This is a genomic window from Streptomyces sp. NPDC059696 (assembly GCF_042733745.1).
In the GTDB taxonomy this organism is placed as follows: Bacteria; Actinomycetota; Actinomycetes; order Streptomycetales; family Streptomycetaceae; genus Streptomyces.
This window is the reverse complement of the sequence record NZ_JBHWFG010000012.1, coordinates 57486-113142: the sequence shown is the minus strand read 5'-3', so window position 1 is coordinate 113142 and position 55657 is coordinate 57486. Positions and strand designations below refer to the sequence as shown.

Here is a 55657-nt window from a genome sequence, read left to right as displayed (position 1 = left end):
CGACCTGTTCCGGGGCGCCGAGTCCTACCTCGGCACCTGGGCGGCCTCCGAGCGGCACGAGGCCGGGGCCAACCTCGCGGCGGGTGCCGCCGCGTCGGCCAGTTCCTCGGAGTGGAGCCTGTTCACGAGCTACAAGCCGCACCGGGCCGTCGACGGCGACCGGGGCACCCGCTGGGCCAGCGACTGGAGCGACGACCAGTGGTACCAGGTCGACCTCGGCTCGGCGCGGACGGTCGGGCGGGTCACCCTGGACTGGGAGCGGGCGTACGCGAAGTCGTACCGGATCGAGCTGTCGGCCGACGGCACGACCTGGCGGACCGCCTGGTCCACGACCGCGGGTGACGGCGGTCTGGACACCGCGCGCTTCGCCGCCACGCCCGCCCGCTACGTCCGCGTCCACGGCCTGGAGCGCGGCACCGGCTGGGGCTACTCCCTGTACGAGGTCGGCGTCCACAGCGGCTGACGGGCACGAGAGGGGCTCCATGGCACGGTTGCCGTCCGCCGAGCGGCGGCGACAGCTCACCGAAGCGGCGATCAGGGCGATGGCCCGGGACGGCGTCCCCCGGACGACGACCCGGTCCATCGCCGCCGAGGCGGGCGTCTCGCTGAGCGTCTTCCACTACTGCTTCGACTCCAAGCAGCAGCTGATCGAGTCCGTCATCACCACCATCACCGGGCACTACGTGACGGTGGTGAAGGAGGCCCTGCGCCCCAGAGCCACCCTGGAGGAGACCGTCCGGGCGGGTTTCCAGGCGTACTGGGACCACGTCCGGGCCCACCCCGACGAGCACATGCTCACCTACGAACTCACGCAGTACGCCCTGCGCCAGCCCGGTTTCGAACATCTGGCGCGCCGTCAGTACGAGCTGTACGCCGAGACGTACACCGAGCTCATCGACCAGCTGCGGCAGGCCATGGGGCTGCGGCTGCGCGTGCCCGTGCCGGTCCTGGCCCGCTACCTGGCCGCCATGACCGACGGCCTGACGCTCAACTACCTCGTCCTGGGCGACGATTCGGCCTGGACGGGCATCCTCGACACGGTCACCGCACACGTCGCCGGGCTGGTGCGGGAGGACTGACGGCGGTCTCCGCCGAATTGGCTGTCATGGGAACGCCTCAGAGGGGCATTCGAACACAACAAGACGAAACAGTGAGGAGAGTGCGGCCCGTTGGGTCCGCGCCATCGACAACTGGGAGTTTTCCATGGCGAGTTACGGCGGTTCCTCTGCCGCGTCCTCCGGTTCGCGTACCAACGGCCTGGCGATCGCGAGCCTGTGCTGCGGCATCATCGGCCTGTTCTTCCTGAACATCATCCTCGGCCCGCTGGCCATCGTCTTCGGTGCCGTCGCCCAGCGCCAGGCGTCGGTCAAGAACGGTGCCGGAATGGCGAAGGCCGGCATCATCCTGGGCATCGTCGACATCGTCCTGTGGCTGGTCCTGCTGGCCGTGGCCAGCAGCAACGGCGGCTTCAGCTGGTACGTCGGCGGCTGACGGCCGCCCCACGGTCCACGGCCGGGGCGGGGTGTGCGGGTGGAGCGACGGCGGCTCGCTGATTCAGCGGGCCGCCGCGGTCTTCTTGCGGGCCCGGTACGCGGCCGCCTTGATCCTGTTGCCGCAGGAGTCCATCCCGCACCACTGCCGCCGCATGCCCCGCGAGCGGTCGATGTAGGTCCGCGTGCACTCCGGGTTCCCGCACTCCTTCAGCAGGGGCACGTCCGGGCCGCTCAGGAGCTCGACGGCGTGCCGCGCCACCAGCGAGAGGGCCTCGTCCGGCGTCGCCTGCGTCCAGCGCCCCGACGGGGTGAGCTGGGGCACGGCGGGCGGGGTGCGTGCCGCGTTGTTCAGGACGGTCAGCGCCGCCTTGTCGTACTCCTCCCCGAGCAGGCGGGCGGTGACCAGGCGGTGGATCGCCTCCCGCACGGCCCTCGCCCGCTCGACGTCCGCCTCCCGGCCGGGGGAGACCGCGTCGACCAGCCCGGACTCCACGTACCAGGCGTCCAGCCGGTCCGGCGTCACCAGCGTCTCGCGGCGCGCCGAACGGCGTGCCCGGAGCGTGGCGGCGAAGTCCAGGGCCGGGTTCCCGCAGACGAAGACGTGATCGAGGTTCACGTCACCATTCTGGCCGGTGACCTTTTCCACGGCAAGACTCGGAACAGCCGCCGACCGCGGAGTTGAACGCCGACGTCCGCGCGGTCAGCGGCGGCGTACGGTCAGCCCCGCGCGAGTCATTACCAGTCGAGCAGGTGACGCACAGGAGACCGGACAGGGCCAGGCCGGTGCCGACGAGGGCGGGAGCGCCGTGCCCCTCACGCCCCCGCGGCCTGCCGTACGGCGCGGGGGGACGCGCCGAGCTCCTTGTGGCAGGCCTTGTTGAAGGCCTGGAGGTCGGGGATGCCGACCGTTGCCGCGACGGCCGGGATCGCCAGGGTCGAGGCGACGAGCAGGTGACGGGCGCGCTCCATGCGGCGGCGCCGGACGTAGCCGACGACCGTGTGCCCGGTGTCCTCGCGGAACAGCCGGGTCAGGTGGGTGTGCGACACCCCGGCGACCCGGGCGATGCCGGGAACGCTCAGCGGATCGGCCAGGTGCTCCTCGATGTGGGCGACGGCGGCGCGCAGCGCCGGGTGCCGGGTCCCCGGGGGCGGCGCGGAGGCCTCGGTCAGACCGGTCGTGCGCCACAGCACCGTCCACAGTTCCGCGGAGGCCCGGGCCGGGGACTGCGCGCAGGCCGCGATGGTCTGGCGCAGCAGCGCGCTCAGCACCGCCGTGTCCGCCCCGGCGTCCTGCATCGCCGGAACCCGCCGCCGCTCCCCGTCGCCCGGCAGCCGGAAGTGGGCGTACAGGTGCTCGCAGCGCGTGGCGCCGTAGTGGAAGTGCACCTCCGTGCCGGGCGGTACGAGGCTGAGGTGCCCGGGGCGGATCGGGTGCCGGGCACCGTCGAACTCCAGGGTGCCGGAGTAGCCGTAGAGGTGCAGCTGCCACAGGTGCGGGAGGCGGAAGACCTCGTGCGGGCCGGCCGAGCCGTGCACGCCCACTCCCGCGTGCACCAGGTCCGGCGGCCTGTCGAGGGTCAGCTCCACCAAGTTCGGCATGGTGGAAAATTACCAGTGGATGCCGATTACGACCCACGACAGCGCGTCTCCCCGCTTCTACGGTTGCGGCATGTCAACCACGAAACAGTTGCTGAGCTCGGCCGAGGTGGCGCGGTTCACGGCCCACGGTTTCCTGCGCCTGGACGGCGTCGTGCCCCAGGAGATGAACGAGGAGGCGCTCACGGTCTTCGCCGCCGGGGAGATGCCCGCCGTCCCGTACGGCACTCCCGTACCGGCGGCCTTCCCCGAGGGTTCCTTCACCCGCCGGCTCCTCGAACTGCCCGTCGTCGCGGGCGCCCTGGAGAGCCTGGTGGGCCCGGATCCGGACGTCGACCACCACTTCCTGCACACCCGCATGCCCCATGAGGGCAGCGCCCAGCCGTTGCACGCCGACGCCCTCATCGACGTGCGGCCCGACGCGTTCGACGTGCAGCTCATGTACTACCCGCAGGAGGTGACCGCCGACATGGGCGGCACGCTCGTCGTCCCGGGCAGCCACCTGCGCCGCATCAACGAGTCCGACACCGGCCGCTACCAGAACCTGCGCGGCCAGACCCGGCTGACCTGCCCGGCCGGGACCGTGCTCCTGCTGCACCACGGCATCTGGCACGGGGGGCGGCGCAACGACAGCGGCACCGTCCGCCACATGTACAAGATCCGCTTCAACCCGACCGTGCCGCAGGTGCGGCTGTGGGACACGCGGGACCTGGACTCCGCCGCCGTCCGCGAGGAGCTGGGGCGCTCCTTCCCCTGGTACGAGCAGGCCACGGGCCGGCTGGAGATCCACAACCGGGTCCTGCTGTGGCGCTCCCTGTCCGCCGACCCCGGCTTCGACATCGAGCACTGGGCCACCCGCATCGCCAACCGGCCCGCGGTTTCCGCCGCCCACGCCACCCTGAGGAGCACCGCATGACCACCACCCGGCAGCAGGTCCTCGTCCTCTACCTGGACACCTCCGCCCTGGACTCCCGGGTCGTCGGCTGGGCCCGTTACGACGGCACCGGCGCGACCCGTCCGACGACCGGCGACAGCGACGAACCCCCGTACGAGACGGGAGTCGGCGCCCTGGAGGACGGCTGGCGGCTGTTCCAGGCCGCCCCGCTCGTGCCGCCCTATCCGGGGGCGGAGCACACGACGTCGTTCCTCAAGCACGAGTTCTTCTTCGAGAAGCTGGTGCACCACTGAGAACGACCACCGGACCGCCCCCGGCGGTGGCCTTCAGGCCGCGCAGCCAAGTGGCCGGCGGCCGCTGCCGGGCCGCATCACGGGGACGCGCTTCGCCCCGTCCCCGCTCCTCACCGCCGAAGCCGACGACCTGGACGGCCCGCGGACCCCTCGGAGGCCTCCTACCGCTTCCGGGCCCGCTCATCGCGCCGACCGTACGCACCCCGGGGCACGGGAGCCAGGCGATGTTCCGGGCCCCGGTTCGGCGAAACCCCGGGCCGAGGCCCGGGGTCGAGTCGTCGTGGGGGTGCGGGGGTCAGACGAAGGCGCTCTGGCCGGTGATCGACTTGCCGACGATCAGGGTGTTCATCTCGCGGGTGCCCTCGAAGGAGTAGATCGCCTCGGCGTCGGCGAAGAAGCGGGCGATGTCGTGGTCCAGCAGGATGCCGTTGCCGCCGAAGATCTCCCGGCTCCAGGCCACGACCTCCCGCATCCGGGCGGTGACGAACGCCTTGGCCAGGGACGACTGTTCGTCACGGAAGATCCCGGCGTCCTGCAGCCGGGCCAGCTGCACCAGCATCCCCCAGGACGCGGTGATGTTGCCGAGGCTCTTGACCAGCAGGTCCTGCACCAGCTGGAAACCGCCGATCGGACGGCCGAACTGGCGGCGCTCCCGGGCGTAGCCGAGGGCCAGTTCGTAGGCGCCGACCATGACGCCGAGCGCCTGCCAGGCCACTCCCGCGCGGGTCGCGCGCAGGATCTCGGCGACGTCCCGGAAGGAGTCGATGCGCTGCAGGCGGTTCGCCTCCGGCACCCGGACGCCGCTCAGGGTGATCTCGGCGTTCTCCACGATCCGGAAGGCGATCTTGCCCTCGATCCTCACCGGGCTGAAGCCGGGCGTGCCCTTCTCCACGACGAAGCCCTTGACGTGGTCGTCCTCCTCGTCCCGGGCCCACACCACGACGTAGTCGGCGAAGGTGGCGTTGCCGATCCACTTCTTGGCGCCGTTCAGCACCCAGGTGTCGCCCTCGCGCCGGGCCGTGGTGCGCATGCCGCCCGCGACGTCGGACCCGCCGAGCGGCTCGGTCATCGCGAACGCGCCGATCTTGTCCATGGCGGCCATCTCCGGCAGCCAGCGGTCGCGCTGCTCCTGGTCGCCGCCGGAGGCGACGGAGTACATCGCCAGGCCGTTGTGGACGCCGAAGAAGGTGGACACCGAGGCGTCGGTGCGGGCCATCTCCATGGCCAGCGTGCCGCTGAGCAGGTTGCTGACGGCGGGGCGGTGCTCGCCGTAGCCCTCGTAGGGCAGGCCGGCGAGGCCGCTGTCGCGGAACAGGGCGATGAGCTCCGTCGGGAACGTGCCCTTGGCCCAGTTCTCGTTCACCAGCGGCCCGACCTCGTCGCGCATCAGGGCGCGGGCCTTGAGGAGGAGCCCCCGCTCGTCGTCGGGCAGCAGGGCCTCGTAGCCGTAGAAGTCGCCGGTCAGCCGGTCCTCGAGCGGTTCCGTGGTGGTGGTCATCTCAGTTCTCCTCCTTGTCCGCGCTGTCCAGGGCTGCCAGGACAGCGAGTTGCCTGCGGTCGCGCGCCCCGGTGAGTTCCGGGTACGTGGAGGAGCCGTAGGCCTTTTCCACGGCTTGGATGAGCCGTTCCTGCCGGTCCTCGTCCTGCGGCGGGGTGCCGTGTCCCGCGCCGGTCCGCTGCATCGACCTGCCGATGTGCTCGACCAGGTGCCGGTAGCCGCCGGGTCCGCCGCCCAGGTGCGCGCCGAGGAACGGCCCGACCGTGGCCCAGCGCAGGCCCAGCGAGTTGATCACGACCTTGTCGAGGTCCTCGGGGGTCACGACACCCTCCTGGACGAGGTACACGGCCTCGCGGCTGAGCGCGTTCTGCAGGCGGTTGCCGACGAAGCCGGGGATCTCCTTGCGCTCGACGACCGGGGTGCGGCCGACCGAGGCGTAGAAGTCCACCGCGGCCCGCACGGCGTCCTCGCCGGTGCGTTCGCCGGGCACGACCTCGACCAGCGGGACCAGGTGCGGCGGGTTGAAGGGGTGGCCGATCAGGACCCGGGCGGCGGCCCCGTCCGGCAGTCCGGCCGTGAACGCGCTGGACGGGATCGCCGACGAGGAGCTGAGCAGCAGCGCGTGGCCGGGGGCCGCACGGGCGAGCGTGGCGAACAGGTCCTGCTTGAAGTCCGTCCGCTCGGGGCCGTTCTCCTGGACCACGTCCGCGTCCCGGACGGCCTCGGTGACGGAAGCGGCCACGTGCACACGGCCGGCGATGCCGGTCACGTCCAGGCCGCGGGCGGCCAGGTGCGGGGCGTACGTGGCCAGGGCCTCGTCCACCGCCCCGGCGAGGTCGGGACGCGGGTCGCTCACCCGGACGGTCAGGCCGTGCGCGGCGAAAAGGGCCGTCCAGGACAGTCCGATGGTCCCGGCGCCGATCACGGCGGCCGTGCGGAAGGTGCGGGTCATGACGCGGCTCCCTTCAGGTAGTCGTGGACCGGCTCGACGCCCGCCAGCGTCAGGTCGGTGAGGATGTGGCTCGCGGAGACGACCTCCAGGACCGGCAGGTCGGCCAGCGGGGCGAGCACGTGCTGGAACAGCTGGAGCCGGGCGGGGCCGGTCCAGGCGCCCTTGACGGTGACGTCGGTGATGCGGGTGCGGACCAGTTCCTGCACGCGCGGCGGACCGTCGTAGCCGGGGATCGTCTTGAGCATGAAGGCCGGCACGGTGATCTGTGCCTCGGCCTCGGCCCGGTCCAGCTCGTGGTGCTTGTAGCCCATGGTCGCGGTGGCGACCCGCAGACCGCCGTGGTCGAGGGTGCCGACGAGCGCGCCGGAGTCGACGTACAGCGAGGGGGAGCCGATGACCTTCGGGTAGGCGGAGACCTCGCGGCCGGAGGCGGTCGCCGGGAAGTTGTCGAGGTACATGGCGTGCAGGTACTCGCCCCGCTCCCCCTCGAAGGCGACGGGGATCGCCTGGCCGGCCTCCGTGTAGGGGCCGTAGCCGCTGACGTCGCCCATCCTCATGACCTCGAACCGGACCAGCGGTTCGTCGATCCGCAACGGTTCGGGGACGACGGCCCGCAGGGCGTCCGGGTCGGTGCGGTAGACGACGTTGAGGTACTCGCGGTCGGTGAAGCGCGGGACCATCGGCGGGTACGCGGGGCCGGTGAGCGGGGTGGTGACGTGCCGGCGCACGTCCGTGGCCTTCATGTCCGGCTCACCGCCCGTTCCACCGCGCGGGACGGCGCTCGGCGAAGGCCGTCATGCCCTCGCGGACGTCGTCCGAGGCCATCAGGGACGTCATCTCGCCGCGCTGGAAGGCGAAGGCCTCCTCGTCGGGCGCCCCGTCGGCGGCGCGCACGACGCGCTTGACGGCGGCGAGGGCGAGCGGGGCGTTCTCCGCGACCCGCTCGGCCAGCCGGAGCGCCTCGGCGACGGCCTGTCCCTTCGCGGTGACCCGGTTGGCCAGGCCCAGTTCACCGGCCCGGCGGCCGTCCACGGGCTCGCCGGTCAGCAGCAGTTCCATGGCGAGGTGGTGCGGGACGCGCCGGGGCAGCCGGATGACGCCGCCGCCTGCCGCGATCAGACCGCGCTTGACCTCGGGCAGGCCGAACCGCGCGTCCTCGGCCGCGACGATCAGGTCGCAGGCCAGCGCCAGTTCGAAACCGCCGCCCATCGCGAAGCCCTCCACGGCGGCGATGAGGGGCTTGTCCGGCCGGGCCTCGGTCAGGCCGCCGAAGCCGCGGCCCTCGACCTCGGGCGACTCGCCGCGCAGGGCGGCCTTGAGGTCCATGCCGGCGCTGAAGGTGCCTCCCTCGCCGGTCAGGACGCCGGCCCGCAGGGTGGGGTCCGCCTCCAGCTCGTCGAGTGCGGCGGCCAGCGCGGTGGCCGTCGCCGCGTCCACGGCGTTGCGGGCCTCGGGACGGTCCAGGGTGATCAGCAGGGTGGAGCCGATGCGTTCGGTGCGCACGGCGGGGGGTGCGGGGATGCTCATGACGGTCGTCCTCCTGTGGTGGTTCAGCGGGTGAGGGCGTCGAGTTCGGCGAGGACGTCCTCGGTGTCCTGGCCCGCGACCGGTGCGAGACGGCGGATCGAGCCGGGGGTGGCGGAGAAGCGCAGCGGGATGCCGATGGTGCGGACCGTGCCCTCGGTCGGGTGCTCGGCGGTGTCGAGCAGGTGGCCGTCACGGACGTAGGGGTCGTCGTGGGCGCGGTCGAGCTCCAGCACCGGCGCCATCGGGATGCTGTGCTCGGCGCACACCTGCGCCCACTCCTCGGTGGTCAGCGCCGGGGCGCAGGTCTCCAGGAGCGCGGCCAGGTCCTCGTGGTCGGCGCTGTCGATGGCGTCGCCGTTCACCCGCGGGTCCTCGGCGAGGTCCGGACGCCCGGCGGCGGTGAAGAAGTCCCGGTAGTTGTGCGGGTTGTACGGCATGACACAGGCCAGACCGTCCTTGGTGCGCACCGCCTTGTGGCCCTTCAGCATCGACAGGGGGAAGCCGGTGGGGCCGGTCTCGGGTACGTGGGTGTGGCCCGCGAGGTGCTCGACCAGGTTGAAGGCGATCAGGGTGTCGGTCATCGGGACCTCGACGAGCTGGCCCCGGCCGGTGGCGTTCCGGTGCAGCAGGGCGGCCAGGACGCTGTAGGCGATGGTCAGCGAGGAGACCTTGTCGCCGAGGATGGTCGGCAGGTAGACGGGCTCACCGAGGGCCCGGTCGGCGATGTCGACGAGGCCGGAGGCGGCCTGCACGGTCTCGTCGTAGGCGGCGTTCCCGGCCCGGTCCGAGTCGCTGCGGAAGCCCTGGGCGTGCGCGTAGACGAGGCCGGGGTTGCGGGCGGCGACGTCGGCGTAGGACAGGCCGAGGCGGTGCAGGGCGCCGGGGCGCATGTTGGTGATCAGCACGTCCGCGGTGTCGATCAGCCGCAGTGCGCGCTCGCGGTCGGTGTCGTCCTTGAGGTTCAGGGACACGCTGCGCTTGTTCCGGTTGACGTTGAGGTTCAGCGGGGTCATGCCCGGGGTGGTCCTGTAGTGGCCCACGCGGACGGTGTCAGCCGGCGACTCGATCTTGATCACGTCGGCGCCCAGGTCGCCGAGGATCTGGGCGGCGTAGGGGCCCATCACCACGGTCGAGAGGTCGATCACGCGGACGCCCTGCAGCGGGCCGGCGACGGTGTCGGTGGTGTCCGTCATCGATTTCTTCACTCCTCGTTACGCCATGTACGTGTATCCGACAACTAAATTAGCTCGAATATCTCGGCGAACGGAAACGAATGGAATGACCGAATAACGAAAAGCGGCATGACCACTGTGGTCATACCGCTTTCTGTGAAGGTTTTCCGGTGATTATGAGTGGAGCGGGTCGGCGAACACCTCGCGGGCCGCCGCCACGACTTCCTCCAGGTCACCGCCGTTGGCCCGGTCCTTGCGCCAGATCAGCCCGGTCTCCAGACGGGGATGGAAATCGGAGAAGGGGAGCACGATGACATCGTCGAGACGGTAATGGTGCACAGGGCTCCTGGGGTCCAGCATGGAAATGGAGAACGCCAGGCCGCTGGAGACTATTTCGGAGATCCCGTCGAAGGTGGCGCCGCCCAGTTCGATGCGCTTCTTGATGCCGAGTTCGGCGAGCTGCTGGTCGAGGCCTCGGAAGTAGGCGCTGGTCACCGCCGTCGGGGAGCCCGCGTAGGCGAGTTCCGCCAGCTCCGCCAGGGCGACGGACTCGCGGCCCGCGAACCGGTCCCGGGGCACCACCGCGCCGAGCCGCTCCGACATCACCGGCACCTGCTCCAGCGCCGGGTCGCCACCGGCCGGGAGGCGCGCCAGGGTCAGCGCCAGCCTGCCGTCGCACACCGCGTCCACGAGCCGGTCGGTGCCGCCGGGCCAGCGCTTGATCTCGAACCGTTCGCCGACCCGCTCGGCGAGGGCGTCCATCCGCTCCCGCAGGTCGGGATGGACTCCGCTGGGCACGCCGAGCAGGAGGGTGGTGCGCCGCGGCCGGGCCGTCTCGTCCAGCCGCCACTTGATGGAGTCGACCTGCTCCAGCACCCCGCGCGCGATCGGCAGCAGCGCGTTGCCGGCGGCGGTGAGCCGTACGTGGTGGGTGTCCCGGTCGAACAGGCGGTGACCGACCTCGTTCTCGAGGTCCTTGATCCGCCGGCTCAACGGCGAGGCCGCCATGTGCAGTCTGCGGGCCGCGGTGGAGAAGTTGAGTTCTTGGGCGACGGCGAGGAAATAACGCAGGTGCAGGAGCTCCACGGCAGCAAGCCTAGGGCAGCTCCGGTTCCGTACGGTGCGGTGGCCGGGCCGTGAGGCCGCGGCTGCCTCCGGGTGAATGCGGCCGTCCGGGCGTGACCGGGCCGCCCGCCGCGGGAAGGGCTGGCGCATGCCGAAGTTCCTCATCCAGGCCTCCTACACACCCGACGGCACCCGCGGACTCCTCAGGGAGGGCGCGAGCGGCCGGCGGGCCGCCGTGGAGCAGGTCGTCAGCGGGCTCGGCGGGCGGGTCGAGGCCATGTACTTCGCCTTCGGGGCGGACGATCTCGTCATGATCGTCGATCTTCCCGACAGCGTCTCCATGGCCGCCGCGAGCCTGACCGTCAAGGCCAGCGGCGCCCTCCACACCCGGGCCACCCCGCTGCTCACCCTCGACGAGATCGACGAGGCCGCCCGCCGGGAGGTCTCCTTCCGCACGCCGGGCGCCTGAGCCCCACCCGCCTCAGGGCTCACGCCGATGATGCCGCCCGGGGTCGCGGACACCACTCCGGTGCGGCGATCCCGAGCCGTCCGAGGCGGGCTGTGCTACCTTGGCTTGCGTTGCAGTTTTGGTTCCCAGAGACTTCGAGTGCTCTATCGACCTTTTGTCGACGAGCACTCTTTTTTGTTTCCGAGGATTCTCGGATCTCCTAAGGGTGATCATTTCGGCGACTACGGGCCCGCAAGGTGCGGGCCTTGAGTACTGCCCTCAAGGGAGATTCATATGGCTACCGGCACCGTGAAGTGGTTCAACTCGGAAAAGGGCTTCGGCTTCATCGAGCAGGAGGGTGGCGGCCCGGACGTCTTCGCCCACTACTCGAACATCGCCACCTCCGGCTTCCGTGAGCTCCAGGAAGGCCAGAAGGTCACCTTCGACGTCACGCAGGGCCAGAAGGGCCCGCAGGCCGAGAACATCGTTCCCGCCTGACGCGTACGCGCATGCCCTGACCGGGGCCCGCACCCTCGCGGTGCGGGCCTCGGCTCGTTTTTGTTCGTCTCCGGCTCAACTCTTGCGAATCCAGCGGCACTTCTCTGCCGCCGCGCATTCCTCGACGCGTGCCGCATCGAGGAAGGTTCCCTCATGGACCGTACGGCTCGCAGGAACAACGGCTCCCCCCATTCCCGAGGCAACGGGTCCCGCTCCCGTAAGCCCGGTGGCGCGACCAGCGCCTCCCGCCCGACGGGCGGCGGCCGCGGCGGGCGCCGCCCCGCCGGCGGGGAGTTCGCACCGCCCGCCACGCTCACCCCGGCGCTGCCGGCCGTCGAGGCGTTCGACGACCTCGACCTGCCCGAGCGGCTGCGGGCCGCGCTGCGCGGCGAAGGGCTGACCGCGCCGTTCCCGATCCAGGCGGCGACGCTGCCGAACTCGCTGGCCGGCCGGGACGTCCTCGGACGCGGCCGCACCGGCTCCGGCAAGACCCTCGCCTTCGGGCTCGCCCTGCTGGCCCGCGTCGACGGGCGGCGGGCCGAGGCCCGGCAGCCGCTCGCCCTCGTCCTGGTGCCCACCCGGGAGCTGGCCCAGCAGGTCACCGACGCCCTCACCCCCTTCGCCCGGGCGCTGCGGCTGCGGCTCGCCACGGTGGTCGGCGGCCTGGCGATCGGCCGGCAGGCGAACGCGCTGCGCACCGGCGCCGAGGTCGTCGTCGCCACGCCCGGACGCCTCAAGGACCTCATAGACCGTGGCGACTGCCGCCTGGACCAGGTCGACATCACCGTCCTCGACGAGGCCGACCAGATGACCGACATGGGCTTCATGCCGCAGGTCACCGCCCTGCTCGACCAGGTGCGCCCCGGCGGGCAGCGCATGCTGTTCTCGGCCACCCTGGACCGCAACGTCGACCGGCTGGTGCGCACCTACCTGCACGACCCGGTGGTGCACTCCGTCGACCCCTCCGCGGGCGCGGTCACCACGATGGAGCACCACCTGCTGCACGTGGACGACGACGACAAGCACGCCACCACGACCAGGATCGCCGCCCGCGACGGCCGCGTGATCATGTTCCTGGACACCAAGCACGCCGCGGACCGGCTGGCCAAGAAGCTGCTCGCCGTCGGCGTGCGCGCCATGGCCCTGCACGGCGGGAAGTCCCAGTCCCAGCGGACCAGGACCCTGGCGCGCTTCAAGGACGGCGAGGTCTCGGTCCTGGTGGCGACCAACGTCGCCGCCCGCGGCATCCACGTCGACAACCTCGACCTCGTGGTCAACGTGGACCCGCCGGGCGACCACAAGGACTACCTGCACCGCGGCGGCCGTACCGCGCGGGCCGGCGAGTCCGGCACCGTCGTCACGCTGGTCCTGCCGCACCAGCGGCGCGAGATGACCCGGCTGATGGCCGACGCCGGGATCACCCCGCAGATCACCCGGGTTCGCCCGGACGCGTCGGAACTGAGCCGTATCACCGGGGCCCAGGAGCCCACGGGCGTGCCGGTCGTCCTCGCCCCGCCGGCCGCCGAGAAGCCGCCCGCGCGCACGGCCTCCGGCCCGAACCGCCGCCGGAACAGGCCGTCCCGGGGCCGCCGCCGCTGAACCGAGGGCGGCGGGACGGGCGGGCGCGTGGGGCGGAAGGAAGAGCGGCACGACGTCCCCGTCACCCCGCTGTGCCCTCCCCTTCCGCCGTGACACGGCACGACGCCCCCGTCGGCCGTCGCCTGGAGGCGTCGGCGAACGGGGGCGTCTTCGCGGGGGGCGTGCCGCGCCGCCCTGCGCGGCGGACGGAGGGGTCAGTCGTTCGTCACGTCCGTCACCTTCCAGCGCTGGTTGGAGCCGGAGTTGGGCTGCCACACGCCGACGGAGGCGCCGTCGTTCGTGGACTGGCCGCCGACATCGGGGAGCTGCCCGGTCGCCGCGTTCACGAACGTCCATGAACCGTCGCCGGTCGAGGACGCGATCCACTGCGCGGCGTCGTCGCGGCGGCCCCCGTCCGGCTCGGCGACCAGGGCTCCGTCACGGACGGCCAGGCGCTTGCCGGAAGCCGTCTCCGTCAGCACGTACCGCTTGCGGTTGGCCTCGCCGCGGATCTGCGCCACCCGCCACCGCTGCCCGCTGGGGTCGGCCGTGTCCGGGGTCCTGATGACCAGGCCCGTGCCGTTGCCGGCGAGGGTGAGGTCCTTGCCGCTCTGGACGCCGGTGAGGCGGTAGGTGTGGCCCTTGCGGAGCTCGGCCGCGTCCTCCGCGACCCCGAAGACGCCCTTGACCAGGAAGGACGTCACCGACTGGCCGGGCACCGCGAGCGTGGCCCGCTTGCCGGAGACCCGGACGGGCTTCTGCTTCTCCAGCTTGCCGTCGGCGCTGGTCACCACCGGGGTGACGGTGGCCCGGGAGGAGACCCGGCCGAACTTCGACAGGTCGAGCGTCACCTCGTGCGCCTCGGTGGCGCTGTTGACGTGGACGACGGTCGCCGCGTCGCCCTTGCGGGAGACCGCCGCGGTGCTGGACGTGTCGTTCGTCTTGATCAGCCGGTCGCCGGGCCTGATGAAGTGCGTGAAGTTGCGGGCCGTGTCGAACTTGGTGTTGGTGTGGACCGGGCAGGACTTCAGGGTGTCCTTCGAGGTGCAGCTGAACGGAAGCTGGATCTCGCCCCAGTTGCCGCCCTTCGCGGACTCGCCGCCCGGCTTCATGTTGTCGTAGTCCTCGACCGGCTGCCAGAACACCCAGGCCTTGGGCTCCAGTTCACGCAGGTCGTCGACCATGCGCTGGGCGAGGCCCAGACCAGGCCGCATGTCGGTGAAGCTCTGGCCGTCACCCCAGTCGCCCTCGACCTCGCTCATCCACAGCGGCTTGTCGGCGGCCTTGGCCAGGTCGCGGACGGTCGTGCGCTGACCGGTGCCATAGGTGTGGACGTTCATCTGGCCGACGAGGTCGCGGACCTCCTGCGGGTAGCTGTTCCAGTTCGTCGCGAAGGTGCCGGGGTTGGTCTCGTCCATCGCGGATATCTCCGCCCTCGAACGGGACGTGTCCAGGACCGGGGCGAGGGCGCGGATCACCTTCTGCTGGAGTTCGGGGCCGATGTGCGCGCCCTCCTGGCGGCCGCCGGTCGGCTCGCCGTCCGGGCCGAGCTTGGTGCCCCAGTAGTCCGTGTTCGGCTCGTTGAAGGGGTCGAGCGTGTCGACCTTGATGCCGTGCGCCTTCTCCAGGCGTTCGGTCGCGCCGACCAGGTACTTGGCGAAGTCGTCGACCGACCCCGGCTTCAGCTGGTCCTTGCCGGCGTCGAAGTTCCCGGAGACGTAGCCGCTCTCGGTCATGAACCAGGGCGGGGAGTTGCTGAAGGTCTCCCAGTGGGTGATGTCCTTCTTGATGCGGTCGACCCACCTCCGCTGCGTCTTGTCCGCGTTCCTGTTCCAGTCGGCCGGGTCGTCCGCGTCCCACCAGTCGACGTCCTCGCGGGTGGTGCCCGCCGGGGCCTTCCACCAGCCCTCGACGGCGCCACCGGCCCGCAGATAGTCCTTGACGTCGGGGGCGTTGCCGCCGCCGATGTTGTAGCGGGCGATGTTCAGGTCGAGGCCGTCGTCGCCGAAGAGGAGCTGGTAGAGCTTCTCGCGGATCGCGGGCGGGTAGTCGCCGGTGGCGTTGGCGAACCAGACCAGGCTGGTGCCCCAGCCCTCGAACCTCTCCCCCGCGTAGGAGGGGTCGGGCCGGACGGTGACTCCGGCGGCCTCGGCCCCGGCCGGTTCGGCGTGGGCGGCGGGCGGGATCAGCGTGGCCAGGAGGGTTCCGGTCGCCACGGCGGTGACGCCGACGGTCCCGAGGAGCCTTCTCTTACGGGTGCGGTGTGCCATCTCGAGTACTCCAGCTCTTCTGCGTGCCGCGCGTCCCGGCGGGCGCAGAGATCGGGCGGGCGCAGAGATCGGGGCCTGCGTCGTACGACTGGTGCGGTTTCGATGTGTTTGCGCGCGATTTCGACCAGGTGATGTTTACGTAAACATCCGCTGGCGGGATGTCTACACTGTGCGCATCTCAGGGGTCAAGGAGTCGTTCCGGACCTGAATTTTCGCGCCGGGAGGCGGCGAGGGAGGCGAGGGGCGGGTGAGCACGGCGAACGGCGAGAGCGAGCCGGGCGGCACGAGCCGTACGAGACGGCGCGCGGCCCGGCCCCGGCAGGGCGCTTCCATGGCGGACGTCGCCCGGCTCGCCGGGGTCTCCTCACAGACCGTCTCCCGCGTCTCCAACGGCTTCCCGGGCGTCAACGGGGACACCCGCGCACAGGTCCTGGCCGCCATGCGGGAGCTCGGCTACCGCCCCAACAGCGCGGCACGGGCGCTGCGCCGGGGCGAGTTCCGCACCCTCGGCGTGATCACCTTCTCGCTCTCCACGATGGGCAACATCCGCACCCTGCAGGCCATCGCCACCTCCGCCGCCGAGCACGGTTACGCCGTCACGCTGCTGCCGGTGGCCGTGCCCACCCAGGACGAGGTGAACGGCGCCTTCTCCCGGCTGGGCGAACTCGCCGTGGACGCCGTCATCGTCATCATGGAGATCCACCTGCTCGACGCGGCGACGGTGTCCCTGCCGCCCGGTGTGCAGGTCGTGGTGGCCGATTCCGACGCCGGTGACCGCTACACCGTCGTCGACACCGACCAGGCGGGCGGTGCCCGGGACGCGGTACGGCACCTGCTGGACCTCGGGCACGACACGGTCTGGCACCTGGCCGGACCGGAGGGCTCCTTCGCCGCCCAGCGCCGCGCCAACGCCTGGCGCGACACCCTCACCGAGGCGGGCCGCACCCCACCGCCCCTGGTCCGCGGCGACTGGTCGGCGGAGTCCGGCTACCGGGCGGGGCTGCGGCTGGCCGGCGAGCCGGACTGCACGGCGGTGTTCACGGCCAACGACCAGATGGCCCTGGGCCTGCTGCGCGCCCTGCACGAACGAGGCCGCCGCGTCCCCGAGGACGTCAGCGTCGTCGGCTTCGACGACCTCCCCGAGTCCGCGTCCTTCCTCCCGCCCCTGACCACGATCCACCAGGACTTCGCGGAGGTGGGGCGGCTGTGCGTGGAGGGGGTGCTCAGCAAGATGCGGGAGTCCGGCACGGAACACGGGACGACGCTGGTGCCCACGCGGTTGGTGATCCGGGAGAGCACGGGGCGGAGGCCGGGGTGACGGCGCGGCGGCGCGGCAGCCGGGCGGCGGCGCGGCAGCACGGGTGCGGCGCGGCGGCAGGGGTGACGGCACAGCGGCAGGGGGCGACGCGCGGCAGGGCTGACAGCACCGCGGCGAGGGGACGACACGCGGCAGGGCTGACAGCACCGCGGCGAGGGGACGACACGCGGCAGGGCTGACAGCACCGCGGCGAGGGGGCGACGCGCGGCCGGATTGACGGCACCGCGGCCGTATTGATGGCACCGCGGTCGGGGTCCTCCGGAGACGCGGCCGCGCGACGGAGGCGCCTCGGGGTCCTGGTTCGTCCGGTGTCTCAGCCGGCAGGGGGAGTGAACTCGGGCTGGTCGAGGACGCGCAGCCAGCTTCCGTCGGGCTGGCGCCTGACCACCTGCGCGCGGGCGCCCGACCCGTCCTTCGGCGGGGTCGACGTCAGGGCGATGTCGCCGCTGACCAGGGTCGGGAGCGGCGCTTCCGGCTCGAAGCGGGGACGCTCGGCCAGCACCTTCTCCCATAGTGCGCGGATCGCCTCGCGTCCCACCGTGCGTGCGCCGGGCGGGTAGGCCAGGACCGCGTCCACTTCGTAGAGCGCGGCCACTCCGGCCGCGTCACCGGCGTTGGAGCGTTCGACGAACAGACGGGTGATGTCCTCGGGGCGCATGGCCTTCTCGTACTCCGGCACGGGTCCTCCTGGTGTCGGGATGGCTCGGTGCCACCAGCCTCTTCGGACAGCGGTCAGAAGTCCAACAGATGGATTTGCTGGAAGCTAGAATTTCCAGTCATGGAACTGAGGCAGCTGGAGTACTTCGTCGCGGTCGCCGAGGAACGGAACTTCACGCGGGCCGCCGAACGGGTGCACATCAGCCAGTCGGGAGTCAGCGCCCAGATACGCCAGTTGGAGCGGGAGCTGGGGGCCGAGCTCTTCGACCGGTCGGCACGCACCGCGACGCTGACCGACGCGGGCCGGGCAGCGCTGGACCACGCCCGGGCCGCGCTCGCCGCGGCGGCGGCCGTCGGGCAGGCGGTGGGCGAGGTGACCGGCCTGATCCGGGGCCGGCTCATGGTCGGGATGGTCATCGGCTGCACTGTCACGCCCCTGTTCGACGCGCTCGCCGCGTTCCACCGCGCGCATCCGGGGGTGGAGATCTCCCTGCAGGAGGACAACTCCGACCGGCTCGTCGAAGCGGTGCGCGTCGGCACCCTCGATATGGCCCTGGTCGGGACGGCCACCGCGCCGGAGGGCCTCGGTTCGTCGACGATCATCAGCGAGCGGCTCGTCGCGCTGGTCCCCGAGGGCCACGCCCTGGCATCGCGGCGGCGGCTCACGCTGCGGGACGTCGTCGACCACCCGATCGTGTGCATGCCCCCGGGCACCGGCCTGCGGACGGTCTTCGACGGAGCCTGTGCCGCGCGTGGTCTGCGGCCCCGTATCGCGCTGCAGGCCGGCGCCGCGGACACCGTCGCGGACCTCGCGGCCCGTGGTCTGGGCATCGGCGTCCTCAGTGAGTCGATGGCCGCGGGGCAGCGGGGCCGGCTCGTCGTCCGCACCGTCGACGACGTCGAGACACCGGCACTGCTCGCGCTGGTGTGGCGGGACGGACGGAGCCCCGCGGTGCGCGAGATGCTCGCGCAGTGCGGGCGGGCGTTCGGCCTGAGTGAGGGCTCCGCCTAGCGGTCAGCGCCGTCCGATGACCTCCGCGACACGGAGGAAACCGTCCTGTCCGTGCCCCAGCCCGATGGCGCGGCCGGCCATGCCCTCGGCGGCGCGCATGACCCCGGCGTCGATGCCGTGCGACTCGGAGACGCGGATGATGTGGGACATGGACGACACGGCCGAGGTGAGCGGGTTGCCCTCGCCGGAGTAGGTGCCGGCGTCGGCGTCCACGGCGGTCTCCGCGAACAACGGGGGGAGGATCGCGCCGATGCCCTGGGCGAAGGGCGCCAGTTCCCTCGCGGTGATGCCCTCGGCCCGGGCCACCGCCACCGCGTGCGCATAGCCCGCCATCGCCGTCCAGAAGATGTCGAGCAGGGCGATGTCATAGGCCGCGGCCCGGCCCGTGTCCTCGCCGAGATGGGTGTGCGTGCCGCCCAACGCCCTTCGCAGTGTCCCGAGTTCGCGGTAGAGATCCTCGGGGCCGCTGTGGAGGAAAACCGCGTGGGGCGTGCCGATGGTGGTCGTCGGGGTCATGATCGCACCGTCCATGTAGCGCACGCCGTGCGCGGCGGCCCAGGCGGCGGTGTCGCGGGCCCGGGCCGGGGTGTCGGCGGTCAGATTGACGACCGTACGGCCCGTGAGGGCGGCTTCGACGTCGTCCTGGCGCAGCACGGCGTCGGCGGCGTCGTAGTTCACCACGCAGACGACGGTCACCTCGCTCGCCGCGGCCGCCTCGGCCGCCGACGCCGCGCCCACCGCACCGCGGACGAGGAGCTCCCGGTCGCGGCCCGGAGTACGGTTCCAGACGGTGGTGCGCAGACCGGCGTCGACGAACGCACCGGCCAGGGCCCGGCCCATCGGGCCGAGACCGAGCACGGTCACCGTGGTGGCCGGGTGGCCGGCGGGCGGCCGGGCGGAATACGCCGGGGCCGGCGAAGCGCTGTACGAAGACATACTGAACTCCTCATATGTGCACGGCGGTTGATGACAAGGGAGCGACTGTGACGCGGCGGCGCCAGGATCCGGACGTCTGCGGTGTGACCGCCGCGATCGCCGTGATCGACGGCAAGTGGAAGACGGCCCTGCTCTGGCTGCTGGAGGCGGGCCCGCACCGCCCGGCGGAGCTGCGCCGGCGCCTGCCGGGCCTCACCGAGAAGGTGCTGACGGACGCCCTGCGGGAGATGGCGGCGGACGGACTGGTACACCGTGAGGTGCATGACGTGCAGCCGCCGAAGACGGTCTACTCCCTGACCGCGTTCGGCCGCGAACTCGCCGAGTCACTGGCTCCGTTGTCCGACTGGGGTCACCGTCGCCTGGAGAAACTGGCGGGGACAGCCCGGCCGGCCTCCTGATCCGGGTGCCACCTCCCTCCGTTCCGCATCCTGTTCCCGGCCGGCCTCCCACCACCAGGTTCGCCCGGTGTCCACGCACTGCCAAGTCCCCACAAAAAGGTGGGTACTCCGGTGGCGCGGGCAGCCGGGTCGGTTAGCGTGGTCCGGTGATCACGCTGGTGCAATGGGACGGGCTCACCGATCGCGCACGTTTCAACCCGTGGTACCTGGACCGGCGGGACGGCTTCTCGGACCTGGCGCGGGACGCCGAGTGGGAGCGGCTCTTCGAGGCGTTGGGGGAATGGCCGGAGTGGGTCAATCTGCCCCGGCCCGGGAACCGCAGCGGTTTCTCCCCGCTGCATCAGGCGGCCTGGCACGGCGCCGAGTTCGCCGTGGTGTCCCGGCTGATCGCGCACGGCGCCTGGCGCACCCAGCTCACCCGCGACGGCCGCCGCCCCGTCGACATCGCCCGGGAGCGGGGGCACACGCACCTGCTGGAGCTCCTCGAACCGGTCACGGTACGGCCCCTGCCCGCCCCGGTGGACGCCCTGGAGCGCCACTTCCACACCCTGATGCGCGAGACGACCGGCCGGTGCTTCGAGGAGATCGAGCACCTGCTGCCCCCGCTGGCTCCCCTCACGGAGGCCCGCCACGTGAAGGTCGTCTTCACGGTGGTCGGCATGATGGGCGGCTTCCGTTACCACCACGAGGGGGACTACGTGCATGTGCACGCCAGCTCGCGGATGGACGCCGACGACGGGGACCACTACAAGGTGACCCCTGCGGGGTGGGAGAAGATCACGAAGACACACCTGTCATGACCGAGCTGCGTCCCGCCGGCATCGAGCCGTACGCGCACGGCATGCTCGACGTCGGGGACGGCAACCGCGTCTACTGGGAGACCTGCGGGAACCCCGCGGGCAAGCCCGCCGTCGTCCTGCACGGCGGGCCGGGTTCCGGGGCGGGGCCGTTCTGGCGGCGGCTGTTCGACCCGGCGGCGTACCGCATCGTGCTGTTCGACCAGCGCGGCTGCGGGCGCAGTACGCCCGACGCGGCCGATCCGCGCACCTCGCTCGCCGCCAACACCACCCACCATCTGATCGCCGACATCGAGCGGCTGCGGCAGCACCTCGGCATCGGGGAATGGCTCGTCCTGGGCGGCTCCTGGGGTACGACCCTCGCGCTGGCCTACGCCGAGCGGCACCCCGCGTCCGTCTCCGCCCTGGTCCTCTTCAGCGTCACCCACACCACGCGCCGCGAGGTCGAGTGGGTCACCCGGGACATGGGGCGGATCTTCCCCGAGGAGTGGGCCCGGTTCCGGGACGCCGTGCCGGAGGAGATGCGCGGCGGGAGTCCGGCCGACGCCTACGCCCGGTTGCTCGCCGACCCCGATCCGGCCGTACGGGAGCGGGCCGCGCGGGCATGGTGCCGGTGGGAGGACGTGCACGTCTCCACCGCGCCCGGGCACCGGCCCGACCCCCGCTCCCAGGACCCGCGCTTCCGGATGCGCTTCGCCCGTCTCGTCACGCACTACTGGCGGCACGCCGCGTTCCTGGAGGACGGGGCGCTGCTGCGGGACGCGGGGAGGCTGGCCGGCATCCCGGGGGTGCTGGTGCACGGCCGGATGGACATCAGCAGCCCCGTGGACGTCGCGTGGCACCTGGCCCGGGCCTGGCCGGACGCCGAGCTGGTCCTGATCGGCGAGGAGGGACACGGGCTGTCGGGAACCTCCATGACAGCGGCCGTCATGGCGGCCACGGACCGGTTCCGGAGCACGTGAGCCGGTACGCGGAGGAACGCGCCGGTTCCGGGTCAGTGCCCACACCGGTGCGCGGAGGAACGCACCGGTTCCGGCAGTGCCCACACCGGTGCGCGGAGGCAACATACCGGGTCCGGCAGTGCCCACACCGGTGGCGCGGGCAACGCACCGGTTCGGCAGTGGCGGCGCCTCCGATCCGGCTGCCCGGGGGCGTGACGGACGCCTCACGGGTGGCTCGCGCACGGCACTGGTCAGGCCGCCCCGCTCCGCCCGAGGGTGGGCACCATGAACGATCACGCTGCCGAGTCCGCCGCCGTCCGCCGCTTCTGGGGGCGGCTCGGACTCCCCGGCCTCGTCGACGTGCACACGCACTTCATGCCCGAGCGGGTCCTGCGCAAGGTCTGGGAGTACTTCGACTCCCTCGGGCCGCTCACCGGCGGACTGGAGTGGCCGATCACCTACCGGGAGGCGGAGGCCGAACGGGACGCGATCCTCAGGGGGTTCGGCGTGCGGGCCTTCACCTCGATGCTCTACCCGCACAAGCCCGGCATGGCCCGCTGGCTCAACGGCTGGGCGGCCGGCTTCGCGCACCGCACCCCCGACTGCCTGCACACCGCCACCCTCTTCCCGGAGCCCGGCGTCGAGGCGTACGTCCGGGAAGCCGTCGAAGCGGGCGCGCGGGTCTTCAAGTCGCACGTGCAGGTGGGGGCGTACGACCCGGCCGACGAGCTCCTGCGGCCGGCGTGGGGCCTGCTGGCCGAGGCCGGGGTCCCCGTGGTGATCCACTGCGGTTCCGGTCCCGCGCCCGGCAAGCACACCGGCCCGGGGCCGATCGCACGGGTGCTGGCCGAACACCCCCGGCTCCGGCTGATCGTCGCCCACATGGGGATGCCCGAGTACGAGGAGTTCCTCGACCTCGCCGAGCGGTACGGGGAGGTGCGGCTGGACACCACGATGGCGTTCACCGACTTCACCGAGGCGTTCATGCCGCTCCCCCGCCGGGCCCTGCCCCGGCTGGCGGCCCTCGGCGACCGTGTGCTCCTCGGCTCCGACTTCCCCAACATCCCTTACCCGTACGTGCATCAGCTCGACGCCCTGGAGCGGCTCGGCCTCGGCGAGGAGTGGCTGCGGGCGGTGTGCCACGACAACGGCGCGGAGCTCTTCGGCTTGTGAGGCCGGGGCGGAGCTGCGGGGTCCGGCCGCCCCGGCCGGCACGGACCGGCCGGGGGGTCAGCCGATGTCCACCACCCGGCCCACTCCGGGGGCGAGTCCGGGACGTACTCGGGGTTGGACTCGTCGTAGGCGTGGTCTTCGTGGTGGCGCGGGAACAGGCCCACCACCGTGCGGCACGGCGGCCGGGTGTCCGGCCAGTCCCCGTTCGCGAAGTCGGTGGGCATCAGCACTCACCTTGCGCGGACGGGTCCCCCAATCTGCTCATGGAGTGAGTCGTCATCGCGTCGGATGCCAACGGCCCCGAACTGCCGTCCGCAGCCGATTCTTTCGGTGGCCCCTCGGCGGCTTTGCCGGCTCTTTACAACCCGCCGTGCCGCCGCCTCGTCTCTCCGCACGATCTGTCACCCAGCCCGCCGACCGTCGGGCGGACCGACGAAGGAGTGCGATTCCATGCGCCGAACTGTCCTCAGCACCCTGGCCCTCGCGGGCACCGCCGTACTGCTGGGCACGGGGCCCGCGTTCGCGGACGGGACGACCCCGAGCCCGGTCCCGTCGGCCGCCTCGCCCACCACCCGGCCGGCCGAGAGCGCCGAACCGACTCGGGCGCCGGCCGCCGCCGAACCGACCCCGGCGCCCGCCGAGGACCAGGTCACCCGCCGGCCGAGCGGCGCGCCCGACACCGGGGTGACGACGCCTCGGGCCTCGGGAACCGGCGGCACGGCGATCGGCGCGGGTGCCGCCGCGGTGCTCGCCCTGGGCGGCGGCACCGTCTTCGTCGTGCGCCGGCGCCGGGCGAGCGGGGCGTGAGCCCGTTCTCCAGGCGCGCCCTCATGGCCGGGGGACTGGCGTCCCTGGTGACGGCGTGCGGGGGCCGGGACACCACCCGCCACGACACCACCCGCCACGACGCCACCGGCGATGACACCGCTCGCCGCGGCACCGCCGTGCGCGGGCCGGGGGCCGCCGCGTCGCCGGTGCCGTCCGGCGGAGCGCGCCCCCTGGCCCGTTCGGCGCCCGTGCGGCTCCTGATCCCGGCCATCGGCGTCGACACCCCGGTCATCCGGCTGGGCCTGGCGGGCGACGGCACCGTGCAGGTGCCGCCGGTCACCGCCCACGACCGTGCGGGCTGGTACCGGCACTCGCCGACCCCCGGCGAGACCGGCCCGTCGGTGCTCCTCGGCCATGTCACGGTCGGCCCGTACGGTGACGGCGTCTTCCGGCACCTCGCCCGGCTGCACCGGGACGACCGGATCGTGGCGCGTCTGGAGAACGGCACGGCGGCGGAGTTCGCCGTCACGGCCGTACGGACCGTCCCGAAAACCGCCTTCCCGGCGGACGACGTCTACGGGAACGTGGCCCGCCCCGAGCTGCGGCTGATCACCTGCGGCGGAGCGCGGACGGGAGACGGCTACGCGGACAACGTGATCGTGTTCGCGACGCTGAGCGGCGCGAAGTCCCCCACCCCTGGAGAGCGGTGAAACGGTCCCGTGAGAAGGCGGCGTCCGAGCTGTTCGCCGCCCTCTACCCACGCCTCGCCGGCTGGTGCCGCCGGCTCGTCGACGACGACGGAACGGCCCACGAGATCGCCTCGGAGGCGTTCACCCGGCTGTGGGCCCGCTGGACGTCCGTCGACGAGCCGCGCGGTTTCCTCTACGTCACCGCGGCCAACCTGGTCCGGGACCACTGGCGCAGGACGGAGCGCGAGCGCCGGGCCCTGCACCGCGTCACCTCGGAGGCCGCCGTACGGCCGCCCGACGTGCAGGCCGACCCGTCCGTGCGGCTGCTCGTGCAGTCCTTGCCGGAACGACTGCGCGTCCCGATCCTCCTCCACTACTACGCTGACATGCCGATCCGGGAGGTGTCCGCACTGACCGGGCGCAAGGAAGGCACCGTCAAGGCCGATCTGCACGCGGCCCGGGAACTGCTCCGCGTCCACCTGAGGAGAAGCCTTGACCACACGTCTTGACGGCGTCCCGGGCGACCCGGAGCACGCCGACGACGATCCGCTCGCCGTGATCCTGCGCCCCTCCGGCCCCGACTACCTGGGGGCTCCCGCCGGTCAGTTCGAGGCGATCCGGCATCGCGCGGCCCGGCGCCGACTGCTGCGCACCGCGGCCGGGGCCGGTCTGTGCTGCGTCGCGGCGGCCCTCATCGCGCTCCCCCTGCGCCACACCGTGCCCGAGCGCCCTCCGACACCGACGATCCCCATGGCCCCGCCCACCGAGCGGCCGGCGCCGGCCACCGACTCGCCGGCCCCCACCCCCGAACCGTCCTCGTCCGTTCCCCGCTCGCGGCCCTCGTCCCCGGGCACCGTCGACGCCCGCACGACCAGGCCCGGCACCCCCGCCCCCGAGGAGGCGACCGACCGGGCGGAACCGTCCCGCCGCGCCCCGTCGGCCACCCCCACCTCGATCCGCCCCGTCCCCTCGGCGGCCCGCCCGGGGGACACGGCTCGCGGTCCCCTCACTAGCGGGCGGTAGCCGCCGAGTTCGGGGACCGGCGGGGCCGGTGGCGCACGGCTGCGGCGGCTCGTCCGCGGCCCGGCGGCGCACGGCGGGCGGCGGCTCGTCCGCGGCCCGGTGGCGCCGGTAGCCTGGCCGGATGGCACTTGCATGCAACGCGCTGCCGCACTGCTTCCTCTGACGCCGCGGTGAGGACGGCGACGTGCCCGGTCACGTCGCCGTCCTCGGCGTACCCGCCCCCGGCCGCCGGTGCACGGCGACCGGCCGGCGCACGCCGACGCCTCACCGTCCGCCGCCCGCGCGTGCTGCGCCGCCCCGCCGCGGCCGCGCCGCGTTCCGAGGAGCACCCCTTGTCTTCCGATCGTCTCCTGTCCGTCCTGACCTGCCCGCTGTGCCCGTCCGCCCTTGAACGCACCGCCGGTGCGCTGCGCTGCGCGGAACGGCACACCTTCGACATCGCCCGCCACGGCTACGTCAGTCTGCTCACCGGCCACCGGCGGGCACCGAGCGCCGACTCCCCCGGCATGGTCCGCAGCCGCGCCGCGTTCCTGGGCGCCGGGCACTACGCCCCGCTCGCCCGCACCCTCGCGCGGCTCGCCTCGGAACTGGCCCCGCCCGACGGCATCGTGGTGGACGCCGGGGCCGGCACCGGCCACTATCTGGCCGCGGTCCTGGACGCCCTCCCCCGGGCGCTCGGGCTGGGGCTGGACAGTTCCACAGCCGCCCTGCGCACGGCCGCCCGGTCGCACGTTCGCGCGCGGGCCGCCGGCTGGGACGTGTGGCGGCCCTGGCCGGTGCGCACCGGCTGCGCCGACCTCGTCCTCAACGTGTTCGCGCCCCGCAACGGGCCCGAGTTCCACCGCGTCCTCGGCCCGGACGGCGCGCTGCTCGTCGTCACGCCCACCGGCCGGCACCTGCGCGAACTGCGCGGGCCCCTCGGGCTGCTGGAGGTCGACCCGAGGAAGGAGGAGCGGCTGCGCCGTTCCCTGGGCGTCACCTTCCGGCTCGAGGGCACCGAACTGCTGGAGTGGGTGATGCGGCTCCCGGCCGACGACGTCGCCTGCCTGGTGGGCATGAGTCCGACCGCTCATCACCTCACCGGCGGGCAACTGAGCGACCGGGTCGGGCGGTTGGGGGATCCGGTGCCGGTGACGGCGTCGTTCGCCGTGTCGGTGTACCGGCCGGTGCGGGCCGGTCAGTAGCCCTTGCGGGCGATGTGCTCCTGCTGTGCCGTCGTGAGCGTGTGGACCATGAGGGCCGCCGCCGCGGCCGCGGCCACGATCACCAGATCGGCGGCCAGCAGGGGCACGACGTCCTCGTAGGCACGGGCGATGACCTCGTCCGTGTCGTCGGCGTAGATGATGCCCACGCCGCCGGCCAGGCCGAGCAGCCACAGGCCCCACCACCAGTTGACGACGGTGGGCAGCGGCCGCTCGGGGAAGACCGAGCGGTGGACGTCCGCGACGACGCCCCGGGGTATCCACAGGTTCGCCACGGGCACGATCCAGCCCAGCCAGAGCCAGCCGTAGCCATGGACGAGTCGGGCGCCCGTCAGGGCCTTGGCGTTGTCCCGCATCTGGTCCAGCCAGAACAGGAACACGATCGCGCAGACGGCCGTGACGCCGGCACCGGCCGAGGAGACCAGGTGGTAGGAGTCCTCCAGGGCGTTCAGCGGGCGGTGCGCCCCGCCGTCCTGGCCGGGCGGGCCGGACGCCGGCTCGCCCGCGGCGGCGAGGCGGAGGTGCCAGACCGCCCGCACCACCCAGGCGGCCCCCGCGAGCGAGAGGGCGACGACTGCGCAGCGGGCCGCTCCCCGGACAGGACGCAGGGTGGGAGGAGGGCCGACCTGGACGGCATTCTGTTCGATCACCCGGTCATCCTGCCGCACGCAGCTCCGCGGCCCGGCCCTCCTCGTCGAACCGCACCCGCAGGACGTGGTCGACGGCGTCCCGGTCGAGGGGGCCGAACACGTGCGGGAACAGCACGTCGCCGGAGACCCCGGGTGGCGGGGCGGGGGCCGCCGCCTCCCATTCGACCCGGGCGGTGAGCCGCGTCTCGTCGAGGGCGAGCACCAGCAGGGGCCCCGGCGCGTCCCGGTAGAAGGCGTCGACGACGGCCAGCGTGGTCGCCTCGTCCGGGGAGCAGTGCACGAAGCCCTCCTCGGCGAGGGAGTCCGGCGCGTACGTCCGTCCGGTGGCGTCGGTCCAGACGGTGAGCGGTACGACGTGATAGATCATGGCCCCGTTATAGACGCCGACGGCGGCCCCGGGAGCCCCAGGGCGGCGACGGCCCGCCGGGTCGCCTCGGCGACCAGGGCGTCTGAGGGCTCGCTGCCGGGTCGGCTCCGCTCGGTCATGACGGCCAGGACGAGCGGCGCGCCGCGGGGCGGGTGGACGATCGCGATGTCGTTGGCCCGGCCGTGGTCGCCGGTGCCGGTCTTGTCGGCCACCTTCCAGTCGCCGGGGAGCCCGGCCCGGATGCGGCGGGCGCCGACGTCGGTGGCGTTGCGCGAGAGCCAGTCCATGAGCAGCCGCCGTTCCCCGGCGGGCAGGGCGGTGCCCAGGAGGAGCACGCGGAAGTCGGTGGCGATCGCCTGCGGGGTGGTGGTGTCGGCGGGGTCGCCGGGCGGCACGTCGTGCAGGTCGGGCTCGTAGTGGTCCATGCGGCTGACGGTGTCGCCGAGCCGGCGCAGGTAGGCGGTGAGGGCCGGCGGGCCGCCGATGTCGCGCATCAGGAGGTTGCCCGCCGTGCCGTCGCTGTGGCGGACGGCGGCGTCGCAGAGCTCGCGCAGGGTCATCCCGGTCTTCACGTGCCTGCCGGTGACCGGCGTCGTCGAGCGCAGGTCGGCCTCGGTGTAGGTGACGCGCCGGTCCAGGCCGCTCGCGGTGCGGTGGTGCAGCACGGCCGCCGCGGCCAGCGCCTTGAACGTCGAGCAGAACGCGAAGCGTTCGCCGGCCCGGTGCACGACCGTGGCACCGGTGCCCGTCGCGAGGGCGTAGACGCCGACGCGGGCGTCGTACGCGCGCTCCAGGTCCGCCAGCCGGGGGCGGTGGACCGGCGGCCCGCCCGACGGCCCGCCCGAGCGCCGGCCAGGGGGTGTGCCGGTGGGCGCGGACGACCGGGCCGGGTCACCGGCGGACCGGTCGCCGCTGCCGCAGGCGGACAGCGGCAGCACGGCCGCGGCGGCCAGCAGCGCACGGCGGGACGGAACGGCCCGGTCGGGGGTCATCGCGGTGCTCCTGTCAGGGCGGTCGTGCGGGGGCTGACAAAGCCGCCACCAGCGCGGGAGTCAGAGCTGGAACTCGGCCGGTGACACCCCCAGCGTCGCGCAGGCCTCGCGCAGGACCATCTGCTCGGCCTGGGAGAAGTCGCCGTCGGAACCGGCGATGACGATGCCCGTCTGGATCACGGCCCTGGCCTCGGTGGGCTTCTTGGCGGCCTTGGCGATCTCCTGCATCGCCTCGAACCTGCCGAGCTGGAAGTCGGCCGTCAGCTGGTCCACGTGCTTGTTGAAACGCTGCCGGAGCTGTTCCGGCGGGAAGTTCTGCAGGACGTCGTTGGTGAGGATCATGGACTCGACCTGCTGGCGCTCGGCCGGGTCGACCCGCCCGTCGGCCGCCGCGACCAGGGCGCACATGGCCATGCTCGCGTCCCGGTACGCCCCGCTCTTCAGCTCGTTCTTCAGCGAGCCGAGCTGCGTCTTCAGCAGGCCGACCAGCTGGGCCTTGCCGCCACCGCCGGGCCGCGCCGCGCCGCCGTGCCCACCGGTCGTCGCACCCCGCGCCCCCTGCCCCTGCTGGAGAGCCTTGGCCTGGTCCTTGAGCCGGTCCCACACTGCCATTGACGTCACCTCGGTACTAGTCGGCATCACCTGGCGCACCCGCTCACGCGCGCACACCCCTCCAACGCCCGGCCCCCGGGCAAAGGTTCCGCAAAGACGCAACGGCGACGGCCCGCACCCGGAAACCGGGCGCGGGCCGTCGCGGTGACGCGTGATGTGACGTCAGGCTCCGTCGCGCGAGCGGAGCCGCAGGCGCGGGGCGAGACGGAAGGCCGCGAAGCCCACCGCCGCCAGGCCGGCGGCCGCCGCGAGGAGGAGCCCGGTGCCGCCCGCGCCGGTGGAGGCGAGGCTGCCGCCGTCGAGGGCGGTGGACGTGCCGCCGCCGGTGGTCGAGGTGCCGTCACCGCCGGTCGTGCCGGAGGTGCTCGCGCTGGTCGACGGAGTCGGCTCGGCGGACGGGCTGGGGTCGGTCGTGGGGCTCGGGGACGGAGAGCCGGACGGGTCGCCGGGGCCGGGCTCCTGCGGGCCGTCGCCGGGGACGACCTCGACCGCGAACTGGGTCGTGGCGTCACCCACCGACGCGGCCACGGTGTAGGTGCCCGTGCCCTCACCGGCGGTCAGGGCGGGGGCGGTCGCCGTGCCCGAGCCGTCGGTCCTCACACGGACGACGCGGTCCTCGCCCCCGAAGCGGGGGGCGCCCTCGTCGCCGTCCTCGACGCGGAACTCCACCTCGGTGCCGGCCGGCACCGCCTGGCCCGACCTGACCACCCGGGCGAGCAGCGCGTCGGCGAAGTCCCGGCCCTGCTCGGCCTTCTGCTCGTTGCCGCCGACGGCGCTCACGGTGTAGGGGGACGCCTTGACCCGCACGGTGAAGGCCGTCGACGCGCCCAGGGTCTTCGCCCGGACGGTGAACGAGCCCTCCGTGCGGCTGCCCAGGCCGATCCACGGGGTCTGCGCACGCCCCTGGGCGTCGGTCGCCACGACGGTCTCGTCGTCGTCCGGGCCGCCGGTGAGGCGGAACAGCGGCTTCAGGCCGTCCGGGTCCTCAATGGTGAAGGTCACCGAGGTGTCGGTGACCGGCTCGCCGTCCTTGTCCCGGGCCACCACGGCCAGCGGCCGGACGTCGCTGCCCGGCCGGGTCGTGGCGTCGGTGCCGGAGACCTGGACCAGCCGGTCCGTCGTGGGGGACTGACGCCACTGCAGGACGATCCGGCCGGGGCCGCCGGGCGCGTTGACGCCGCCCTCGGCCACGCCCGAGTCGACGGGGTTGTCGGAGGACGCCCAGAAGGGGTCCTTCTTCTCCGGGGCCGTGTGCCCGTCGCCGGCGACCAGCCGGGCGTCGTCCACCCGGGCCGGCTCGGCGTAGCCGGAGCCGCCGCCACCGCTGCCGGTGGCCGGGTCGTCGCCGGTGGCCGAGCCGGTCTCGGTACCCGTGCCGCCACCGCCGCCCGCGTATCCGGCACCGCCGCCGCCACCGCCGTACCGGCCCGTGCCGCCGGCGCCGCCGGCCCCGCCCTTGGCGCGGTCGGCGCCCGCGGTGCCGTTTCCGGTGCCCGCGCCGCCCTTCGCGCCGGTGGCGCCCTTGCCGCCGCGGTCCTTCTCGGAGCCGTCCTGGCCGTTCTCGCCCCCGGCGGCACCGGCCTGGCCGTGGGCCATGTCGCCACCGCCGCCTCCGCCGCCGGCGACGACGAGCGCCGAGCCGGCGCTCGTGCGGATGGCGCTGCTGTTGCCGCCGCGTTCGCCCCCGCTGCCGCCCTGGCCGGCGAGCGCGTCACCGGAGCCCGGCCCGCCGACGGCGAGGCTCAGGACCTCTCCGGGGCTGACCTTCAGGGCACCGGCGACGAACCCGCCGGCCCCGCCGTACGCCATGGAGTTGCCCGCACCGCCCTCTCCCCAGACCCGTACGTCGAGACCGGTCACCCCGGACGGCACCGTGAAGTCCTGGCCGGAGTCGGCGGGCACGAACAGGCGGCAGCCGGAGAAGCCCTCCGTCGGCGCGCAGGCCTTCCCGGCGGGTGCCCGGCCGCCTGCGGCCGTGGCGGCCTGCGCACCCGTCAGGGCGGTGCCGGCGGCCAGCGCCACCAAGGTCAGGACCGCGGCGCCGCGCCGGATCCCGGCACGGCGCGACACGGCGGAACCGTGATGCATCAAGGGAACTCCCCCACTCGTCACGAACTCCCCCCCAGGGAGCCATGAAGTGCTCGATCAGAATCGAACATGACTAGTGGGACAGCTGATCAAACCTCAGACTCCTGGTCAACCGAGAATGGTTGGTTCCGGACGCGGGGACGTCCGGGCAGAGGGCGCGGACGATGTGGACGGCGAGGGCGTCGTCGATCGGGTGCGGCTTCGGGCGGCCGTTCTCGTCGAGCTCCTGATACTTCATCAGGTTCTGGGCGAGGGCGACCTGGCGCGTGCCGTCGCGGCTGGACAGCGCGAACGTGCCGGCGCCGAACACCGCCCCGTCGTGGCCCCAGAAGCGGCCGCAGCCGCGCAGTTCGAGGGAGTAGATGCCGAGGCCGTAGTCCATGCCGGAGACGGGGACCGTGCGCGTCATCTCGTCGAGTGAGGCCTTGCCGACCAGCTTCCCGCCGAGCAGGGCGCGGTAGAAGCGGTTCAGGTCGTCGGTGGTGGAGACGACGGAGCCCGCGGTGGACGCCCAGGACATGTCGTAGACGCTGAAGTCGCGCGGCGGGTCGAGCAGGCCGAACCAGGACTCGTACATGTGCGAGTGCGGCCCCTTGATGTACGGGGTGCGGGGCAGGTACGTGTGGCGCAGCCCGGCCCGGTCGATGACGTGCCGGGTGAGGTAGGCGCTCGCCTTCTGGCCGGTGACCTTCTCCAGCAGCAGCCCGGCGATGACGTAGTTGGTGTTGGAGTACGAGCCGGGCACCGTGCCGGGGCGTCCGGTGGCGGGCGCGGCGAGGCCCATCCGGACCAGCGCCTCGGGGCGTACGGAGCGGAAGCGCTCCTCTTCGAGACTGGCCGCCGAGCCCCGGGCGAGGGAGGGGAAGGCGCCCACGACGTAGTCGCCGATGCCGCTGGTGTGGTTCAGGAGCATGCGGACGGTGATGTCCCGGCCGCGCTCGCCGGGTATCAGGTCCGGGAGGTAGTCGCCGACGGGTGCGTCGAGCCGGACGCGCCCGCGCTCGACCTGCTGCATGACGCCCACCGCGGTGAAGGTCTTGCTGATGCTGCCCACCCGTTGCCGCATGTCCGGCGTGACGGGCCGCCCGGTGGTCACGTCGGCCACACCGGAGGCGCCGGTCCACCGCTCGCGGCCGTCCCGGACCGACGAGAAGACGCCGTACATGCCCGCCTCGTGGACGGCGTCCAGCGAGGCGCGCAGGGCGGGGCCGTCCAGGGACACCGGGGGCCCGGTGGTGGCGGCGCGCGCGGGCGCCGTGAGCAGGGCGGTGGTGGTCAGCAAGGTGGTGCCCAGAACGGTTCCGAGGAGCCGGGCGATACGCAACGCTTGTCCCTTCCCTGGTGTTCGAGTCCGTCGACTTTCGACTACATCTGTTCGAACAGGCAGGGATCATCGTCCGGGGCGGCGGACGGTTCCGGCATCCTTCCGAGGGATGATCGAAAACCGGCCGTGGGCAGGGGAGTTGGGGTGTTCCGCGAGGGGGGCGCAACATCAGCCCCGCAACCTCAAGGCGCCCGGGATCCGTCACCGGGCGCGGCAGCGGGAAGGCCGGTCCCGGCTCCCGAGCGGCACACGCGGGGACGCGACGGCCGGGTCCGGCCTTCCTCTGGCCGCAATCTGCCAGTCCGCGCCCCGCGGCGCCTCCCGGGAGGGCCCGAACGAGGGCGGACGGGGCGTGCCTGTGATGATGAGCGCATGTCGACCGTCGCCACGCTCGCGGTGCTGGCCCTCGCCGCGCTCCACGCCTACATCCTGGTGCTGGAAATGTTCCTGTGGACCACGCCGAGGGCCCGGGCGGCCTTCGGCACCAGTGCCGAGTTCGCCGCCGACACGAAGGCCCTGGCGGCCAACCAGGGCCTCTACAACGGCTTCCTCGCCGCCGGTCTGGTCTGGGGCGCGGTGGCGTCCGACCCCGTGGGCTTCCAGGTGTCCGTGTTCTTCCTGGTGTGCGTGGCGGTCGCGGGCGTCTACGGCGCCGCCACCGCGGCCCGGAAGATCCTCTTCGTACAGACCGTCCCGGCGCTGGCCGCCCTGGCGCTGGTGCTGGCCGCGCACTGACCGGCCCGGCGGGACGTCACCCGTCCCCGGCGACGGCCCGTTCCATGAGCCGGTCCGCCTCGGCCTCGGCCGTCGCGGGCGGCACCACGAGCAGGTCGTAGCGGCCCCGGCCGGGGGCGATCAGGCAGACCGTGTGGGGGGCGGTGGGCGAGTCGTCGTGGCCGACGTGCACCGGCTGCCCGGCGACGATCATCTGCTCCGGGCAGTCGGGCCAGGTCTCCCCGTGGACCAGGACGCTGGCGATGCGCCCCCAGGCGGGCGGCAGCACGCCCAGCAGCCCGGTCAGCTCCTCGGCCAGGTCGTCGGACCGGGGCCACCACGCGCCGTCGATACGGCGTGCCGTCCGGCCGTAGCGCGTCGGCTCGGCCAGTCGCAGCCGGACTTCCGGCGGTGCCGGGGGCGGGGGCGGGGACGAGGAGGCGGACGTCATCGGGGGCTCCTGCTGCGGACCGGGTGGGGGCCGGACAACCGGTTCGGCCACTGTCTGCGTACCCTCCGTTCCTTCACCGTACCCCGCGGGCCGGTACGGGCCGGGCCTGCCGCCCGCACCGATCAGGGGCGCCAGGTGGCCGCGCACGCACGGTCTCCTCGTGGGGAGGACGGGCCTCACCCCGAGGTCGTCACCGGCACCGCGGGGGTTGCCGGGCGGGCGGGCCCACCGGGGTGCGGCGCAACCCCGTCCGGCGGCCTTTCGGCCCGCCGGCCTGGGACAGGACATTCCGGGCGCTTTATTGCATTCCGTCGGTGATACTTGGGGGCATGAATACGGCTACGTATGCAGAACTGGCGGCGTCGTCAGATCACGCGGTCGCCGTGACCATCGCCTTCGTCTGCGGTCTGATCGTGGCCTGCGCGCTGATCTGGGCCGTGCGGGTCGGGATGCGGGTCATGGACAAGGACACCCATCACCCCGCTCCGGAGGAGCAGCCGCGCATGCCGGACGGCGGGCCGGTCCGCGAGAGCCGGGAGATGCGGGAGCCCGACGACGTGCCGGTCGTGACACGCGACGGTCAGCGGCTCATGCCGCATGAGCTCCACCGCGCGAGCACCAGGACCGGCAAGGACCAGAAACCGCGCCGCTGGTCGCCCGGATCCAGCGGATCCTTCGGCGGCGGCGGCCTCGGACGCACATGACCGCGCGCGGCCCGGGAGCCGGCGGGCCCCGGGCAGGCGGCACGACCGCCCGCCGCCGCGGACGCCGGGCGGCGGGCGGGGCCGCCCTGGCGCTGGGTCTGTCCGCCGTGCTCGCGGGGTGCAGCGACTACGACAGCCCTTCGGACACCGCGCGCAAGGCGGAATCCGCCGTGGGCTCGATCGCCTCGCAGGCCTCCGAGGCGGTGGAGTCGGCGACCGCCGAGGCCGGGCGGCGGCTCGACGACATCCAGGGCGGCGTCGACGTCAAGAACGACGTGACGACCGGTCCGCCCGTGACCGAATCCGACGGCCGGGTCCGCACGGAGGTCACCGCCCGCAACACCGACGACTCGACCCGCTCCTTCGCCGTCCAGGTCGACTTCCGGGACGCGGACGGGCAACTGGTCGACACGGTCATCGTCACGGTGGACCACGTCCAGCCCGGCCACTCCGCCACGGCCACGGCCCGCAGCACCCACGACCTCTCCGGCACCCCCCGCCCCGAGGTCACCCGAGCAGTCCGCTACTGACCACCACCCACGCGCGCCCTGAAGGGGCGCGGGGAACCGCACGACCGGCCCCTACGGCGCCGCACTCGCGCCACCGAAGGGGCGCGGGGAACTGCGCGACCAGCCCCTACGGTGCCGCAGCCGCAGACCGACCGGCACAGCCCGACCGACACCCCACGCGCCCCCGAAGGGGCGCGGGGAACTGCGCGACCAGCCCCTACGGTGCCGCAGCCGGAGAACAACCCGGCGCCGCCCTCACCCCCTCACCGCCCCAGCCACACCGTCGTGTCCGGCCCGACCAGCCCGTCCTCCAGCGGCGCGCTGCTCAGCAGCACCTCCCCCGGCGGCAGTTCGACCGCCGTGCCGGACAGGTTCGTGACGCACCGCCACCCCTCGCAGCGGTCGAACCGCAGCACACCCGCCGCCGCGTCCGCCGCCCACGTCAGCTCCTCGCCGTCGAGCAGCTTGCGCCGCAACCGCAGCGCCGTCCGGTACAGCTCCAGGGTCGAACCCTCGACACCGTCCTGCGCCTCCACGGCGTACGCGGCGAAGCCGGGCGGCTGCGGCAGCCACGCACCGCCGGGCCCGAAGCCGTACGACGGTCCGGTCGTCGTCCACGGCAGCGGCACCCGGCACCCGTCACGGCCCTTGCGGACGTGCCCCGTCTGCTCCCAGATCGGGTCCTGGAGCACCTCCGTGGGCAGGTCGGCGACCTCCGGCAGGCCGAGTTCCTCACCCTGGTAGACGTACGCCGAGCCGGGCAGCGCCAGCATCAGCAGGGTGGCCGCCCGGGCCCGCCGCAGCCCGGCCGCCTCGTCGACGGCCGGGGCGTGCCCGCCGGCCAGCAGCCAGGCGTTGAGGTCCGTGCCGGGCGGCAGCATCAGCCGGGAGGCGTGCCGTACGACGTCGTGGTTGGACAGCACCCAGGTGGCCGAGGCGCCCGCCGCCCGGGCCGTGGCGAGCGAGTCGGTGATGACCTGCCTCAGCTCCCCGGCGTCCCATCCGGCTTGCAGGTACTCGAAGTTGAAGGCCTGGCCCAGCTCGTCCGGGCGGGCGTACTGCGCACGCCGGGCCCCGGGCACCCACGCCTCGGCGACTGCCATGCGGGGCGGCCGGTAGGCGTCGAGGATCTTGCGCCAGTCGCGGTAGATCTCGTGCACGTCGTCACGGTCGTAGAAGGGGTGCGTGCCCGGCGGCATCGTGGTGAGGCCCTCCGCCCGGCTCAGCTCGGGCCGGCCGAGGTCGCGCAGGGGTTCGGCGAGGTCCTTGACGAGGGCGTGGGCGACGTCGACGCGGAACCCGTCGACCCCGCGGTCCGACCAGAAGCGCAGGGTGGTGCGGTAGTCGGCGCGGACCTCCTGGTTCTCCCAGTTGAGGTCGGGCTGTTCGGGGGCGAACAGGTGCAGGTACCACTGGCCGTCGGGCACCCGCTTCCAGGCGCTGCCGCCGAAGACGGACTGCCAGTCGGTGGGCGGGAGTTCGCCGTGCTCGCCGCGCCCGTCGCGGAAGACGTAGCGGTCGCGGGCCGCCGAACCGGGCCCCGCGTCCAGGGCCTCCTCGAACCAGGGGTGCCGGTGGGAGGAGTGATTGGGCACGATGTCGACGATGACCTTCAGGCCGAGCCGGTGGGCCTCGCCGACCAGGTCGTCGAAGTCGTCGAGGGTGCCCAGGCGCGGGTCGACGCCCCGCGGGTCGACGACGTCGTAGCCGCCGTCGGCGAGTTCGGACGGGTAGAAGGGGCTCAGCCACAGGGCGTCCACGCCCAGGGCGGCGAGATGACCGAGGCGGCGGGTGATGCCGCGCAGGTCGCCGAGTCCGTCGCCGTCGGCGTCGGCGAAGCTGCGGGGATAGATCTGGTAGACGACGGCCTGGCGCCACCAGTCCGGGTTCCGGGACGACAGGTCGAGGGTCGAGCGATCGGTCACGCGGTCTCCTTCGCAGGGCATACGGGCGACAGCATTGAATCTGTCCAGAATGCCGGAAAAAGGAACCATCGCGCTGATCGGAGTAATCCATTCCTGCTGTGACGAAAGTGTGAGGGCGATGCAACTCCCTTTGCATCACCGCAGGTTGACAGGGTGCCGCAGCGCCGCCACGATGGGGCCACTGAGGCACATGTGACCAATGAGCCCAGTGTTTCTCAGACCATTCACCTCCCGGTGCGGCCCGGCAGCCGCGCGCCGCGCGCTGCCCGCATGCCGTCACCCGGGTCCCTGAACACGCCAAGAAATGGGTTACGCATGTCCATAGGGAGACGTGTCACCGCGCGACGCCTGCTGGGGACGGGCGCCGCGGCCCTCGCCCTCTGCGCCGCCTCCGCCACGACCGCGTTCGCGCACGGTGCGCCCGGCGGCGACGGCTGGTCGTCCGGCGGCAGCTACCGGCCCGGCACGGGCGCGGGCACGGAGACCGGGACCGACCGCTGCCAGTTCTCGCTCGACGGCACCGCCTTCTACGACTCGGTCAAGGTCGACGACCAGAACCTGAAGCCCACCGAGGACGGCAAGGTCCACATCAAGGTGCGCACCGCCGGTGACGCGGCCACCTGCACGGCCTCCCTCGCCTCCTACCTGGCCCACGGCGCGACGTTCGCGACCTCCGGCGAGCAGGTGTTCGTCGACTTCGACACGGTCACGGTCAAGCCGGGCGGCACCGACTCGCTCGACATCGCCATCCCCGACAAGGGCTGCTTCGGGCAGATCGACCTCTACCGCGGCGCGGTGAAGTTCGACGGCGAGCGGGACGCCAAGGACGGCTTCGAGCACGGCGACCTGCCCAAGGGCCCGGACCGCCCGGTCATCAAGGACAAGCTGATCGCGGCCTGGAACGGCGGCACGAAGGACTGCACCACCCCGCCGCCGGCGGAGGAGGAGCCGCCCGCCTCCACGCCGCCCGCGAGCCCGTCCGAGCCGGTCGAGGAGACGACCCCTCCGGCGTCCCCGTCCGAGCCGGCCGAGCCCTCGACGCCGCCGTCCTCCGGCACGGACACGCCCACCCCGAGCGCCTCCGAGTCGACGCCCGTCGCGCCCAAGCCGAACGGCGGGGGCGGTGACCTCGCCGAGACCGGCGCCGACGGCAGCACCGGTCCGATCGCCCTCGGCGCGGCGGCCCTGCTCGCCGGCGGCGCGGCCCTGGTCGTCGTGACCCGCCGCCGCACGGCCAGGCGCGGCGCGTAAGGACACCCGGAACCGAACAGGGCCCGGTGTGCTGTCGTCCGGCGGCGACAGCACACCGGGCCCTGCCGTGCCCCCGCGGGCAGACCACCGCGGCCATCCCGGCCCGCAGGCTCGTCGCCTTGCGCAGCAGGCTCCGCATGACCGGCATCGGCGGGGCGAACGCCGCCCCACGGCGACCGCGGCCGTCACCGCGGCCAGGGCACTCCCGACGTCCGTGCCGTCGACCATCGATATCGATCGCTACCGATCGACGATCGATGGATCACAGCTCGACCGTCGCCAGATACAGCTTCACGTAACGCTCCACGTCCACGTCCAACCCCACGTCGACCAGCGGCTGTTCACGCGTGCCCTCGTGCAGCTCGGACTCGCCGGGCCGGGGGCGGCGGTCCACGATCGTCATACCGCGCGTGGGTCCGGGCGCGAGGGAGACCTCGACGGGGAGACGGTGGGTCGTCAGGCCCTCCGGATCGGCGACCGCGCACACCGCGCCCGCGTCACCGAGGCCGCCGGACGTCTCGGCGGGGTCGTCAGGGCGGCTGTCCGGATGAGCCGGGCGGTACGAGAGCAGCTCCCCGGCCAGCCGCGCCCCCGGCTCCCCGCTCGCGCGCAGCCTGCGCACGTCCGCCGCGGGGACCACGACCCGGTTGAACACGTCCAGCCCGTACATGGTGATCGGCACCCCGGCGGTGAGCAGGATCGCGGCCGCCTCAGGGTCGTGCCAGACGTTGAACTCCGCGACGGGCGTGGCGTTCCCGACGGCCGCCGCGCCGCCCATGAAGACGATCCGCTCGATGTTGCCGACCACCTCCGGATGGGTGCGCAGCAGCAGCGCGATGTTGGTGAGCGGGGCCGTCGGGACGAGGGTCACCGGGCGCGGGGAGGCGAGGATCTCGCGCCGCAGCAGCGTCACCGCGTCGACGTCTGCGGGCCCGCGGGACGGTTCCGGCAGCCCCAGGTCGCCCATGCCGTCCCGCCCGTGCACGTGCCGCGCCGAGCGGGGGGCCTCGATCAGCGGCCGCTCCGCGCCCCGGGCGACGGGGATGGGCGCAGCGCCCGCCTGCTCCAGCACGGACAGGGTGTTGCGCACGACGCCGTCGACGTCCGTGTTCCCGGCCACGCAGGTGATCGCCCGCACGTCGAGCGCCGGATGCCGTACGGCGAACAGCAGGGCGAGAGCGTCGTCGACACCGGTGTCGCAGTCGATGATCACCGGGATGGGCAGGCCGTCCGTCACGGCGGGGACTCCTTCCAGTGGCTCCGCGAGAAAAGCTCTGCGGGAAAGCTCCGCGGGAAAAGCTCCCCGGCAGCGACCCTACGGCCCGGGCGGCGCCCCGTCGCCGCTCCCGGCCGGGTCAGGACCGGCGCAGCGCCGTGACCTCGCACTCCAGCAGGACGTTCCGGCCGACCATGCCACAGGCTCCGCTGACGCCCCAGTCGTGGCGGTCGATGGCCGTCCGGCCCGGAGGAGTGCGCGGTCAACGGCCGACCGGGCCTGGTGGCCCGCAAGGACGGCGTCATCGTGTCGGTGCCGGCGTTCGACATCGCGGGCGACCGGATCCAGCACGTCCGGGCCGTGCTCGACCCCGACAAGCTCCGCCCCTGGACGGCCCGCTGACCGCGCCGTGGGCCACACGAACGGGCGCGGCGATGATTCCGGGCCCGCCGGACGGTCGTTACGGGCAGGAGACGACGAAGGAGTCCCGCCATGCCCGCACAGCGACCGACGACCGAGCTCGACCCCCGCTACAGCTCCGCGCTCAACCCCCGCCCGGGTGCCTCGGAGGTCACCGCCACCGACTGGGACGAGGCCCAGGGGCGGCTGGCGCACGCCGAGATCTTCTGGGTGTCCACCGTGCGGCCCGACGGCCGGCTGCACGTCACGCCCTGCATCGCCACCTGGCACGACGGGGCGCTGTACTTCTCCACCGGCCGCACCGAGCAGAAGGCCAGGAACCTCGCACACGACGCGCACTGCGCGCTGACCGCCGGCGCGAACTCCCTCACCAACGGGCTCGACCTCGTCGTCGAGGGCACCGCCGAGCCGGTCGCCGACCGGGCCCTGCTGGAGGAGGTGATCACGGCGTACGAGACGAAGTACGGGCCGCACATCACCTCCCCCGAGGGCACCTTCCACGGCATCGGCGACGCGATCCGCGGCGGCGACGTCGTGCTGTTCGCGGTGGCCCCGGACACGGCCTACGGCTTCGGCCGGGACAACGGCGTCTACAGCCACACCCGGTGGACGTTCTGACCCCGCCCTACGGCCGGTCCCACAGCCCGGTGCCGCGGGCCGCGACCCGGTCGCCGATCCGCCGCAGCAGCTCTGCGGCGGGCAGCGCGTCGAGCCGGCGGCCGTCGCGCAGGCGGGCCGCCACCAGGCCCGCGGCGGCCTCCCGCCCGCCGATCACCGCCTGGTACGGCACCAGCCGGGCCGCGCGGATCCGGGCGGCCAGGGTGCCCTGCCCGGGGCCGGCGGTCTCGGCACGCAGACCGAGCTCCCGGGCCCGTGCGGCCAGGGCGTCCGCGGCCTCGCACTGCTCCTGCGCCACCGGCAGGACCGCCAGCTGCACCGGCGCCAGCCACGGCGGGAACGCGCCGCCGTGCTCCTCGACGAGGTGGGCGACCGCGCGCTCCACACTGCCGATGACGCTGCGGTGCACCATGACCGGGCGGTGCTTCGCCCCGTCGGGGCCGATGTAGTGCAGGTCGAAGCGTTCGGGCTGGTGGAAGTCGATCTGCACGGTGGACAGGGTCGATTCCCGCCCGGCCGGGTCGGTGATCTGCACGTCGATCTTGGGGCCGTAGAACGCCGCCTCCCCCTCGGCCTCCTCGTACGGGATGCCGGAGCCGTCCATGACCTCCCGCAGCAGGGCGGTGGCACGCCGCCACAGCTCCGGGTCGGCCACGTACTTGCCGCCCTCCCCGGGCAGCGACAGCCGGTACCGGTGTGCGCGGATGCCCAGGTCCGCGTAGGCACGGCCGATCAGCTCCAGCGCGGCCCGGGCCTCCTCGACGGCCTGTTCCAGGGTGCAGAAGATGTGCGCGTCGTTGAGGGTGATGCCCCGCACCCGGGTCAGGCCGCCGAGGACGCCGGACAGCTCCGAGCGGTACATGCCGCCCAATTCGGCCATGCGCAGTGGCAGTTCGCGGTAGCTGCGGGAACGGGAGCGGTAGATCAGGGCGTGGTGGGGGCACAGGCTGGGGCGCAGCAGCACCTGTTCGGCGCCCAGCTCCATCGGCGGGAACATGTCGTCGCCGTAGTGGTCCCCGTGCCCGGAGATCTCGTACAGCTCGCGTTTGCCGAGGACCGGCGAGTACACGTGCCGGTACCCGGCCCGGCGCTCCGCGTCGCGGACGTACTCCTCCAGGGCGTGCCGCACGATCGCGCCGTCGGGCAGCCAGAACGGCAGCCCCGCGCCCATCAGCGGGTCGGTGTCGAACAGGTCCAGTTCACGGCCGAGTCGGCGGTGGTCGTGCATGGCGTGACTCCTCGCGGTGGGGAGGCGAGCACCACGCGACGAAGCCCCGGGGCACTCGCCCCGGGGCTTCGGACATCTGGTCAGCTGTCAGCGCGCCGGGACACTCTCCGGCGTCGTCGTGGAGGACGGGAACGGCTGGACGCGCTGCATGGGCGCGACGGTAACAGGGGGGTGCGCGGCGGGGCGACGGGTTTTCGGAAGGGCCGTACGCGGCCGACGCCGAAGCCGGCGGTGGCCCGGGCCGGTCACCCGGACGGCCCGTATCGCTGGTGGCCGGGCGGGCGCGGTGGTGCCGTAGGAGCACGTACCCGATCTTGGAGAGCGGCCCCGCCCGCAGGCGCCTCCATGAGCCCCCGCAGGAGGCACCCGATGACCCAGCCCGCGGCCACCTGTGCCCTCCTGGCCTCCGCGCTGTCCGTCACCGCCCTGCTGGCCACGGCCGGCTGCTCCGTCGAGGACGAGCCGCGGCCCCGGTGGTTCTCCGCCTCCGCGTCCGCCTCCGGCGCGTCCCCCGCCGTCGAGCAGCCGTCCGGCTCCGGGGCCGCCCTCACCGAGGCGCAGGCCCACGCCGCACTGGTCACCGAGGCCGACCTGGGGGAGCCGTGGGTGCCGTCCCGGGGGGCGCGGACCTGGCGGGACGGGCTGCTCAAGGCGACCACGGAGGACCAGGACTGCCAGCGGCTGCTGGACGTCCTCTACACGGAGGAGCCCTTCGGCACCCCCGAGGGCCCGCAGGCGACGTCCGCGCTCGACGACGACGACACCGACGCCCAGTTGCGCTACCGGGTCGCCGCCCATCCCCCGGCGGACGTGGACCGCGCGCTGGACTGGATGAGATCGCTGCCCGGCAGGTGCGGTGAGTTCACGGCCGCGACCACCCGCGGCGGCATCCAGGGCGTGGAGGTCCGCGACCTGCCGCTGCCGCCGGTCGGCGACGCCCGGCAGGCCCTGCGGGTCATGCTGGCCGGCGAGACGGAGGAGGGGGAACGCACGTACCTCACCATGGACATCGCCGCCGTCCGCGTCGGCCAGGAGGCGATCACCCTCACCAACGCGGGCCTCGACGAGGTCTACGAGGAGGTCACTCAGCAGGCCGCGCAGCTCGGTGCGCAGCGCCTGACGGAGATCAGGAAGCAGGGCAGGGCGCAGATCTGACGCGCCCCGCTCCCTACGGGTCCGACGCGCCGGTGACGCGTGCCGCTCCCTACGGGTCCGACGCGCTGGTGACGCGTGCCGCTCCCCGCGGGTCCGACGCGCCGGTGACGCCCCCCGCTCCCCGCGGGTCCGACGCGCTCGTGACGCCCCCCGCTCCCCGCAGATCAGACGCGCCCCCCTCACGCGGGTCTGACGCGTCCCGCTCCCCGCCGGTCAGTACGGGTCGAACCGCGTGCGGTGGGCGATCACGTCCCGCGCCACGTCCAGGGCGGTGCGCCCGTGCGCGAACGCGTCCGCCCGCAGCCGCGCGAGCGCGTCGTCCGCGGCAACGCCCAGCTGCGCCATGATCATGCCGACGGCCTGGTAGACCTCGTCGTGGTCGGTGGCCAGTCCGCTCAGCCAGTCGTCCCCGTCCGGTGTCCCGGGCTCGTCTCCGTGCGGCAGTGCCATCAGGGCCACGGTCATGACACCGGCCACGACGCGGGCCATGTGCAGCTGACGGTCGGTGAGCCCGCCCGGGCGGTCGCGGTACAGGTCGAGTGTGCCCACGCACACCGGGCCGCTGCCCAGCGGCACCGCGTACACCGCCCGCACCCCGGCCTCCGTGGCCTGCTGGGCGAAGACCGGCCAGCGCCCGGCGTCCCGGCCCGCGGTCAGGTCACTGGCGAGGACGGGCACACCGTCCTCCAGCGCGCTCTGGCACGGGCCGTCGCCCAGCGTCGCTTGGATCTGCGCCAGGTGCGCGGCCTGCTCGCTGCTCGCGCTCAGCTGCACGGGCATCCCTTCGCTGCGCAGCGACACGCTGGCGCCGATCACCGGCAGCAGTTCCACCGCCACCTCGCACAGCCGCCCCGGCACCTCCCCGGGCTCGGCGCCCCGCACACCCCTGGCGATGGCGTCGGCGGCCCGGGCACCGTCCGGGTCCGGGCCGCCGCCCCCGGCGCGGCCGAGGCCCGGGTCGCCGTCGGGGGCGTCTCCGGGATCGTCCCTGGGCAGCACGGCCACCGCCTCCTTCGCTCACGCATCGCGCGTCACCGGTTCCCGGGGCGGGGCCGCGACAGGGCCGGTCGCGTACGCCCCTGCCCTGTGAGGCCGTGGTGCGTGGTGCGGCCGGCCGTCCCCGCTTGCCCGGTGCCCGCCGCGCACTGGGGCCCGGACCCTCGGAACGTGCCCCGACTACCCGTTGCAGGTGCGACGAAACACCTGCCCGGAGGACCTCGTCGCAGGGTACGGCGTCGGCGTTCGCGTACAGGTCGTCCGGCTGCGAAGCCCACCGCCGCCCCAGGGCCGGGCGGTGAGGACCTGGTGACGTCACAGGGGAGGACGCGCGAGTGCGAGCCCCAGGGGTCGGTGCCGCACCTGGCTTCCCCACAGCGGAGGCCGCGCGAGTGCGAGCCCCAGCGGTCGGTGCCGCACCTGGCTTCCTCACAGCGGAGGCCGCGCAGGTGCGGACGCGAGGGGCCGGCAGCGCACCCAGCCCCCTCCCTCACAGGGGAGGCTGCGCGGGCGCGGGACCGAGGGTGGTGGTGCCGGGGGCCGTGCGGTGGCCGAGGCCCGTCCGGTAGGCGTCCAGGGCCGCCTCCACCCGCCCGGTCCGCCGCAGCAGGTCGCCCAGCAGCCGGCACAGGTCGGCCAGGTCACCGGCGGCACCGGCCCGCTCCAGCAGGCTCAGGGCACGGACGTAGTGCTCCTCGGCGTCCTCGGTGCGGCGGGCGTCCTCGGCGATGATGCCGAGCAGCCGGTGCGCGGCGGCGGCGTGCACGGCACCGCGCTCGGGCGACAGCTGCCCGAGGACGTCGTGCAGCAGGGCCGAGGCCTCCTCGGACCTGCCGCGCCGGTGGAGCACGTCGGCCAGCTCGACGGTGACCTGGCTGCTGTAGAGGGCGGCACGCTGGGCCGACAGCATGCCGAGGGCCTGCCGCAGTTCCTCCTCGGCGCGTTCCAGCCGGCCCTCCTGGGCGTAGACGTAGCCGCGCATCCAGTGGCAGTTGGCCAGTTCGGTACGCAGGCGCAGGCCGCGGTAGAGCTCGGCGGCCTTGGCGAGGGAGGCGTCGGCCTCGGCGAGGCGGCCCTCGGCGACCAGGGTGCGGGCGACGGACCGGTGCATGCGGGCGACCAGGGCGGGGTCGCCGGACTGCGGGGCGAGGGCCAGGGCGAACTCGGCGGCCTGGGCGGCGCGTGCGTGGGCGCCCATGTCCATGTACGGGCCGATGGCGCTGGCGTAGAGCAGCAGCAGGGCGTCCGGGTCGTGCAGTCCGCCGCGGTTGAGTGCGTCGAGGGTGGTCTCCAGCAGGTAGACCGCGTAACGGAGTTCACCGGCGAGGTAGTGGGCCACGGCCCGGCCGCGCAGGGCCGGGACCCGGGCGGGCAGGGGGGCGTCGGCCAGACACTCCTCGGCGCGCTCGAAGTACTGCCGGCCGGCCACGAGCTCACCGGTCTCCAGGGCGCACTCGCCGAGCCCGAGCAGGGCGGCGGACCGCTCGGCGGCCAGGGAGTGCGTCTCGGCCTCGGCGAGCAGTTCGGCGTACTGCGCGGCCGCCGCCTCGGTGTCGCCGACGGCGAAGGTGCGCTGGGCCTCGGTCAGCCGCAGCCGCAGTCCGGTGACGAGCCGGGCCGAGCGTCCGCCGGCGAGTTCCTCGAAGGCGACGCCCAGCCGCTCCGCGAGATGCCGCAGGGCGTCGTCGGAGGGCCGCACCCGGCCCGACTCGAGGGTGGAGATGTAGGCGGGGGTGTACACGGGTTCCGCCAACTGCCGTTGCGTCAGCCCGCGTTCCACCCGCAACCGCTGCACCCGGCGCCCGATGGTTCCCGGATCGTCACGCTCTCCCACGCCAACTCCCCCTGCGACTCTTGCCGTTCGCCCTGAACTGCCCCTAGGTTAAACGGAGTGTTAAGCGGGATTGTCGCACTCGCTTAATACCTCGCCGCCGTAGTCGCCGCCCCTGTTGCGAGGTCGCCGTGCTCGAACGCACACGCACCACCGAGCGGTACGCCCGAGGCTTCACCGCCGCCCTCGTCGCGGTGGCGACCCTCCTCCTGGCGGCGAACGCGGGCCCGGCCCGGGCAGCGGAACCACCGGCCACCCACGCCACACATACAGCCGATCAGCGCCACGGCTGAGGGGGCCTTGGTGCGCCTCCGTACCTGATCCGCGAATCGAACACAGACCGGAGTCCTCGAAACGGGTCTCCTCCCCTCTCCGTCCTGGGCACACTGTGATCCATGACTCAGTACGCGGAGTTGTTGCTGGACGACAGCACGGTCATACGCCTGGAGCTGTCACCGGTCGGGGAGCCACCGGCCGACGCCGGGACAGCCGGCACCGATGAGCTGCAGGAGTACGAAGAAGTACCGGACGGCATGCGGGGCTCGGAGCCGGTCGGACGGTTCAGCGATGCCGCACGGGTCCTCGCCGGCGGCACCATGCGCCGCGTGCTGAGCCCCCTCGGGCCACTGCTGCGGGAGGTGCATGCCGTCGTCACGTCGGTGGACGACCCGCCGCAGGAGTTCAGCGTCGAGTTCGGCCTGCAGCTCGGGCAGGACCTGAAACTCGGCATCGTGGGCGTCAACAGCGCGAGCAGCCTGAAGGTGTCGGCGACCTGGCGGCCCGTCCCGGACCCCGCCGTCTAGGGCCTTCCCTTGCCCTGGTTCTCCGCGCCGGGCCCGTCCCGTCCGGCGACCGTGTCCGTGTTTCCGCGTGCCCGGGAGCGAAGCAGCGTCGGCGCGGGCGTGCTGCTGCCCGGCAGCCGCGTGCTCACCGCCGCGCACGTCGTCAACCTGGCTCTGGGCAGGACGGACAAGTATGAAGCGGCCCACCCTGGCAAGGAGGCCGTCCTGCGGGTGCGCGTCGGCGGCCACTGGGAGGACGCCCGGGTCGTCGTCTGGGTGCCCGTGCGTGAGCGGACGAAGCTGCACTGGAAGGGCGATCTGGCCGTACTCGAGCTGCTGCACGGCCTACCGCCGAACTTCCTGCCGCCCCCGTGGCGGCCGGTCACCGAGGGCCTGCCCGTCTGTGCCTGGCATCCGGCGGGGCGTGCCGAATTCTCCCTGGCGCGGAGCAAGGTGGTGGCGGTCGACCCGGAGCTCGCCTTCGCCATCGTGGACAGCAGCGACACCGGCGCCACCATCCAGCACGGCTACAGCGGGGGCCCGGTCTGGTTCGACGAGGACCGGGCCGTCGTCGGCATGGTCGTGGCACAGCTCAAAGGCGACGAGGAACGGGCCCACCACCCCGATCAGATCCGCCGCCGCAGCTGGTGCCTGCCCACCCAGCGTGTCCGCGAGGAACTCGCCGCCGCCGGCGCCGCGCATCTGCTGGACACCCCGCACGACGCGGACGAACCCGACACCTCGAGCGAGGCCTTCGACCTCGCGGACATCCTGAACCGGAAGGTGGACAGCCACAAGGACCTGGCCGAGTACGGCCGGGAGGTGGCCGCACGGACCGGACTGAGCCATCCTCGTGACGATTCCGCGCCGTCCGTGGAGGAGTTCGCGCGCGTCCTTCTCACCTACCCCCGCGCCCTGGCCGAGCTCACCGACGTGTTGTACGCGGCCAAACCCGGCGCCGTGACGGAACTCCTGGACGTAGGCGCGCGAATCGAGCACTGCACGTTGCTCACCGACGCCGAACGGAAGCGGCTGACCGCCCTGCTGGGGTCGCTGCCACACAAGATCACCGCCACCGTCCCCGCCCTCGTGCTGGACGCCCTCCCCGACGTCGAACTCCCCACCGACCTGCTCACCGACGAGACCTGGCTGGATCCGCATGGCGCACCGGGTTCTCTGGAGGCGCTGCTCGACCAATTGGAACGCAGCCGCCGTGCTCCCGCGACCGAGCGCCCGCACAGCCCGCTGCTGCCCGCCCTCGTCTGCTTCGTCCTCCATGTCGCATCCGTGGCACCCGACGCTGTCGCCTCCGACCTGGTCGGATGGTGCGCCAAGGTCGTCCGGCGCACCCAGGGACACCAGGCGGCACTGGAGGAACGGCTGGCGCTGGCCAAGGAGCAGGCGTGCCGGCTACGAGCACCCAACCGGCACGCACCGCGGCTTCTGGTGCGCCTCGAGCGCGTCGACGGCGAGGGGGACACCAGCCGCTTCACCCTGCGGATGTGGCGACGTGAGGCGGTTGGGTGGCAGCGCGTCCATGTCGACGAAAAGGAGGTCCGGGACATCGCCGGCACGGCGGCGAGGATCTTCACCGCCGCCTCGCTGCTCTGGCGGACCGGCACGCTGCCCATCGTCGAGCTGCTGCTGGACCGTGCGGACCTCGACATGGATCCCCACTGGTGGAAGGCCCCGGGGCCGCTGAACACCGAGCGGGCCCTGGGCGTGGACTTCCCGGTTGTGTTCTCCTGCCCGGAACTCGTCGAGCAGGGCAGCGATGCGGAGTTCCTCCGGGAGCGGAAGAGACGTCTGCACCGGGGTGCCCTGGTGCGCATCGAGGCCTCGGTCAGCAGCCTGGACGAGGTCTACGGCCTTTTCGCGGGCGACATGGACGCCGTGGGGGCACTGGTCGGAGCGGTCGAGCCGGCGTTCCGTGAGGTCGTCGTGCAGTACTGCCTCGCGGCAGGCGTGCCCGTGGTGCTGTTCGGGCGGGGCGAGAAGGAGTGGGCGCACGCCGAGAACGTACTCGCCCGCATTCCCCCTGCGGGGCTGCCCCAGGCGGTGCGGGAGTACCGCCGCGGCATCTGGAACGACCCGGCCGTGCACGTCGGACGGCCCGTACTCGCCTGGTCCGACGACCACGGCCCGCTGCCCGAAGACCTCTATCTCGACGACCCCTCGTAGGAGCTCGTATGACAAACGCATCCTGGCGGCTCTTCAGGGGTGACGGTGTCCCCCGGGGCATCGAGAGCCTTCCACCCGCCCCGCCCTGGCGCCGCTTCGGAAACCGCCCGAGGTCGGATACGAACGCCTCTCCCTATCTGATCTCCCCCGGGCACGCCGACGTCGTCAGCGCCGCGCTGCACCTGCGCCGCCCGCTGCTCGTCACCGGCCAGCCCGGCACCGGGAAGTCGTCACTGGCCCGTGCCATCGCGCACGAGTTGCAGCTCGGGGAGGTCCTGCACTGGCCCGTCAACAGCCGTTCCACCGTCAGCGAGGCCCTCTACCGTTACGACGCAGTGGGCCGTCTGCGCGAGACCGCCCTGACCCGAGACCAGGAACGCGAGGAGCCGCCGATCGGCACCTTCGTGCGGCTCGGTCCGCTCGGTACTGCACTGGTGCCCCGGCCGCGACCTCGTGTCCTGCTCGTCGACGAGCTGGACAAGGGCGATGTCGACCTCCCCAACGACCTGCTGACGGTGTTCGAGGAAGGCGAGTACGAGATTCCCGAACTGGCCAGGCTGCCCGAGGACCAGTCCGTCGTGGAGGTCCTGTCCGCTGACGCCGACACCCAGGTCAGGGTCGTCCGCGGGCGGGTACGGTGCCAGGAGTTCCCCGTCGTGGTGATCACCAGCAACGGGGAACGTGACTTCCCACCCGCCTTCCTGCGCAGGTGCGTACGGCTCGAACTGCCCCCGCCGGACAGCGAACGCCTGCGGGAGATCGTCGCGGCCCACCTCGGCCAGGAGGCGGCGTCGAGCGTCGACGACCTGCTCCGAGACTTCCTGAGCCGTCGGCAGCGCGGCGGCCTGGCCACGGATCAGTTGCTCAACGCGGTGTTCCTGCGCGCGGGCGGAGTCGACCTCGACGCGGACGGGCTGCTGGAAGCCGTGGTGCACCGGCTCGGCGGGACGATCTGAGTGCCCGGGGACGCCGCGGGACAGGGGCTCCGGCTCGCGCTGGACGTGCTTGCCGACTGCGGGGTCAGCCTCTCCCAGGAGGAACTGCTCGACGCTCTGTGGCTGGCGCGACGGCTGACCGGCTCACCCGGCGACCTGCCGCTGGAGCGCGACACCACGCCCGCGGCGGATGTCGTGCCGTGCACCCCTGCCGTGTCGGACAGGCACACACCACGCACGGGACCCGGAAGCCGATCCGGTCTGTTCGGCGCAGCCCACCCGAAACCGCGCAGGAAACCCGAGGCTGACCCCGGCACCCCCGATCCGGAGGTCCCTCAGCCGATCACCCCGCTCCAGGCCGACGAGGCACGGGCCATGCCCCTGCGGGTCCCCGAAGCGAAGGCCTTGGCCGACGAACTGTTCATCGGCCGCGTTCTCAGACCCCTCAAGCAGTCCCGCCCCAGCACGACGCGGTATCACTTCGACGAGGAGGCCACCGTGCACGCCCTGGCGGAGACCGGGCTGCCCGACGTGGTGTTGCGACCGGCCCCGGAACGCTGGCTCGACCTCGTCTTCGTCGTCGACGACGGCATCTCCATGCTGTTGTGGCAACGGCTCGCCACCGAACTCCACGCTGTGCTGCGCCGGGCGGGCGCCTTCCGTACGGTGCGGGCCTACGGGCTGCACACCCGTGGTGACGAGGTGTTCCTGCGTGGACGGCCCTTCTCGGACGATGAGAACCGGATGCCGACGCACCTGGCCGCCGACCCCACGGGCCGGACCCTGGTCCTCCTGGTGAGCGACGGCGTCGGTCGGGCCTGGCGTGACGGCCGCATGCACGGCGTCCTGAGCGACTGGGCACGCTGCGGTCCGACCGCGATCGTGCACGCTCTGCCTCCCCGCATGTGGGGCGGTTCGGCTCTGCGAACCCAGCGCTGGCGGGTGACCAGCGGGCGGCGGGGGGCGGCCAACGCCGAGTTGATCGTCACCGACCCGGTTCTCCCGCCGGACGTCATGTCCTTTCGTGGGGTCCCCGTGCCGGTGCTGGAACCCGCACCGGCCGCACTGTCCGCCTGGGTCCGGCTGGTGTCCTCCCCCGCCGCATCCACCACCCTGCCGCTGCTGTCCGCGCCCCGGTCGGTGCGGCCCCAGCCGGCGGACACCGGACTTCCCCGACTGCGGCGCTTCCACGCCGCGGCCACACCGGAGGCCTACCGGCTGGCCGCTCATCTGGCCGGTGTCGCCCCGCTCTCGTTGCCCGTCATGCGACTGGTGCAGGCGGCCATTCCATGGGCCGGTGTCTCGCATCTGGCCGAGGTGTTCCTGGGTGGGCTGCTGCGTTCGCTTCCCGCACCGCCCGGCGAGTGTCTGCTGCCGCAGCACCAGCTCTTCGACTTCGACAGCGACATCGGGGAGGTCCTGCTCAACGCCGTTCCCCTGGCGGACGTCGTGGAGACGGGCAGGACGGTGAGCGCCCGCCTGGCACACCTGGCCGGCCGTTCACCCGACTTCCCGGCCTGGCTCGCCCACCCCGAGGGCCAGGAGCGCATCCCCTCCTCGACTCGGGCTTTCGCGGCCATCGGCCCCCGGCTGGCCGCGCGCTTCGGCGTCGGCAGCCTGGAGCGGCGCATGGGCAGCGTCTGGCGACCGCTTCGGGCGGGTGACCGATGGCGCATCGGCCCCTACACCCTGCATGCCAGAGGCGTGGACGACGGGCCGTGCGACAAGTTTCTGGGCCGGGATCCCAGTGGCACGGAGGTCGTCGTCCTCTCAGCGGACCAGGAGCACGCCGCGTTCCTGGGTACCGAGGAGCGCGCCCTACGACGCATGGCCGGTCGATACGCCCCTCGGCTCGTCGCCAGTGACCTGCTCGACACTCCGCCCTGGGTGGCCGAGATCCCGCCCCACTCGCCGGACGGCATCCCCGCCGAGTCCCTGGCCACGGTGCTCGATCGGGGTGACCTCGAGGCGGACGCCGCTCTTGAGCTGGCCTGGCACCTGTGCGAGGCCGTCGACGCCAGTCATCGCGCGGACCTGATCCACGGAAACCTCACCGCCACCAGCGTCCGGTGTCTGGGAAGGACGGTGATGCTGACGGACTGGTTCTGGTCGTCGCACGGGGCAGGGCCCGGGGCCGGCACGGACCTCGCGGCCCTGGCCCTGCTGGTCGACGCACTCACCGCGTTCGCACCCGAGGTCGATCTCGATGAACTCAGGGCCCTGCTGGAGGCGTGCGCCCCGGACCGTTCGGACAGGACGATCACCGCGGGGCAGCTGGCGGAGGTATTGTCCGCCCGCTTGGGCATGCAAGGGGACGACGGACGGCTCGTCACTGCCATGGACCGGCCGACCAGGGCGAGTCTCATCCGTACCCCGGTCGCCTCATGCGCCAGGATCGCCGTCCTCGGCGTGCCGGGTTCCTCCGGTACGAGCACCACCGCAGCGCTCCTCGCCACGGTCTTCGCCACCGAGCGGCGAGGGCGGACCCTCGTGGTGGACGCCGACCCAGGGCACGGCACCCTGGGCTTCAGGGTGAACCGCAACCGGGGCTGGGGCATGACCGAGCTGGCCTTGCGACTCGACCAGGTGAGTGGTCGCCGCGCCGCCCTGGATCCCTACCTGTCCAGAATGGAGTCGGGAGCGGACATCCTGACGGATCTGCTGGGCCAGCACGCGCCGCCGGCACCGGAGCAGGTGAAGCGGATCTGTGACGCCCTGGCGCAGCACTACGACGTCCTGATCACCGACTCCCACTCCGCCGAACTGGACGCGGGCAAGCACGCCGTGCTGAGCCGGGCCGATCAACTCGTCCTCGTCGTGGACTCGTTGTCGAACCTGTCGGCGGGACCCCGTGCTGAGTGGTTCAGCCGCCTGCTGGGACTCGGCTACAAGGAACTGCTGTCACGCAGCATCATCGTCGAATCGCAGGGGCGGTCCCAGGAAAGCGGCATCATGAGCCGTCCCCTGGAGCTGCGCCAACTCTGCCGGGCCGTCGTGGCCATCCCTTTCAGCGCCTACCTGGCCAACGCGGGCGAAGCGGATCTGAACCGACTGGGCGACGATCTCCGGGAGGCCTACTACGACCTGACGGCACTCGTCGCCCAGTCCTTCAGACTCCCCTGAGAGCTGAGGCGGCTTGATCAGGATCGCTACGTCGAGCCACCTGGCTCACATTCAGGCGCCGGGAACACTGGGCCACCTGATCGACAACCTCGCCTAGGCGTCCCGGCGTGAGCGGACGTACCGCCGCCCGAAGTAACACACCCCCGCCACCCCGCCGGCAGCGCCGAGCGCGCAGAGGGCTGTTGCCCAGGTGGCCATGTCCTGGGTGATCCACAGGAGGCTCACCGCCACCAGCGCCACGGAGAACAGCAGGCGTTCTCCGTGGCCCGGGGTGCGGCGGCCGGTCAGTCCCCGGTGGCCGTGCACTTGTACGTCACGCCCTTCATTTTGATGTCGCGCCATCCCGCCTTCACGGAAACATCGGCGGGCGCGACATCGGTTCCACCTCCGCCGCCGCTTTCCTTTCGGCAGTAATAGCCGAGTGCGTCGAGTTTCTTGATGTCGCTCATCGCCTGGTACTTCTTGTACGACGCGATCATGGCGGCCCGGCGCTCCGCGGGCGTGGCCTCCTTCGCCTTCGTGTAGGCGTAGCACCCGATGCTCGCGCCGATCCCCACCCATGAGGCGCCCTTGGCCAGCGCCTTGCTGAGGCCTGCCGCGCCGCTGCCGATCCCCAGGACCGCGCAGATCTCGTCCGCTCCGGCGCGCACCTGCGGCTGCGCCGGGGCCGCCTGGGCCGTCTGGATGCCGACACCGCACAGCGCACCGGTCATGGCGAAAGCTATTGCGGAAGAAATTCCCTTGCTTCGTACGCGCACGAAGGACAACCCCGTTCCCCGTTTAGTGAATTGCATGGTCAGTGCGAAATTGAGGCTACCCACGGGGAACGGGCCGTCGCAATGGAGGAAGTGTGAACATCACCGGGAGGAAATTCAACCGGGTAAAACCTTTTTCAACGCCTCGTCAAGGCTCTTCGCCACCTGTGCGTCCCGTGGCCGGGGTGCGCCCGGCGGGCGGGGGCCGCACAGGGCGTCCAGTTGGGTGATGAGGGTCTGGGTGACGGCCCCGTACAGGGGCGTGCGGGGCCGCTGGACGGCCTCGCTCAGGGCGGGCAGCAGGACATCACGGGAGTAGCTGACGCCGCCCGCGAGCAGATCGGGTGCCTTGAGTTCGGCGCTCTCGCCCGTGGGCGACGCCGAGGCGCTCCCGGAGTACGCGGAGGCGTGCCGGCACTCCGGGGTGGCGTCGGGCGCCTGGTACGCGGAGGTGCGTGTCGCGGCGAACCCGGCGCGCAGCAGGCAGCGTTCGCTGTCCGGGTCGGTCAGGAACGCGATCAGCTCGGCGGCCTTCGCGGCGCGCTGCTCGGAGGTGGAGGAGGTGACGGCGAGGTTCTGTCCGCCGAGCACCGCCTTGCCGGGCAGCCGGGTCACCCCGAGGTTCTCCTTGAACGTCTCGTACAGAGCCGGGTAGACGTACGGCCAGTGCCGCAGGAACGTCGTGCGGCCCTCCGCGAACGCGCTGAGCGACTCCGCCTCGCGCGAGGCGGAGGCCTCCCCGAGCAGGTACGCCGACGCCGTGCGCTCCCGCAGCTCGGTCACGCCGGCGGTCAACTGCTCCTCGTCGGCGGCGTACCGGCCGTCCTCGTCGGTCAGCGCGAAGTCCGGTACGGCCGAGGCGAACGCCTCGATCGCGTTGACCGTACGGCCCTCGTAGGCGGCGAGCTGCGTGGTCCAGCCGTCCTTGTACCCCTCGGGCTTGGTCCGGTCGTTGACGGTGTCGATGAGGTCCCGGAGGTCGTCCCAGGTCACGCCGCCGCTCAGATCGGTGCGGGAGGTGCCGACGCTGCGCAGGTGGTCCTTGCGGTAGTACAGCAGGCCCACGTCGCTGTTGAAGGGCACCGCGTACCGCTCGCCGTCCCAGAACGACGTGCGGTCGACGGACGGGATGATGTCGCCGGGCGACTTCACCGCCCTGCCGGTCAGCGGGCGGATCAGCCCGGCCGCGGCGAACTCCGGGATCCAGGTCACGTCCAGGTTCACCACGTCGTACTCGGCGCCGCCCGACTGGAGCGCGCCGAGCAGCTGGCTGCGCTGCTGGTCCGCCGAGCCGGGCAGCTCCACCAGGCGGGCCCGGTAGCCCTGTTCGCCCTCCTTGGCGTTCCAGGCGTCGATGAGCTGCTGGCGGATGCCGTTCTTTCCGGTGACGTCCTGGCCGCTGGCCACCACGATCCGGGGCGGCTCGGTGCCCGGCGGCTGCTGCTCCCCCGCGTCCCTGGCGGTGCAGGAGGCGAGCGCGAGCAGGGCGAGAAGGGACGCCAACGACAACACGGCGGCCGTCAGGCGACGGACCGTCCGGCGGGCAACCATCCCGCGGCCGGCCGTCCTGCGGCCGGCCATCCTGCGGCCGACCGTCTGGCGACCAGCCATCCGGTGGCCGGCCGTCAGGCTGCCGGCCGTCAGGCTGCCGGCCGTCAGGCGACGGACCGTCCGGCGGCGCGGCGTGAGGCGGCGGGTCATCATTCCACCCCCGATCCGGTGCGGGCGACCTCGTCGTACAGGGCGGGGACCAGGTCGTCCCCGACGTCCAGGCAGCGGCCCCGGCCCGCCGCGGCGATGCGGGTCGCGGGGCGGCCTCGGTCGCAGCCCGAGTTGCGCAAGGACACCATGACGACCGGGACTTCCGCGTCACCGCCGGCCCGGTCGAGGACCTCCTCCAGGGCCTTGCCGGTCAGGCGGCCGTCGTCCTCGCCGTCCGTGAGGTACACGATCAGCTGCGGCTGCTCGTCGCCGGTGCCGCGCTCCCGCATGAACGCCAGCGCGTCCAGCAGCGCCCCGTGCGGATCGGCCTCGGCGTCCCGCACCTCGGCACGCTCCAGGGCGCGTTCGGCGTCGGGGCGCTCGTGCGTACCGAAATCCAGCAGCTCGGTGTGGGTACGGCCGCCGGTGCCGTGCACCGCCCACACCCCGTACTCGTCCTCCCCGCCGAGCCCGGGCAGGGTCTGCTTCAGGATGCCCGGGCCGCCGCTGGAGCCGTCCCAGCGCCCGGCCATCGAGCCGGAGCTGTCGAGGAGGAACAGGACCCGGCCGGGGCCGTGCGCGTTGCCGTAGCGCTCCAGGGTCAGGTCCATCTCCGAGGGGTCGGCGGCCTTGGCCGGACGGACCGACTCGGCGAGGCCCCGGGGAGCCTCCTTCGCGGCGAGCAGGCCGCGCTCACCGGTCGCCGACCGGAAGCCGTGCTCGCCGAGCACCGCCCGGCCGCCGTCACCCGTCAGCCAGGCGCGCAAGCGGTCCACGGCGTCGTCCCGCGCCTCGGCGTCCCGGTCGCCGTCCTCCCAGCGCACCCGCACGAACGCCGGTTCCAGACCCGGCACGTCGTCGGGGTAGACGGCGACGCGCGGGGCGCGGGTGAACGGGTGGCAGCCGATGCCGCTCTTCAGCAGGAACTCC

At 73.1% G+C, this 55657-nt stretch carries 57 protein-coding genes (2 of these 57 only partly in view); 30 read left to right on the top strand and 27 right to left on the bottom strand.

Annotated features, from left to right (window positions below):
* The 3 genes from ACFV20_RS15890 to ACFV20_RS15880 all read left to right on the top strand — a co-directional run.
* Nucleotides 1-463 carry the final stretch of a discoidin domain-containing protein gene (locus tag ACFV20_RS15890; RefSeq protein WP_385656704.1) on the top strand. Its footprint begins 1601 nt before the window's first position, so only the last 463 of its 2064 coding nucleotides appear in the window; its start codon lies beyond the left edge, outside the window; the stop codon is at nt 461-463.
* Nucleotides 464-482: 19 nt separating this feature from the next.
* Nucleotides 483-1079, top strand: coding sequence for a TetR/AcrR family transcriptional regulator (locus ACFV20_RS15885; protein ID WP_385656701.1), 597 nt, complete (start codon nt 483-485; stop codon nt 1077-1079).
* Between the two features lie 124 nt (nt 1080-1203).
* Nucleotides 1204-1491: a DUF4190 domain-containing protein gene (locus ACFV20_RS15880; RefSeq protein WP_385656698.1), complete on the top strand. Its 288-nt coding sequence runs from the start codon at nt 1204-1206 to the stop codon at nt 1489-1491.
* A 63-nt stretch (nt 1492-1554) separates the two neighbouring features.
* Here the strand turns inward: ACFV20_RS15880 and ACFV20_RS15875 are convergent, their stop codons facing one another.
* Together ACFV20_RS15875 and ACFV20_RS15870 are read right to left on the bottom strand one after the other, a co-directional pair.
* The gene (locus tag ACFV20_RS15875) at nt 1555-2109 is read right to left on the bottom strand and encodes a CGNR zinc finger domain-containing protein (RefSeq protein WP_385656695.1); all 555 of its coding nucleotides are present in this window, start codon (nt 2107-2109) and stop codon (nt 1555-1557) included.
* A gap of 197 nt (nt 2110-2306) precedes the next feature.
* Complete coding sequence (locus tag ACFV20_RS15870) at nt 2307-3092, bottom strand: helix-turn-helix domain-containing protein (protein ID WP_385656692.1); 786 nt, start codon at nt 3090-3092, stop codon at nt 2307-2309.
* 70 nt (nt 3093-3162) lie between these two features.
* Here ACFV20_RS15870 and ACFV20_RS15865 point away from each other — a divergent pair, with 70 nt between their 5' ends.
* Nucleotides 3163-4005, top strand: a complete 843-nt coding sequence (locus tag ACFV20_RS15865; RefSeq protein ID WP_385656689.1) for a phytanoyl-CoA dioxygenase family protein — start codon at nt 3163-3165, stop codon at nt 4003-4005.
* Nucleotides 4002-4277 (top strand): hypothetical protein, encoded by a 276-nt coding sequence (locus tag ACFV20_RS15860; RefSeq protein ID WP_385656687.1) that lies wholly within the window; start codon nt 4002-4004, stop codon nt 4275-4277. The genes ACFV20_RS15865 and ACFV20_RS15860 overlap by 4 nt, the downstream gene beginning before the upstream one ends.
* A gap of 295 nt (nt 4278-4572) precedes the next feature.
* Here ACFV20_RS15860 and ACFV20_RS15855 read toward each other — a convergent pair whose 3' ends face one another.
* From ACFV20_RS15855 to ACFV20_RS15830, 6 genes are all read right to left on the bottom strand, one after another.
* Nucleotides 4573-5775, bottom strand: coding sequence for an acyl-CoA dehydrogenase family protein (locus tag ACFV20_RS15855; RefSeq protein WP_385656684.1), 1203 nt, complete (start codon nt 5773-5775; stop codon nt 4573-4575).
* Between the two features lies 1 nt (nt 5776).
* Nucleotides 5777-6727, bottom strand: a complete 951-nt coding sequence (locus tag ACFV20_RS15850) for a 3-hydroxyacyl-CoA dehydrogenase NAD-binding domain-containing protein (RefSeq protein ID WP_385656681.1) — start codon at nt 6725-6727, stop codon at nt 5777-5779.
* Entirely contained in the window at nt 6724-7470 is a 747-nt protein-coding gene (locus tag ACFV20_RS15845; RefSeq protein ID WP_385656678.1) for an acetoacetate decarboxylase, read from the bottom strand. The genes ACFV20_RS15850 and ACFV20_RS15845 overlap by 4 nt, the downstream gene beginning before the upstream one ends.
* Nucleotides 7471-7477: 7 nt before the next feature.
* Nucleotides 7478-8254 carry a crotonase/enoyl-CoA hydratase family protein gene (locus tag ACFV20_RS15840; protein ID WP_385656676.1) on the bottom strand — a complete coding sequence of 259 codons (777 nt, stop codon included), beginning with the start codon at nt 8252-8254 and terminating at the stop codon, nt 7478-7480.
* Between the two features lie 23 nt (nt 8255-8277).
* Complete coding sequence (locus ACFV20_RS15835) at nt 8278-9447, bottom strand: CaiB/BaiF CoA transferase family protein (protein WP_385656673.1); 1170 nt, start codon at nt 9445-9447, stop codon at nt 8278-8280.
* 153 nt (nt 9448-9600) lie between these two features.
* Complete coding sequence (locus tag ACFV20_RS15830) at nt 9601-10512, bottom strand: LysR family transcriptional regulator (protein WP_385656670.1); 912 nt, start codon at nt 10510-10512, stop codon at nt 9601-9603.
* A gap of 127 nt (nt 10513-10639) precedes the next feature.
* Between ACFV20_RS15830 and ACFV20_RS15825 the strand changes: the two genes are divergently transcribed.
* From ACFV20_RS15825 to ACFV20_RS15815, 3 genes are all read left to right on the top strand, one after another.
* Entirely contained in the window at nt 10640-10960 is a 321-nt protein-coding gene (locus ACFV20_RS15825) for a GYD domain-containing protein (protein ID WP_385656667.1), read from the top strand.
* A gap of 273 nt (nt 10961-11233) precedes the next feature.
* Nucleotides 11234-11437, top strand: a complete 204-nt coding sequence (locus tag ACFV20_RS15820) for a cold-shock protein (RefSeq protein WP_003991681.1) — start codon at nt 11234-11236, stop codon at nt 11435-11437.
* A gap of 153 nt (nt 11438-11590) precedes the next feature.
* On the top strand, nt 11591-13036 hold the full coding sequence (locus ACFV20_RS15815; RefSeq protein ID WP_385656664.1) for a DEAD/DEAH box helicase: 1446 nt from the start codon (nt 11591-11593) through the stop codon (nt 13034-13036).
* A gap of 194 nt (nt 13037-13230) precedes the next feature.
* Here the strand turns inward: ACFV20_RS15815 and ACFV20_RS15810 are convergent, their stop codons facing one another.
* A complete protein-coding gene (locus tag ACFV20_RS15810; protein ID WP_385656661.1) occupies nt 13231-15285 on the bottom strand; it encodes an RICIN domain-containing protein in 2055 nt (684 codons plus the stop codon).
* Between the two features lie 331 nt (nt 15286-15616).
* Here ACFV20_RS15810 and ACFV20_RS15805 point away from each other — a divergent pair, with 331 nt between their 5' ends.
* The gene (locus ACFV20_RS15805) at nt 15617-16603 is read left to right on the top strand and encodes a LacI family DNA-binding transcriptional regulator (RefSeq protein ID WP_385656879.1); all 987 of its coding nucleotides are present in this window, start codon (nt 15617-15619) and stop codon (nt 16601-16603) included.
* Between the two features lie 313 nt (nt 16604-16916).
* Here the strand turns inward: ACFV20_RS15805 and ACFV20_RS15800 are convergent, their stop codons facing one another.
* Entirely contained in the window at nt 16917-17282 is a 366-nt protein-coding gene (locus ACFV20_RS15800; RefSeq protein WP_385656659.1) for a YybH family protein, read from the bottom strand.
* A 99-nt stretch (nt 17283-17381) separates the two neighbouring features.
* Between ACFV20_RS15800 and ACFV20_RS15795 the strand changes: the two genes are divergently transcribed.
* Nucleotides 17382-18272, top strand: a complete 891-nt coding sequence (locus ACFV20_RS15795) for a LysR family transcriptional regulator (protein WP_385656657.1) — start codon at nt 17382-17384, stop codon at nt 18270-18272.
* Between the two features lie 3 nt (nt 18273-18275).
* On the opposite strand, the gene ACFV20_RS15790 is transcribed toward ACFV20_RS15795, so the two are convergent.
* Nucleotides 18276-19208 carry an NAD(P)-dependent oxidoreductase gene (locus ACFV20_RS15790; protein ID WP_385656654.1) on the bottom strand — a complete coding sequence of 311 codons (933 nt, stop codon included), beginning with the start codon at nt 19206-19208 and terminating at the stop codon, nt 18276-18278.
* 47 nt (nt 19209-19255) lie between these two features.
* Here ACFV20_RS15790 and ACFV20_RS15785 point away from each other — a divergent pair, with 47 nt between their 5' ends.
* From ACFV20_RS15785 to ACFV20_RS15745, 9 genes are all read left to right on the top strand, one after another.
* Nucleotides 19256-19606 carry a winged helix-turn-helix transcriptional regulator gene (locus ACFV20_RS15785; RefSeq protein ID WP_385656651.1) on the top strand — a complete coding sequence of 117 codons (351 nt, stop codon included), beginning with the start codon at nt 19256-19258 and terminating at the stop codon, nt 19604-19606.
* A 146-nt stretch (nt 19607-19752) separates the two neighbouring features.
* Nucleotides 19753-20406 carry an ankyrin repeat domain-containing protein gene (locus ACFV20_RS15780; protein WP_385656649.1) on the top strand — a complete coding sequence of 218 codons (654 nt, stop codon included), beginning with the start codon at nt 19753-19755 and terminating at the stop codon, nt 20404-20406.
* On the top strand, nt 20403-21365 hold the full coding sequence (pip, locus tag ACFV20_RS15775) for a prolyl aminopeptidase (RefSeq protein WP_385656647.1): 963 nt from the start codon (nt 20403-20405) through the stop codon (nt 21363-21365). The genes ACFV20_RS15780 and pip overlap by 4 nt, the downstream gene beginning before the upstream one ends.
* 264 nt (nt 21366-21629) lie before the next feature.
* A complete protein-coding gene (locus tag ACFV20_RS15770) occupies nt 21630-22517 on the top strand; it encodes an amidohydrolase family protein (protein WP_385656645.1) in 888 nt (295 codons plus the stop codon).
* Nucleotides 22518-22967: 450 nt separating this feature from the next.
* A complete protein-coding gene (locus ACFV20_RS15765; protein WP_385656642.1) occupies nt 22968-23324 on the top strand; it encodes a sortase-dependent protein in 357 nt (118 codons plus the stop codon).
* Nucleotides 23321-23995: a class F sortase gene (locus ACFV20_RS15760; protein WP_385656640.1), complete on the top strand. Its 675-nt coding sequence runs from the start codon at nt 23321-23323 to the stop codon at nt 23993-23995. The genes ACFV20_RS15765 and ACFV20_RS15760 overlap by 4 nt, the downstream gene beginning before the upstream one ends.
* A complete protein-coding gene (locus tag ACFV20_RS15755; protein WP_385656637.1) occupies nt 23992-24483 on the top strand; it encodes an RNA polymerase sigma factor in 492 nt (163 codons plus the stop codon). Before ACFV20_RS15760 ends, ACFV20_RS15755 begins: the two co-directional genes overlap by 4 nt.
* Entirely contained in the window at nt 24467-24997 is a 531-nt protein-coding gene (locus ACFV20_RS15750) for a hypothetical protein (RefSeq protein WP_385656635.1), read from the top strand. The genes ACFV20_RS15755 and ACFV20_RS15750 overlap by 17 nt, the downstream gene beginning before the upstream one ends.
* 332 nt (nt 24998-25329) lie before the next feature.
* Complete coding sequence (locus ACFV20_RS15745; protein ID WP_385656632.1) at nt 25330-26181, top strand: putative RNA methyltransferase; 852 nt, start codon at nt 25330-25332, stop codon at nt 26179-26181.
* Here the strand turns inward: ACFV20_RS15745 and ACFV20_RS15740 are convergent.
* The 6 genes from ACFV20_RS15740 to ACFV20_RS15715 all read right to left on the bottom strand — a co-directional run bounded on the left by ACFV20_RS15740 (nt 26175) and on the right by ACFV20_RS15715 (nt 32232).
* On the bottom strand, nt 26175-26849 hold the full coding sequence (locus ACFV20_RS15740) for a DUF4328 domain-containing protein (protein ID WP_385656629.1): 675 nt from the start codon (nt 26847-26849) through the stop codon (nt 26175-26177). The two genes, ACFV20_RS15745 and ACFV20_RS15740, sit on opposite strands and share 7 nt — an antisense overlap.
* Before the next feature lie 4 nt (nt 26850-26853).
* Nucleotides 26854-27216 carry a DUF952 domain-containing protein gene (locus tag ACFV20_RS15735; protein ID WP_385656626.1) on the bottom strand — a complete coding sequence of 121 codons (363 nt, stop codon included), beginning with the start codon at nt 27214-27216 and terminating at the stop codon, nt 26854-26856.
* Nucleotides 27213-28208 carry a class A beta-lactamase gene (gene bla / locus ACFV20_RS15730; RefSeq protein WP_385656624.1) on the bottom strand — a complete coding sequence of 332 codons (996 nt, stop codon included), beginning with the start codon at nt 28206-28208 and terminating at the stop codon, nt 27213-27215. The genes ACFV20_RS15735 and bla overlap by 4 nt, the downstream gene beginning before the upstream one ends.
* Before the next feature lie 60 nt (nt 28209-28268).
* Nucleotides 28269-28820, bottom strand: coding sequence for a tellurite resistance TerB family protein (locus tag ACFV20_RS15725; protein ID WP_385656622.1), 552 nt, complete (start codon nt 28818-28820; stop codon nt 28269-28271).
* A gap of 162 nt (nt 28821-28982) precedes the next feature.
* Complete coding sequence (locus ACFV20_RS15720; protein WP_385656619.1) at nt 28983-30890, bottom strand: glycine-rich protein; 1908 nt, start codon at nt 30888-30890, stop codon at nt 28983-28985.
* Nucleotides 30891-30981: 91 nt separating this feature from the next.
* A complete protein-coding gene (locus ACFV20_RS15715; RefSeq protein ID WP_385656616.1) occupies nt 30982-32232 on the bottom strand; it encodes a serine hydrolase domain-containing protein in 1251 nt (416 codons plus the stop codon).
* A gap of 372 nt (nt 32233-32604) precedes the next feature.
* Between ACFV20_RS15715 and ACFV20_RS15710 the strand changes: the two genes are divergently transcribed.
* Entirely contained in the window at nt 32605-32967 is a 363-nt protein-coding gene (locus tag ACFV20_RS15710) for a DUF1304 domain-containing protein (protein ID WP_385656613.1), read from the top strand.
* 16 nt (nt 32968-32983) lie between these two features.
* Here ACFV20_RS15710 and ACFV20_RS15705 read toward each other — a convergent pair whose 3' ends face one another.
* The gene (locus ACFV20_RS15705; RefSeq protein WP_385656610.1) at nt 32984-33397 is read right to left on the bottom strand and encodes a DUF5994 family protein; all 414 of its coding nucleotides are present in this window, start codon (nt 33395-33397) and stop codon (nt 32984-32986) included.
* A gap of 329 nt (nt 33398-33726) precedes the next feature.
* On the opposite strand from ACFV20_RS15705, the gene ACFV20_RS15700 reads away from it, so the two are divergent.
* Entirely contained in the window at nt 33727-34101 is a 375-nt protein-coding gene (locus ACFV20_RS15700; protein ID WP_385656608.1) for a DUF6479 family protein, read from the top strand.
* Nucleotides 34098-34631 (top strand): FxLYD domain-containing protein, encoded by a 534-nt coding sequence (locus tag ACFV20_RS15695; RefSeq protein ID WP_385656606.1) that lies wholly within the window; start codon nt 34098-34100, stop codon nt 34629-34631. The genes ACFV20_RS15700 and ACFV20_RS15695 overlap by 4 nt, the downstream gene beginning before the upstream one ends.
* Before the next feature lie 242 nt (nt 34632-34873).
* On the opposite strand, the gene ACFV20_RS15690 is transcribed toward ACFV20_RS15695, so the two are convergent.
* Nucleotides 34874-36556, bottom strand: a complete 1683-nt coding sequence (locus ACFV20_RS15690; RefSeq protein WP_385656603.1) for a glycoside hydrolase family 13 protein — start codon at nt 36554-36556, stop codon at nt 34874-34876.
* 294 nt (nt 36557-36850) lie between these two features.
* On the opposite strand from ACFV20_RS15690, the gene ACFV20_RS15685 reads away from it, so the two are divergent.
* Nucleotides 36851-37786: an LAETG motif-containing sortase-dependent surface protein gene (locus ACFV20_RS15685; RefSeq protein ID WP_385656600.1), complete on the top strand. Its 936-nt coding sequence runs from the start codon at nt 36851-36853 to the stop codon at nt 37784-37786.
* Nucleotides 37787-38048: 262 nt separating this feature from the next.
* Here the strand turns inward: ACFV20_RS15685 and ACFV20_RS15680 are convergent, their stop codons facing one another.
* Nucleotides 38049-39023, bottom strand: a complete 975-nt coding sequence (locus tag ACFV20_RS15680; RefSeq protein WP_385656597.1) for a nucleoside hydrolase — start codon at nt 39021-39023, stop codon at nt 38049-38051.
* 471 nt (nt 39024-39494) lie between these two features.
* On the opposite strand from ACFV20_RS15680, the gene ACFV20_RS15675 reads away from it, so the two are divergent.
* Entirely contained in the window at nt 39495-40040 is a 546-nt protein-coding gene (locus tag ACFV20_RS15675; protein ID WP_385656594.1) for a pyridoxamine 5'-phosphate oxidase family protein, read from the top strand.
* 7 nt (nt 40041-40047) lie between these two features.
* On the opposite strand, the gene thrS is transcribed toward ACFV20_RS15675, so the two are convergent.
* Nucleotides 40048-41268 (bottom strand): threonine--tRNA ligase, encoded by a 1221-nt coding sequence (gene thrS, locus ACFV20_RS15670; RefSeq protein WP_385656591.1) that lies wholly within the window; start codon nt 41266-41268, stop codon nt 40048-40050.
* A gap of 369 nt (nt 41269-41637) precedes the next feature.
* On the opposite strand from thrS, the gene ACFV20_RS15665 reads away from it, so the two are divergent.
* Nucleotides 41638-42423 carry a hypothetical protein gene (locus tag ACFV20_RS15665; protein WP_385656588.1) on the top strand — a complete coding sequence of 262 codons (786 nt, stop codon included), beginning with the start codon at nt 41638-41640 and terminating at the stop codon, nt 42421-42423.
* Between the two features lie 213 nt (nt 42424-42636).
* Here the strand turns inward: ACFV20_RS15665 and ACFV20_RS15660 are convergent, their stop codons facing one another.
* Nucleotides 42637-43428, bottom strand: coding sequence for a GAF and ANTAR domain-containing protein (locus ACFV20_RS15660; RefSeq protein ID WP_385656586.1), 792 nt, complete (start codon nt 43426-43428; stop codon nt 42637-42639).
* Between the two features lie 481 nt (nt 43429-43909).
* Nucleotides 43910-45253 carry a tetratricopeptide repeat protein gene (locus tag ACFV20_RS15655; RefSeq protein WP_385656583.1) on the bottom strand — a complete coding sequence of 448 codons (1344 nt, stop codon included), beginning with the start codon at nt 45251-45253 and terminating at the stop codon, nt 43910-43912.
* 128 nt (nt 45254-45381) lie between these two features.
* On the opposite strand from ACFV20_RS15655, the gene ACFV20_RS15650 reads away from it, so the two are divergent.
* From ACFV20_RS15650 to ACFV20_RS15630, 5 genes are all read left to right on the top strand, one after another.
* On the top strand, nt 45382-45543 hold the full coding sequence (locus tag ACFV20_RS15650; protein ID WP_385656581.1) for a hypothetical protein: 162 nt from the start codon (nt 45382-45384) through the stop codon (nt 45541-45543).
* 102 nt (nt 45544-45645) lie between these two features.
* Nucleotides 45646-46053, top strand: coding sequence for a CU044_2847 family protein (locus ACFV20_RS15645; RefSeq protein ID WP_385656578.1), 408 nt, complete (start codon nt 45646-45648; stop codon nt 46051-46053).
* Nucleotides 46054-46104: 51 nt separating this feature from the next.
* Nucleotides 46105-48213 carry a trypsin-like peptidase domain-containing protein gene (locus ACFV20_RS15640; RefSeq protein ID WP_385656576.1) on the top strand — a complete coding sequence of 703 codons (2109 nt, stop codon included), beginning with the start codon at nt 46105-46107 and terminating at the stop codon, nt 48211-48213.
* An 8-nt stretch (nt 48214-48221) separates the two neighbouring features.
* Nucleotides 48222-49169 (top strand): AAA family ATPase, encoded by a 948-nt coding sequence (locus tag ACFV20_RS15635; protein ID WP_385656574.1) that lies wholly within the window; start codon nt 48222-48224, stop codon nt 49167-49169.
* Nucleotides 49170-52271, top strand: coding sequence for an SAV_2336 N-terminal domain-related protein (locus ACFV20_RS15630; protein ID WP_385656571.1), 3102 nt, complete (start codon nt 49170-49172; stop codon nt 52269-52271).
* Nucleotides 52272-52364: 93 nt separating this feature from the next.
* Here the strand turns inward: ACFV20_RS15630 and ACFV20_RS15625 are convergent, their stop codons facing one another.
* The 4 genes from ACFV20_RS15625 to ACFV20_RS15610 form a co-directional block, all read right to left on the bottom strand.
* Nucleotides 52365-52577, bottom strand: coding sequence for a hypothetical protein (locus ACFV20_RS15625; RefSeq protein WP_385656568.1), 213 nt, complete (start codon nt 52575-52577; stop codon nt 52365-52367).
* Nucleotides 52556-52984 carry a hypothetical protein gene (locus ACFV20_RS15620; RefSeq protein ID WP_385656565.1) on the bottom strand — a complete coding sequence of 143 codons (429 nt, stop codon included), beginning with the start codon at nt 52982-52984 and terminating at the stop codon, nt 52556-52558. The genes ACFV20_RS15625 and ACFV20_RS15620 overlap by 22 nt, the downstream gene beginning before the upstream one ends.
* A gap of 159 nt (nt 52985-53143) precedes the next feature.
* Nucleotides 53144-54538, bottom strand: coding sequence for an extracellular solute-binding protein (locus tag ACFV20_RS15615; RefSeq protein ID WP_385656877.1), 1395 nt, complete (start codon nt 54536-54538; stop codon nt 53144-53146).
* Between the two features lie 188 nt (nt 54539-54726).
* A protein-coding gene (locus tag ACFV20_RS15610; RefSeq protein WP_385656562.1) for a caspase family protein crosses the window boundary here: on the bottom strand, nt 54727-55657 show its final stretch. It continues 1595 nt past the right edge of the window; 931 of the gene's 2526 nt are visible here — the last part of the coding sequence; the start codon falls outside the window, past its right edge — the gene reads right to left on this strand; the stop codon is at nt 54727-54729.

Bases quoted from the DNA above. Each gene is read 5' to 3' on its own strand.
- ACFV20_RS15885 (WP_385656701.1), top strand. From the start codon at position 483: ATGGCACGGTTGCCGTCCGCCGAGCGGCGGCGACAGCTCACCGAAGCG.
- ACFV20_RS15880 (WP_385656698.1), top strand. From the start codon at position 1,204: ATGGCGAGTTACGGCGGTTCCTCTGCCGCGTCCTCCGGTTCGCGTACC.
- ACFV20_RS15870 (WP_385656692.1), bottom strand. From the start codon at position 3,092: ATGCCGAACTTGGTGGAGCTGACCCTCGACAGGCCGCCGGACCTGGTG.
- ACFV20_RS15865 (WP_385656689.1), top strand. From the start codon at position 3,163: ATGTCAACCACGAAACAGTTGCTGAGCTCGGCCGAGGTGGCGCGGTTC.
- ACFV20_RS15860 (WP_385656687.1), top strand. From the start codon at position 4,002: ATGACCACCACCCGGCAGCAGGTCCTCGTCCTCTACCTGGACACCTCC.
- ACFV20_RS15855 (WP_385656684.1), bottom strand. From the start codon at position 5,775: ATGACCACCACCACGGAACCGCTCGAGGACCGGCTGACCGGCGACTTC.
- ACFV20_RS15850 (WP_385656681.1), bottom strand. From the start codon at position 6,727: ATGACCCGCACCTTCCGCACGGCCGCCGTGATCGGCGCCGGGACCATC.
- ACFV20_RS15845 (WP_385656678.1), bottom strand. From the start codon at position 7,470: ATGAAGGCCACGGACGTGCGCCGGCACGTCACCACCCCGCTCACCGGC.
- ACFV20_RS15840 (WP_385656676.1), bottom strand. From the start codon at position 8,254: ATGAGCATCCCCGCACCCCCCGCCGTGCGCACCGAACGCATCGGCTCC.
- ACFV20_RS15835 (WP_385656673.1), bottom strand. From the start codon at position 9,447: ATGACGGACACCACCGACACCGTCGCCGGCCCGCTGCAGGGCGTCCGC.
- ACFV20_RS15825 (WP_385656667.1), top strand. From the start codon at position 10,640: ATGCCGAAGTTCCTCATCCAGGCCTCCTACACACCCGACGGCACCCGC.
- ACFV20_RS15820 (WP_003991681.1), top strand. From the start codon at position 11,234: ATGGCTACCGGCACCGTGAAGTGGTTCAACTCGGAAAAGGGCTTCGGC.
- ACFV20_RS15815 (WP_385656664.1), top strand. From the start codon at position 11,591: ATGGACCGTACGGCTCGCAGGAACAACGGCTCCCCCCATTCCCGAGGC.
- ACFV20_RS15810 (WP_385656661.1), bottom strand. From the start codon at position 15,285: ATGGCACACCGCACCCGTAAGAGAAGGCTCCTCGGGACCGTCGGCGTC.
- ACFV20_RS15805 (WP_385656879.1), top strand. From the start codon at position 15,617: ATGGCGGACGTCGCCCGGCTCGCCGGGGTCTCCTCACAGACCGTCTCC.
- ACFV20_RS15795 (WP_385656657.1), top strand. From the start codon at position 17,382: ATGGAACTGAGGCAGCTGGAGTACTTCGTCGCGGTCGCCGAGGAACGG.
- ACFV20_RS15790 (WP_385656654.1), bottom strand. From the start codon at position 19,208: ATGTCTTCGTACAGCGCTTCGCCGGCCCCGGCGTATTCCGCCCGGCCG.
- pip (WP_385656647.1), top strand. From the start codon at position 20,403: ATGACCGAGCTGCGTCCCGCCGGCATCGAGCCGTACGCGCACGGCATG.
- ACFV20_RS15770 (WP_385656645.1), top strand. From the start codon at position 21,630: ATGAACGATCACGCTGCCGAGTCCGCCGCCGTCCGCCGCTTCTGGGGG.
- ACFV20_RS15765 (WP_385656642.1), top strand. From the start codon at position 22,968: ATGCGCCGAACTGTCCTCAGCACCCTGGCCCTCGCGGGCACCGCCGTA.
- ACFV20_RS15735 (WP_385656626.1), bottom strand. From the start codon at position 27,216: ATGATCTATCACGTCGTACCGCTCACCGTCTGGACCGACGCCACCGGA.
- bla (WP_385656624.1), bottom strand. From the start codon at position 28,208: ATGACCCCCGACCGGGCCGTTCCGTCCCGCCGTGCGCTGCTGGCCGCC.
- ACFV20_RS15725 (WP_385656622.1), bottom strand. From the start codon at position 28,820: ATGGCAGTGTGGGACCGGCTCAAGGACCAGGCCAAGGCTCTCCAGCAG.
- ACFV20_RS15710 (WP_385656613.1), top strand. From the start codon at position 32,605: ATGTCGACCGTCGCCACGCTCGCGGTGCTGGCCCTCGCCGCGCTCCAC.
- ACFV20_RS15705 (WP_385656610.1), bottom strand. From the start codon at position 33,397: ATGACGTCCGCCTCCTCGTCCCCGCCCCCGCCCCCGGCACCGCCGGAA.
- ACFV20_RS15700 (WP_385656608.1), top strand. From the start codon at position 33,727: ATGAATACGGCTACGTATGCAGAACTGGCGGCGTCGTCAGATCACGCG.
- ACFV20_RS15695 (WP_385656606.1), top strand. From the start codon at position 34,098: ATGACCGCGCGCGGCCCGGGAGCCGGCGGGCCCCGGGCAGGCGGCACG.
- ACFV20_RS15690 (WP_385656603.1), bottom strand. From the start codon at position 36,556: ATGCCCTGCGAAGGAGACCGCGTGACCGATCGCTCGACCCTCGACCTG.
- ACFV20_RS15685 (WP_385656600.1), top strand. From the start codon at position 36,851: ATGTCCATAGGGAGACGTGTCACCGCGCGACGCCTGCTGGGGACGGGC.
- ACFV20_RS15675 (WP_385656594.1), top strand. From the start codon at position 39,495: ATGCCCGCACAGCGACCGACGACCGAGCTCGACCCCCGCTACAGCTCC.
- thrS (WP_385656591.1), bottom strand. From the start codon at position 41,268: ATGCACGACCACCGCCGACTCGGCCGTGAACTGGACCTGTTCGACACC.
- ACFV20_RS15665 (WP_385656588.1), top strand. From the start codon at position 41,638: ATGACCCAGCCCGCGGCCACCTGTGCCCTCCTGGCCTCCGCGCTGTCC.
- ACFV20_RS15645 (WP_385656578.1), top strand. From the start codon at position 45,646: ATGACTCAGTACGCGGAGTTGTTGCTGGACGACAGCACGGTCATACGC.
- ACFV20_RS15635 (WP_385656574.1), top strand. From the start codon at position 48,222: ATGACAAACGCATCCTGGCGGCTCTTCAGGGGTGACGGTGTCCCCCGG.
- ACFV20_RS15620 (WP_385656565.1), bottom strand. From the start codon at position 52,984: ATGACCGGTGCGCTGTGCGGTGTCGGCATCCAGACGGCCCAGGCGGCC.